A 57,207-nucleotide genomic window follows, 5' to 3' on the forward strand; every position below is an offset into this window, starting at 1 on the left:
CAGAGTAAGAACATGTGCCGTCCCGTGGTAAAGATCCAAGTTCTCCGAGCGGATGCGCGCCTTCAGCGTGGCGCCGATCAATCGTGACGGCACCGAGTAGTGATTGTTGAGAACCCGAACCAAACTGAAACGAGAAACGCGCACCGTGACCTCGCGCGTGAAGTCCAGCGGCGCTGTGGGCAGCGCTCTAAGCGCCGCTCGCTCCGCCTCGAATCGTTGCGAGCGCGTGAGATTGCGCTGCCGAACAAGTTCGCCAAGGCAGTGTTCGTAGTCGCTGCGCGTTGCAAAGTCTCGCGTGCCGCGAACCCGTAGCGCCTGGTCCACGGCCTCTTTGAACCGGAAGTGCGATTGCTCGACGTCGCCGTTTTGATTAGCGCATCCGGCCGTGTTCGCTGATGGCTGCATGCCGTAGTGAGCAAGCAATGCACGATAGTTCTGCGTGAACTCATGCATTCCTTCGCGATCAAGGTCGCGTACGGCCGCAGTCAGATTGTCGGTGCGATGCCATTGCGCAACACCACCGATCCGGCAAATCTAGTTGGCGCCACCGGCAAAAGTAATTGTCGCCAGACACTTCGACCACGTGCAGCAGTTCGCGACAGACTGGATGTGGACTTACAATCACGACCGCCCGAACATGGCCTTGGGCGGATTGACGCCAAAACAGCGGCCGGCCATGGCCGCATAGCTTCTACTTTTGGACTCCGTTAAAAACGGGGGGATTACCGGTTCGCGCGGACCTGATCTATGCAGTGCATGATCGCCGAAACCGCATCGCAAAGACCCGCGCTTACCGGTTAGTCGGCGCCCGGTTTTGAGGAGCCCATGCGGATGGCTGTGTGTGGGATTTCGCTCCCATTTTATCGTACTGCTGATAAGTCAGATTGTTTTGTCGATAAATGGTTCTGCTTACGCCAAAGATGGGCATAAACACCTTGTTGCCTTAGCAAACTACTATGCGTGCCCGTCTCCACGATCGTCCCATCTTGCATGACCAAGATGAGGTCCGCATGCTGAATTGCAGCGAGCCGGTGTGCAATCACGAGCCGCGTGGTGTGACGATAACGCTCATAGAGATGCTTGAAGATATCGGCCTCGGTGTGTGCATCGAGCGCGGCAGTCGGTTCGTCCAGCAGTAGCAAAGGACTATTGCGCAATAAAGCGCGGGCCAGTCCCACACGTTGTCGCTCACCGCCCGACAATTTGTTGCCTCGCTCGCCAATCGACGTCTCCAGGCCCTGGCTCGCCGCAGCAATGACGGGTGTCAGCGCACAGGAATGGATAACTTGTTCAAGCTCTGAATTGGAGGCTTGTGGGCAGGCAAAGCAGATGTTTTCGCGTATCGAGCGATCCAGCAAATGCGCGTCTTGTGTCACATAGCTGACCGACTGACGCAACTGCGATTCGGAAAGCGATTCGATCGGTTGACCATCGATGAGGATTTGCCCTTCATCGAGCTTATACAGGCGCAATAATAACTTGATGAGCGTGGATTTCCCCCCGCCGCTCGGTCCTACCAGTGCACAGAAGGCGCCAGCAGGAATCGAAAAATTTACGTGGCGCAATACTCGTTTACCGCACGGATGGCGAAAGCTGGCGTTGCGAAATTCGATCGACGGCGCTTGCTTGAGCAGGGGGGAGCTCAAGGGTTCGAAGTGCCATCTGACACGGATCGTGTGCAGCAATTCCGATAGATTGAACAAACCGATTTGGACTTCCCGCACCACATAGCCGAATGTGCTGAGCGGCAAAGTAAATCGCAGCAGGTAACTGTTCAACAGCACGAAATCGCCAATGGTGAGCCGGTGTGCCAGGATATCTCGTCCCGCTAAAGCCGTGAGCGTGGTCAACCCGATACTGACAATCAATAATTGAGCGGCGCCAACGATCTCCATCTTGCGCGTGATATGGACACTCGCCCAGGCGCGCATTTTTAACACACGGTCGAGCCGGGTTAATTCGCTGGCTTCATTCGAAAACGCTTTGACCGTATCGGCATGCGTTAGCGTATCGACCAGCCGCGTAGAGGCACGATCCGACGCTCGGTTTTTCTTGCGTTGCAGCACTTCACAGCGCTTCGCCGTCGCGACGCTAAAGTAAATATAAAGGGTTAGAACCCCCAGCAAGACAGCTGCATAAACGAGGCCAAACAACGAGAATACGACGATGCCGACGACCGCGATTTCGACACCAATCGGTGCGAGGCTCCAAAAGAGCCCGATAATTGCACGCATCGCACTGTCTTGTACGCGCGAGAGTTCGCTCACAGAAGCGCCCGTTTGGTGAGCACTCAATGCCGCAGTGGTCTGACCGAGCACGTGACTGACGTAATTCAGCGTAATCGTACGTTTGATACGCTCATTGACCAACACGAACAAATACTGCTCGCAACGGTTCGTCGCTTGTGACAGAAACCATGCGCCGCCGTAAGCTACACAGAGCAGATAGACGTTCACCGCCGAGAGCGGCGCGCCGGACAAACCGTCGATGAGCCACTTGAGCAGCATCGGTGCGATAATGGCCAGCCCGACCGAGCATCCGGTACAGCCGATAGCTGCGATGATCTGAAAACGCGTTTTCCATTCACGCGTCCACAAGCAACGCAGCAAAAAAAGACTGTTTTGAAGAGACCGTGCTGCATCACGCTTCACTCACTAGTCATTGCCATCCTTGAACAAACAGTTCGGCGGCATAGAGGTGAAGGAGGCCTATAAAATATTTGCTGTGTCCTTTGCTGCTATGCTGGATCGCAGCACGTGTGCGCTTTACGTCGAGATAGCCCTCTTTGGCCAAAAATCCCTCGAGACAGGTCGCCATCATATGATCCTTGTGGTCACGAATGCCCAACAAATCGATACCTGATGTTTCGCCTTTGTTTCGGCGCCACAGGTTCGGATACCCTGTGGCCGCCGAGACCGATTTTCTTAGCACAATGCGATTATGTGCGCCTTCGAAATGATCGTAGCTGGGGATGGACAGCGCGAACTCGACCATCGGCTGACAAAGAAACGGATAATGCGTGGGTTGGGTAAATGGATAGGCGGGCGATCGAATGTCGTCGAGCGTCAAAAAAGCCAAAGCCAGCTGATATAGCTGGCCGGGTAACCGGACCTTATTTTGCTGGAGAAACGGATGCAAGTGGGCTCGTTGATCGAACGATTCGTGCTGTTTTTCTTCAGATAGAAGATCGAGTGTGCAGCCGTTATTTTCAAAAGGATTTGAAGAAAACAACGATCGGACCGCGTCCATTGCCACTTGAATCAGAGGCGCTCTGCGAATGAGCGCCAAGTCCATCGCCACGTGCACTAATCGCCGCCATTGCCATGCAAGTGCCGCATCGGCAAGCGCGCCGAAAGGCGGAGGTGCCAAAAAGAGCGAATCCCCTCCATGCCCGCTGATCAACTGAGTATGCTCTCCCTTCTCGAGTTGGCTTGCAAAATACTGATTAAAGGCGAGCAGACAATATCGGATATGCGGTTTAGCCACCCGCGGAACAGACTGAACAGGGGCAAACGATAATACCCTCGTATCCACCTCATGGAGGCGAGCCTGTACGCTTTGTGCAACGTGACGCGCATGTTCCAGCTCGTTGGATGAAGCGACACCGGCATGGTAATAATGCGCGCAAGACAGCGGATGGTCAGCCGAGGCGACGGCGCGCATTGCCAGCAACACGGAGCTGGATTCCAGACCTCCGGAGAGTTCCAGCACGGGCCGATCGGCCAACGATACAAACCGGTTAAAATAATTCTTTAAAATGCCGAATGGGGTTTGGGCACCATTTTCTACTGCGTGCTTGAGGGGATCCCAAACCGTCACGATTTTTGGTTTACCGTCATCGATATAGGAGACGGCGCAGCCTGCCGGAATTTCTTGGATACGATCAAACGGCAGTTCACCATTTTGTACAGTACCCGTGCGTAACCATGTCGTAAAAAAGTTTTTATTCCATGCCGGACGCTCGCCGATTTCCACCAAGGTTTGATGCAGGCACGTGATCGTATCCGAAAAAAGCAAACCGTAACGGCTGGACCATGCCCAATATACAGGCCATTGGTTACTTGGATCGCTGCAGCAGATCAACTTTTTTTCGGTCAGTTCAAAGCAGATAAATAAATATTTGCCCCAGAATCGAGCCATGAGACGCGCAGGACCTACTGTCGCAATTGCCTGTAAGTCGTTTTCCTTAATTTTGCTCTGGTCCAGCTTCGAAAATGCTGAACCATAAAAACAGTAGAAGTACGTGCCAAATTGCCCACATAGGGCACGCGTGTCGGCCCTGACTTGTTGATGCCAAAGTGCACCTGCAATCTGGTTGGATGGGTCACGTACGAACCTCCAATCCCGTTTTTGTGCTAAATAATCCTGCGTCTTCGGATAGGCGATGCCAAGTAGGGTCATAGGGGTAGTGCTAGCAGAGGATGGGGGCATTCCAGAATAACGGATAACTCTTTGCGTCGGAGTGGGCTATCCCCAATCACCATTCCTCCGGCTTCCGACCAGGCGTGCGCATAAAATGGAAAAGATTGCACGCCGATCACCAATTTCAATGCCAAGCCGGCACGCGCGCACAGCACAGTCAGCGCGACGGACCACTCCAAACACTTGGTTGGCCGAGGGTAAAACAGGCAGGCCCAATTGAGCGTGTTCACGAAGGGCGCGTAATCATCCGGCTGGCCGACACACAGGCCTGATTTGGCTTCACGGCGAGCTTGATTGCACAACTGCAACAACCCGGCCAGTCCGCGCCGCGCGGCGCATCGATGCACGGATCTCAGAATGAGCGTGGCTTTGACGATGTTTGTCCAAGCAGGTCGATGCGCAAAGGCGTCGTCAGGTAACTTCCAACCATTGGCCGACATCCCACCTGTTTGCGGCGAGGGGCTCAATGTGTTCAACTTAGCGTCAGCTTCTGGGAACGAGGCGGCGCTAATCCAATTAGCACGCTTTAATTCTTCCAGAATGGCTGAATTCTGAATCGTGTCAGCCTGAGAAAAGCGCTCAACATCGAGCCCAAGCTGTGACGCCAATGCCGCAGATTGCATCTCGGTTAAAACAGCGTACCGATCGCGCACCACATCGAGCAAGATAATCTGCTTAGCGAAACAGGCCCCAAACACATTGGGCATCAAATGATGCGGCATTTTGTATGATTGTTCTGTGGCGTGACTACGGGGAAATACTAGATACTAACTTAGTATGCTTAACAATAAATCTGGGATTCGTGTAACTCTGAGATCCATTCGAAGCAGTACTTAAGGTATTTGCTTAGCGTTGTTTTATATCGATCCACACTTTAAGATTTGAAACGGCCAATGCCAGCTTCTTTGTATACTCCCGCACCGCCCAGCGTCGAGTTCCATCAGCGATTCATCATTTACAGGAGGTCCGACACTTTATGCTTCACGTCTTGTTGCTGATTCATGAGAATCTCCCTGATCCCGTAGCTGAAAGGGAGCCGCTTCCCAAGTAGGCAAGCGGCTAAGCCTGTGTCGTTTAAGCCAACATGGGCAGAATCAGTGTATTGGATCAGAGGAAGCGGCCAACACCAGCTTCTCTGTATTGTCCCGAACCGCCCAGCGTCGATTCGGAAGCGCACAGTTCCATCAGTGATTCATCATCCAACAGGAAGTCCGACACTTCATGCGTCACGTCTTGTTGCTTATTCATGAGAATCTCCTTGATCCCGCAGTGTTGAAAGAAAGCCGCTACCCGAGTAGGCAAGCGGCTACGCCTATGTCATTCAAATCAACATCGGCAAAGTTAGTGTAATAGAGGAATGAGATTTTTGCAAAGAGGGCGGGTGAAAGTTGTGTCAACTCCATTGGCATTGTTTACTAATTCTGGGGGGCAAGCGCGGGAGCTGAAAATATTGTTGCGTACATCGCACCACAAGGATACTGTATGCCGCAATGCGGTGAAAGGTACAACATTTTGAAAAGATAGCGTCGGATACTTTTCGGTATCATGGTTCAATTTGGGTTGCCTCTATGTACTTGCATTTGCTCTAACTGCTCTGCCATCCATGAAGATCCGTCGTTGGCGTTCCGCGATAGCCGGCGTTATCGCTGTCGTTCTGATTGTCACGCTTTTGCTACATGTCTTTTCTCGGGACAAGTATTCGCATTACTTGACCGCGAGCGTCGAACGCGGCGATCTCGAGAACGCGGTGCTCGCGACGGGCACGCTACAGGCATTCAAGCAGGTTGATGTTGGCGCACAAGTCTCTGGCCAACTCAAGTCGCTGAAGGTCAAGCTCGGCGATAAGGTCAAGACGGGACAATGGCTCGCGCAGATTGACCCGGTTCTCTTGCAGAACGCGCTGCGTCAGGCGGAAACCAACGAGCAGGACCTCGTTGCGCGGAGACGTGCAACGGCTGCGCAGCTTGTGCAGGCTGAACTCGAATTCCGCCGCCAGCAGCAAATGCTGCGGGATGACGCGACCTCGCGGCGGGATTGCGAAGTGGCGAGAGCGGCGCTCGATGTGCAGCATGCGAATCTCGCGTCCCTCGACGCGCAGATCCGCTCGGCCCGCATTCAGACCGAGACCGCACTGGCCAACCTCGGCTACACGCGGATCGTCGCGCCGATGGATGGCGAAGTGGTCGCGATTGTTACGCAGGAAGGCCAGACTGTGATCGCGCAGCAGCAGGCACCGGTGATCCTGAAGCTCGCCGACCTCGACACGATGACGGTGAAGGCACAGGTATCGGAAGCTGACGTGATCCGCCTGCACCCAGGCCAGGCCGCATACTTCACGATACTCGGCGAACCGGACAAACGCTATTATGGCAAGTTGCGCGCGATCGAGCCCGCGCCGCAGAATTTCCTCGATACACAACAAAATTCGCTCGGCGGCTCGTCCAAGCTCAATACCGCTGTGTTCTACAACGCGTTGTTTGAAGTGCCGAATCCCGGTCACCGGCTACGCATCTCGATGACTGCGCAGGTCAGCGTGCTGCTCGGCATCGCGCGGCAAGTGCTCAGTATCCCGGTTTCCGCGCTCGGCGCGAAGGCGCCGGATGGGCGGTACACAGTGCGCGTGCTCGACGCCGATGGCAGGGTCGTCACGCGTCAAGTCAGCACCGGGCTGAACAACAACGTTAAGGTCGAGGTCCGCGGCGGACTCAAGGCCGGCGAACGCGTCGTGATCGGCGACGCGTCCGACGCTTTCACCAGCTCAGTACGCTGACGATGCCCCGACCGCTGCTGCAGCTTATCGACGTCACACGGCACTTTCCCGCCGGTGACCGGGATGTGGTCGTGCTGAAGGACGTCAACCTGTCGATCGGCGCGGGAGAGATCGTTGCGATTATCGGCGCGTCAGGCTCCGGCAAGTCGACGCTGATGAATATTCTGGGCTGCCTGGATCATCCGAGCGCCGGCAGCTACCGGGTCGATGGCCGCGAGACACGCGAACTCAATGGGGACGAGCTTGCACAACTGCGGCGCGAGCGCTTCGGCTTCATTTTCCAGCGCTACCATCTGCTGCCGCACCTGAGCGCGGCAGCGAACGTCGAAATGCCGGCAATCTATGCGGGCAGTGCGCAGACTGTGCGGCGAGCGCGCGCTGAGCATCTGTTGGCGCAACTCGGGCTCGCGCAGCGCGCCGGGCACCGTCCGAGCCAGCTATCCGGCGGACAGCAGCAGCGCGTCAGCATCGCACGCGCGCTGATGAACGGCGGCGAAGTGATCCTCGCCGATGAGCCGACAGGGGCGCTCGATTCGAAGAGCGGTCAGGAGGTGATTCGGCTTCTGCGTGAGCTGAACGCGCTCGGCCATACGGTGATCATCGTCACGCACGATGAGCATGTTGCCGCACACGCGCGCCGGATTATCGAGATCCGCGACGGCAAGATCGTTGCGGACCGGATGAATACGCCATGCTCGGCGGCCGATGCCGGCGTTTCGGCCGCGGATACGGTAGCCACCGACGCTGCATTGGCCGCATCCGTCTGTGTCGACACATCGTTTGCCGTTATCGACCACGCAACTGTACAGGCAAACGCACCCGTCGCATGCGGCACACCCGTTTCCGAGGTGGGCACGCGGGCTGCCACGCCGGCGCTGCGTGCGTGCCTCTGGCCGGCGAGCGCCGGACGCTTTGCCGAGGCATTTCGGATGGCATGGCTCGCGCTCATGTCGCATCGGCTGCGCACGGGTCTGACGATGCTCGGTATTATCATCGGTATCACGTCGGTTGTATCAATTGTCGCGATTGGCGAAGGCGCGAAGCGCTACATACTCGATGAGATCGCCAGTATTGGCACGAACACGATCAGCATCTTCCCGGGCCGCGACTGGGGCGACAGCCAGGCGAGCATGATCGAAACGCTTGTGCCCGTTGATGTGGCCGCACTCGCCGAGCAGCCCTATCTTGACAGCGTGACACCCGAGACGTCGCGCAGCCTGTTACTACGCTACCGAAACATTGACATCAACGTGCTTGTGAGCGGTATCGGCGAGCATTACTTCCAGGTACGAGGGATACGCTTCGCCCAGGGGGTGGGTTTTGGTCCTGACGACGTACGCCGTCAGGCGCAAGTGGCGGTGATCGACCAGAACACGCGTCGCAAGTTGTTCGGCGCAAACTCGAATCCACTTGGCGAGGTGGTGCTCATCGGCAACCTGCCGTGTGTGGTGATCGGTGTGACGGCGGACAAGAAGAGTGCATTCGGTGAGATGAAGAACCTAAACGTATGGGTGCCCTACACGACAGCGAGCGGCCGGCTGTTTGGTCAGCGCCATTTCGACAGTATCACGGTGCGGGTGCGTGATGGACAGCCGAGCACGGCAGCCGAGAACAATCTCGTGAAGCTGATGACGCAGCGCCACGGGCGCAAGGACTTTTTCACCTACAACGTGGATAACGTGGTCAAAACGGCTGAAAAGACCGGCCAAATGCTGACACTGTTGCTGTCGCTGGTCGCGGTGATCTCACTCGTGGTCGGCGGGATTGGCGTGATGAATATCATGCTCGTGTCGGTGATCGAGCGAACGCACGAGATCGGCATCCGGATGGCCGTCGGCGCGCGGCAGAGCGATATCATGCAGCAGTTCCTCATCGAAGCGGTCGTAGTATGCCTGATGGGCGGAGCAATTGGCATTGTGTTGTCGTTTGGCACGAGTTTTGTTTTTCCGCTGTTTGTCGCCCAATGGAAAATGGTGTTCTCTGTCGGTTCCATTATCACCGCGTTCTTGTGTTCGACGCTGATCGGCATCATTTTCGGTTTCATGCCCGCTCGCAACGCTGCACGGCTCGATCCGATCGATGCGCTCGCGCGCGATTGAGGTGACGCCATGATGATCCGCATTGCGACCGTTTTCCACCGCCTGCTCGCGCTCGCATGCGCCGCCGCGTTGCTTGCTGGTTGTACGAACGCGCGTCGCCAGCCGTTGCCTGCAGTGGGACTGCCTGCCCATTGGACAGCGTACGACGCGAGCGGCGCGACAGCGCAAACGCATCCCTGCGCTGCCTTTAGCCCAGCTGAGCCCTGCGCAGCAGCGTCTATTCCGGCCGACTGGTGGCGCAGCTTCGGTGACCCGGTGCTCGATCGGCTGATTGCCGACGCGCTTGCCGTGAACAACGATCTTGCCGCCGCTGCGATCCGCGTCTATCGCGCACAGCTGCGGGCCAATCTTGTCGCGACCAACCTGACGCCAACCGTGACGCTCGGCGGCAACGGCCGCGTATCGCGCACGCTTGATTCGCACCAGACATTACGCGCAAGCAGCGTATCCGGCTCACTCAACTACGAACTCGATCTGTGGGGCAAGCTCGACGCGCAGCGCGATGCGGCGCGTTGGGAAGCCGACGCGACGCAGGCCGACCGCGAGGCAGCACGGCTCTCACTGATCGGTACGACGGCCGCGTTGTACTGGCAGATCGGCTATCTGAACCAGCAGATCGCGCTTGGCGATGCGAACATCGCGTATGCGCGGCGTACGCTCGCGCTGGTGCGGGCGCGTCATGCGGCCGGCGCAGTTTCCGGGCTCGATGTCGCGCAAGCCGAGCAGAGCCTGTCCACGCAGCGCGCGATGCAAACACAATGGATTCAGCAGCGTACCGAGGATCGTCACGCGCTCGCGATCCTGTTCGACCGTCCGCCGCAAGCGCGGGCCGCCGAACCAGCTGCGCTGCCAGACCGGCCGTTGCCAGCAGTGCCAGCGGGCTTGCCTGCCGACCTGCTTGCGCGGCGTCCGGACCTGCGCGCGGCGGAATTCCGATTGCGTGGTTTGCTCGCGAACGTTGATATCACGCGCACCCACTTCTACCCGTCGCTCACGCTGACCAGTTCGGTTGGCACATCAAGTATGAGCCTTGAGCGCGCGCTGTCGAATCCCATCGCAACGCTCGGCCTTGGGCTCGCGCTGCCCTTCATTCAGCGGAACACGATGCAGCTGCAGATCAAAGTGTCGCAGACTCAATATGAGGAAGCTGTTGTCAACTTCCGCCAGCAGCTGTACACGGCGCTCGGCGAGGTCGAGAACGCGCTGTCCGCACGCGTGCAGCTCGAACAAGAAAGCGAACAGCGCACGCTGTCGCTCGCTCAGGCGCAGCGTGCAGAAGCGCTTGCGCGGGCCCGCTTCGTCGCCGGCGCAACCGGCGTACAGCCGTGGCTCGATCAGCAGCAGCGGTTGCGCGACGCGCAGAGCGCCGATGCACTGAACCGCTTGCATCGGCTTAACAACCGAATGACTTTATACAAGGCGCTGGGCGGCGGCGATCACTGATTGAATTTCCATTCTCCCAGAGTCACGTACACCCGAGAGTATCCACCGGCATTCGTCGGCTTGCCGCTGTCGAGCTTCTTGTGGTTGTTCGCCGTGGGGGGCGCTGTCGATCGGCATGAGTAGCAGACGCATGTCTTTGATGTTCATCGCCGCGCCATAGCGTTTGCCCAAGCGCGTGAGAAACGGCATGTCGAGTTCTCCTTGTCTCTAGGATAAAGAAAACTCATTTGCCGGATGACTACAAGAAACGTCTCGGGTTACTAGATGAACTCCATACATTCAGTGCTACGAAGTATTGAGAATCCGAGAATCTCATGCACAGTTTGGTAATACCACTGTGCCCGGCTGGGCTGCGGCCGCGCACGCCGAAGTAATCGTCAACGCCGGTGTGAAAGCGCATCGGGGGAGCCTTCCCCTATGCGTTCCGTTCGACAATGATCGTTGACTGCTCCGGCCACGCTTGTCTTCAGCCGGCGTCCGTGGTCATTCCCGCCAAGCGCTGGGTGCGCAGTCGGCGATACAGCGTGGAGCGGGAAATACCCAACTCTCGTGCCGCTTCGGTTTGCCGGCCGCGGTGCCGCTTCAGCGCCTGGTCGATTAAATGGTCATCGATGACCACCGGTGGTTTGATGATCGGCATGGCTTCCGACGGCGCCCATTGTTCAAGCTCCAGATCGCGAGGCGTCAGGATGGTGCCGTCAGTCATCACCAACGCGTGCCGTACGCGGTTGATCAACTCGCGCACATTGCCTGGCCACGGATAACGACGCATTGCGGCCATGGCCGACAAGGAAAAACCCTTCACGTGCGGCGCGTCGGACTTGTATCGTTCAAACATGCATTGCGCGAGCACCTCGATATCTTTGCCGCGCGTGCGCAACGCGGGTTGCTCCACGCGCAGCACGCATAGTCGATGGTAAAGGTCGGCGCGAAAACGTCCGGCATTGACCGCTTCCTCCAGGTTCGCGTGCGTGGCTGAAATGACCCGCACGTCGACGTGGATCGTGTCACGCCCGCCCAGGCGCTGGATCGTGCGCTCTTGCAGGAAGCGCAATAGGCTGGTCTGACTCTCCAGCGGCAGGTCCGCGATCTCATCGAGGAACAGCGTGCCATGGTTGGCCGCTTCGATCCGGCCAACCTTGCGCGACACCGCTCCGGTGAACGCGCCGCGCTCGTAGCCGAACAACTCGGACTGGACCAGGTGAGGGGGTAACGCCCCGCAGTTGATCGCGACAAACGGCCGGTTAGCACGCGGCGAGCGCTCGTGGATCGCGATCGCAGTCAGCTCCTTGCCGGTGCCGGACTCGCCGGAAATGAGCACCGGCGCGTCGGTGCGCGCGATCCTCGGGATCTTGTCGAATAGCTTGAGCATCGCTTCGCAGGTACCGATCATTCGGCCCTCGCGTGAGCGTGACGAGCTTTGAGGCGGGCGCAGCATGAGCATGCCATACGCGTGTCCGAGCGCATCGGCAATGCGCTCCTGCGACGCAGGAAGCGTGACGTAACCGAAACAATAGTCACGAAGCACCGCCCTGACTGCCGCGATACTGAGCTGTCGCGGCTCGACTAGACCGATCCAGGCTATGTCCGATGTCGCCTGGCAGACCGCCAGCGTATCGAGCAATTCGGTGTCGGGCACCGTGCTCAGGTCGAGGATCCCGCCTGCCTGAACGACATGCTTCAGTGCGTGCCTAACGGCATGCCCATCGACGACGACCGACACGAGCCAGTTACGTCGGGCTAAGTGTTGTCGCAGGTCCCGACGCGGCTCGCGCGTCCAGTAGACGAGTGTTCGAGAAAGGGTGAATTGACTGTTGTTAGATAGCGACATGACTACCCCGTATCGATGCATTGTTTTTGTTGTTTGGACAATCATCTCCGCGGCATAACGCGAAAGTGATCGGTCTTGTCAAATCGTCGGTTGGCATGTCGCAATCGAGGCCGCAGCAACAGCGAATAAGTATCGGACAGGTGAGTCGATCGCCCCCCGCCTTCTCTGCCGATTTTGGATGTCCGGCACTTTCAGACTATAGCGAGGCTCGTCCGCCGAGACTGGCACGTATGCGAAAGAGACGCGAGAAAAACGCAACGCTCGGACACTATTGTTGTCTGAAGTGATTGATCGAGTGGCTGAAAAGCTAATATGGGGCGAGAGCGTCGTCGAGTTTTGGTCATACGTGCCACGCAAGTGCTTGCGTTCCCACGAACGGCTGACGCGCAAGAGCGCTTCGTACGCTGTGTCCTTCAACGCGAGATAAGCGTTGACGCATGGCTCACCCAGGATCGCGGCCAGCGGCTCGCCTGCCCGCAGCAGCGTCAAACCTTCCTGCAGATTGCGCGGCAACGGATACGGTCGCTGATCTCCGTCGCTGGATGGGGCTCGGTCGGCTTGAGCACTTGTGACATACGCAGGTAGCCGGCCGCGAGTGTGCCGGTAATAGCTAGATAGGGATTGCAGCCCGCACCAGGCATGCAACGCTCGATGCTTCGGGCCTCAGAAGAGGAATGCGGCACGCGAAAGCCCACGGTGCGATTGTCATAGCCCTAATGTTGATGAGCGCCGCCATGCAGCGCGACAGCCGCCGGTACGCATTGACCTACGGTGTGAAAATCGGTATCAGCGCCGGTGCTTGGCTTGAATAGAGCGATCGGCACTGCATCAGTTGCGATGGCGACCGCTTCTTGCTCGGGACGATGAAGACGACTGAGTGCCCGGCATAGACGAACCACGATGGCCGTCCATTCCTTTTTGCGCAGCGGCCGGTGCCGTTACTTCAGCGTCTGCAACGCGTTACGCACCGTGTCGAAGACTTGCGTGATTTGTTGTTCGGAGATGATCAGCGGTGGCGAGAACGCGAGCGTATCCCCGGTATAGCGGATCAGCACGTCAAGCTCGAAACACTTCGCGAACGCCTCGTAGGCGCGCGCACCGAATGCGCCGTCGCGCGACTCCAGCTCCACACCACCGACCAACCCCAGGTTGCGCACATCCTTCACGTACGGCGCATCGCGCAGCGCGTGAATCGCATTCTCGAAGAAGGGTGCAATTTTTGCCGCCCGCTCGAACAATCCTTCGCGCTGATACAGGTCCTGCGTCGCGATTGCCGCCGCCACCGCGATCGGGTGAGCCGAATACGTATAGCCATGAAACAGCTCGATGGCGCCCGGTGCGCCAGCATTCACAATCGTGTCGTAAATCTTCCTGTCTGCGGCTACCGCGCCCATCGGCGCGGCGGCGTTATTGATCGCCTTGGCCATCGTAATCAGGTCTGGCTTGACGCCAAAGCGTTCAGCGGCCGTCGCGCGACCGAGCCGCCCGAAAGCGGTGATGACCTCATCGAAGATCAGCAAAATGCCGTGCTTGGAACAGATTTCCCGCAGCCGCTGTAGGTAGCCTTTTGGCGGAATCAGCACGCCGGTCGAGCCGGCCACCGGTTCGACGATCACGGCTGCGATCGTGGACGCGTCGTGCAGAGCGACCAGCCGCTCGAGTTCGTCGGCCAGATGCGCACCATGTTGGGGCTGTCCGCGGGAAAACGCGTTCCTTGCCGGATCGTGCGTGTGCGGCAGATGGTCGACCGCGGGCAGCAGCGCTGCGGAGAATGTCTTACGGTTGGCGACGATGCCGCCTACCGAGATTCCGCCGAAACCGACGCCATGGTAGCCGCGCTCGCGGCCGATCAGCCGGGTGCGCTGCCCGTCGCCGCGCGCCTGGTGGTAGGCGAGCGCAATCTTCAGCGCGGTATCGACTGACTCCGACCCCGAGTTGGTGAAGAAAATGCGGTCCAGCCCGTCCGGCATGATGTGGGCCACCTTGGCTGCCGCCTGGAAAGCGAGCGGATGGCCCATTTGAAACGGCGGCGCATAGTCGAGCGTGCCGGCCGATTGCTGTATCGCACAGACGATCTCCTCGCGCGCGTGGCCGGCATTCACGCACCACAGGCCGGCCACGCCATCGAGCACCTTGCGGCCATCGCTGGCCGTGTAGTACATGCCCTTGGCCGACGTCAGCAGGCGCGGCGCGGCCTTGAACTGGCGATTGGCGGTGAACGGCATCCAGAAGTTCGACAGGTCGCCAACGGTATCGGATGAAGTCATGGTCGCTCCTTGAGTCGTGATCTCACTTGATCGCCGTCCACTCGCCGACGGACAGATACAGTTTGCCAACTGCGCTGCTAACGGTATTGTTCACCAAAACTGCGTTGGACAACACGAGACGTCGAACCGCGATCATCGAGCCCGGCCTGCAACTGGACCGCGACTGAGCACGGGCGCCAACGCTGGTGGACCTGTTGATGCACCGCTTTGCTGTCACGATCGGACGACATTGGGTCCGCGCCGGCACGCAATTGCCGGCGGTGTACAAGCTGGCTCGCACACCGGCGCGCTGCGCGGGCCGGCAATGCGCTGCTGTGGGATGCAGCACGACGATGTCAAGCCGGACCTGATAACGATGGCAAAGCGTCTGGACGGTGGCATGCCGCTGTCCGGCATGGTCGGCCGGGTCGCGCTGACGGATGCCGCGGAGCCCGGCGCACTGGGCGGCACCTACGCAGACCATTCGCTCGTCCGCACGGCGGCGCATGCGGTGCTCGAGGTGATGGTCAAAGAGAACTTGAGCGCACGGGCCGACATGCTGGGGCGACAACTGAAGGAGCAACGCAAGCGTGGCCTGTTGCTGCTCGTAGGCGGCGTACATGGTAAGGTAATTCGCTTCCTTTTCCCGCTGACGATCGAGCCGGCAGTGCTGGACGAGGGGCTGGACATACTTGAACACGCGCTGACGCACGGCACTGTCGCGCAAGCATAGGAACAAGAGCATGGGATCGGACAATCAGGCGTTATCGTTGAAGGATTCGTCGCTGCTGCGCGATCTGGCTTACGTCAGCGGGGCATGGACCGGCGCGGACGAGGGGTGCACGTTCGATGTGATCGATCCGGCGACGGGCCGCACGCTAGCGGCCGTTCCGGCGATGGGCGCGGCCGAGACGCATCGCGCGATCGACGCAGCGCAGCTTGCACAACGCATGTGGCGGGCGAAGACGGCTAAAGAGCGTGCCGCGATACTGCGCCGCTGGCACGATTTGATGCTGGCCAATGCGGACGACCTGGCCACGATCATGACGGCCGAGCAGGGTAAGCCGCTTGCCGAGGCGAAAGGCGAGATCGGCTATGCGGCATCGTTCCTCGAGTGGTTTGCGGAAGAAGCCAAGCGGGTGAGTGGCGACACGTTGGCGAGCCCCGCCGGCGACAAGCGACTCGTCGTACTAAAGGAGCCGGTGGGCGTATGTGCGGCGATTACACCCTGGAATTTTCCGGCGGCAATGATCACGCGCAAGGTGGGCCCCGCGTTGGCGGCCGGCTGTGCGATCGTGCTTAAGCCGGCGGAAGCCACGCCGCTGTCGGCGCTTGCGCTGGCAACCCTGGCCGAGCGCGCTGGCGTGCCGGCGGGTGTGTTCAGCGTGGTCACGGGCGATCCGAAGGCGATCGGCGCGGAAATGACGTCCAATCCGCTCGTGCGCAAGCTGTCTTTCACGGGCTCGACACCGGTCGGGCGGCTGCTCGCGGCCCAGTGTGCGCCGACGATCAAGAAGCTGTCACTGGAGCTGGGCGGCAATGCGCCGTTCATCGTGTTCGACGATGCGGATCTGGACGCGGCCGTGGAGGGCGCGCTCGCCTCGAAGTACCGCAATGCCGGCCAGACCTGCGTGTGCACGAACCGCTTCTACGTGCACGACTCGGTGTACGACGCATTCTCGCGCAAGCTTGCCGATGCGGTCAGCCGGATCAAAGTGGGCAACGGGTTCGAGGCGGGGGTCACGCAGGGACCGTTGATCAACCAGGCCGCGGTGGACAAGGTTGAGTCGCACATCGCCGACGCGCTCTCCCACGGCGCACGCGTGCTCTCCGGCGGCAAGCGGCATGCGTTGGGCGGCACTTTCTTCGAGCCGACGGTATTGGCCGGCGTGACCCAGGCAATGCGCATCGCGCGTGAGGAAACGTTCGGACCCGTCGCGCCGCTGTTCCGGTTCAGTACCGATGATGATGTGATTTGTCTGGCTAATGAGACAGAATTCGGGCTGGCTGCGTACTTCTACAGCCGCGATCTGGGGCGCGTGTGGCGCGTGGCGGAAGCGCTCGAGTATGGCATGGTGGGAATCAACACGGGCTTGATATCGAATGAGATCGGCCCGTTCGGCGGTATGAAGCAGTCAGGGCTGGGACGCGAGGGGTCCAAGTACGGGATCGATGAGTATCTCGAGATCAAGTACCTGTGCATCGGCGGGGTTTGATCCCTTCTGGTCGGGCGCGCCGCTCGGAAGAGCGGCGTGCTGGTCCGCGCCAGGTGGTCAGTGTCAACCCGGATAGGCATCGTCCACCGGCAGGTCGGCGAGCTTGAAGATCACCCGAAGCGTGGCCGGCTTGATGTCGCGGCCGGCCGCGAGTGTGGTGAGCACGAAGTCGACCACCTTCGCATATTTGAGCAGTTGCAGGCAACTGACTGCGCCTGGCCGTGCTGTCGTCCCTGCGCCGCAGTCCGTCTGCGGTGCCGCGTCTGGACTGCCCGTCCTTGTCTCAGTGACGTCACATCCGGCTCGTGTTACGGTGTTGCTTGTTGCACCAGCGGTTCCGACAATCCCGCCCTCGCGTGCCGCAAGCCTGGTGCGACGTGGCGCCAGCGCCGTTTCATCGCGCGCCCGGCAGGGCATCGAAGTGCCGCACACCGCAGATCGCACATAAAGCGGGCTAGTGTCGGCCGGATGGCTTCGCGGCTGCTGTCGGCGATGGATCTCGCCGGTGCCGCAGGCTTTTTCGGTACACTGTCACCGGAGGCCAGTTGCATGGATTGTGCAACCGGCCTACCGGTGACAACTGTGCGCCACCGCGCTTGTCGGCGTGGCGCTTGAACCTGTGTTTCGACCTCCCATGTCCGAGAAGTACGACGTCCGCCCCGGCCAATCCATTGAATTGCTCAAGGAACTCCATATCCTGACGCGCGAGGGCAAGCTTAACCAGGACAGCCGGCGCAAGCTCAAGCAGGTCTACCACCTGTACCAATTCATCGAACCCCTGCTCGCCGAGTTGAAGCAACAGGGCGGCGACGTGACGCTGGTCGATCATGGTGCCGGCAAGTCGTACCTCGGTTTTATCCTGTACGATCTGTTCTTCAAGAACCTGGGCGACGGCTCGCGCCTGTACGGTATCGAGGCGCGCGACGAACTGGTGACCCAATCCGTTGATCTGGCCGCCCGGCTCGGGTTTTCTGGTATGGCGTTTCTAAAATTATCTGTAGCGGAGTCGATCGCATCGGCCAAACTGCCGTCAGCGGTAGATATCGTTACTGCGCTGCATGCGTGCAATACTGCGACCGACGATGCGATCCGCTTTGCTCTGGCCAAGCAAGCCCGCTATATCGTGCTGGTGCCATGCTGCCAGGCGGAGGTGGCGGCCGTGTTGAGGCGCAACAAGGCGAAGGCGCTCGGACGCACCGTGCTGAGCGAGCTATGGCGCCATCCGCTGCACACGCGCGAATTCGGCAGCCAGTTGACCAACGTGCTGCGCTGCCTGCAGTTAGAGGCGCATGGGTATCACGTTAGCGTGACCGAACTGGTCGGCTGGGAACACTCGCTGAAAAACGAACTCATCATTGCCACTTACAAAAACCTGCCACGTCGCAAGCCATCCGAGCGGCTAACGGCGATGTTGGCCGAACTCGGGCTGGAAGAACTCGCGCAACGTTTTTTCATCCCGGCGCTGGCCCGCGAGCGCGAGCAGCGGATCGCCGATCCGGCATGATCAACGACGTTCGTCGTCCGCTTCCAGCAGGCGGCGCCAGCCCGCGTGACCGAGTGCGCGCATCGTTTGCTCGTTGCGTTCGTAGATTTGCGCCGCATCCGCAAACGCGTCAACGGCCCGTGTCACGCTGGCTTCCCGCAGCAGATGCAGGATCGGATACGGCGCGCGGTTCGTGTAGTTCTCGATGTCGTGCTCACCGGTGCCGGCGAATTGGAACAGGGGATGAAAGCTCGCGATCTGCACGATGCCTTCCAGCGCGCGCCGACGCAAAAGCTTGTCCGCGCGTGGCAGGAAATCATTGAACGCGTAAAAGTCGGCAAATGCGTCCGGCAATATCAGCAACGTCGTATCGATCGATTGCGGATCCGCCTCGACCAGCGTCTGCAGTTCGACATCGAGCGCGGCCAGCACGTCGGCGTCGGTGCAGGCGTCGCTGACCGTGTAGCGGATCTGCCGCTTGACATGGACGGACTTCGCGAAAGGGCACAGATTCAGGCCAATGACGGCCCGTTCGAGCCATTGCACCGTGGCGCCGACGACGGCGGCGCGGCCCTTGTGTTCATCGTGTATCGGCATCGGAGGGGGCGGTGGCCGCGTCGATCAATTGGGCGGCCAAGGCCGGCGTCGAGTCGATCACATCGCAGCGCGGATTGAAGGTCTGGCTGGCGGTGTAGACGCCCTCAACGAGCAACGCAAGCGACGCGCCGAGCCGTGTAGGCTCGCGTGCGCCGGCCTGTCGCGCCAGATCGGTCAGCCGTTCGAGCAACGCTGTTTTGTTACGGGCGACGATTTGGCGCGCCGGGTGGTTTCGGTCCGAAAACTCGCACGATACGTTGGCAAACGGACAACCCCGGTAGTCAGGTCGGCGTGCGCGCGCGGCCAGATCGTCAAAAAACTGCTTCAATTGGCGTGCCGGCTGCCCGGGATGTTGCGCAGTACTGCGTTCGAACCGTTGCCAATACTCGGCGTCCATCCGGTTTAGGTACGCGACCACGAGCTCGTCTTTCGAGGCGAACTGGCGGTACAGGCTCATCTTGTTGACGCCCGCCTGCTCGACGACTGCGTCGATACCCACCGCACGTATGCCTTGAGCGTAGAACAGCCGCACCGCCGCGTCGAGCAACTGTTGCTGCGCATCGGCGCCTGCTGTCGGCGCACGCCGATGCGTGCTGGTGGACGGCGTTCGCGCGTGTGTGGAGGGTGGATTGCTGCGACTCATGACTCATTTCTGCACTGCACCAATACGAGACGCTTGGCAGCGCGTTACCGTGCCTTGATAGGTTACCGGTCAGTCACTCAGATCGCAACCCTATGTTACCGATCAGTAATGTGCAGTGGCAATCGAACCAACGGGACAGGCACCCATGAATGCAGCGGATCGGCGCTCGCTGCCATGATGGAGGGGTGGCGGGGTAGTCGCCGCTCACCCATTGGGCGCTGCGTTCGCGGTGGCGCCAATCAGATAGCCGCCGAACACCGATGAACAAGCATAGGCGCCACCCATAGTCCGGTGGCAGCAGCGCGGGGGCTAGCAGCACGATCGAGCCCGCCGCGCCCAATCCTGCTCCGAGCCAGAACGTGCCGTTGATCGTCAAATCGGTCCAGCCGCGCAGCGACAGAGGCTTTGCTTGCAGCGCTGCTTCGTGCTAAAAACCTGTCCCTTCCCGAGTGGGTGGTGTCAGCCGCGAGTTCGCAGCCGGCCGTCCTAGGAGCATCGAATGAACTATTGTGCAATCGATTTTGGCACGTCCAATTCTGCCGTCGCGCTGCCGGCGCGGGGCGCCGCGCCGCATGGCGTCCGGCTGGCCCCGGTCGAGGGCGACCATGCGACCCTGCCCACGGCCGTGTTCTTCAATCTGGACGAGGACATTCGTGTGTTCGGCCGGGCTGCGATCGAATCCTATATCGATGGCTACGACGGACGGCTGATGCGCTCGATGAAGAGCATTCTGGGCTCGTCGCTGGCCGAGCAGAGCACTGAATTGGGGGACGGCACTGCGGTGCGTTATCTGGACGTGATCGTGCTGTTCCTACATCATCTGAAACAGTGTGCGCAGGCCGCGTCGGGCCGGCCGGTGGAGCGGGCGGTGTTAGGCCGTCCCGTATTCTTCGTCGACGACGATCCCCGGGCCGATCGTCTGGCGCAGGACCAGTTAAAAACAGCCGCCCAGGCCGTAGGTTTTCGGCACATCGAGTTCCAGTTCGAGCCGATTGCCGCGGCGTTCGACTACGAGTCGCGGCTCGATTCCGAGAAACTGGTGCTGGTCGCCGATATCGGCGGCGGTACGTCCGACTTCTCGCTGGTGCGGGTTGGGCCGGAGCGGGCGCGCAAGCTCGAACGGCAAGCAGACGTGCTTGGCCACCACGGCGTACACGTGGCCGGCACCGATTTTGATCGGCGCGTGGAGTTGGTGGCGATCATGCGTGAGTTGGGCTATCAATCACTGGACGAACAGGGGCGTGAGGTGCCGAACCGAATTTACTTTGACCTCGCGACTTGGCACTTGATCAACACCGTCTATGCACCCAAGCGGGTGGGCGAGTTGCGGCTGACCAAGTACGTTTATGCGCAGCCCCGCTACCATGACCGGCTGATGCGTGTCATCGATGCGCGGCTCGGACATGCGCTTGCCGGGCTGGCCGAGCGCGCGAAGATCGACGTGGCCGTGGGCGGCGACGCGACGCTCGACTTGTCCCAGGTCGAGACCGAGTTGGCGGTGGCTTTTTCCGAGCCGGCACTGCTGGAGGCGGCGCAGGATGAGATCCGCCGGATTGTGAACGCGGCGCGCGACACGCTACGTCAGGCCGGCGTGCAGGCCGCCGATTTGGGGGCGGTGTACTTCACCGGCGGCTCGACTGGTTTGCGCTGCGTGACCGGGGCGATCGGCGACGCGTTTGCGCAGGCGGAGAAAGTCTTTGGTGATCGTCTGGCCAGCGTCGCCACCGGACTGGGGATCCACGCGCAGCGTCTGTTTGATTGACGCGTACGTCGGATGAAAAAAATCGCGGTTGCCTAAAAGACGCAACCCCACGCTCCGAAGAACGTGGGGTTCGTCAGCAGTCTGACCGCGTAGCGCGGGGGGCATTGGCGCATCGCGCCAGTCGGCAGGGGCTTACGCCGCGCGAATATTCGCCGCTTGCTTGCCCTTCGGGCCCGTCTTCACTTCGTACGTGACTCTTTGGTTTTCCTGAAGAGTCTTGAAGCCATCCATGCGAATTTCGGAGAAGTGCGCAAACAGGTCTTCACCACCGCCGTCCGGCGTAATAAAGCCAAAACCTTTGGCGTCGTTGAACCACTTGACGGTTCCGGTTTCCATAAAACGAATCCTTAAAAATGAATAAGGGCCGAGGCCCGATAGCGCACGAAAATCAAGGAAGGGTGAGAGGAACAACCGAAGTACCGTCGTGGGAGACTACAGATGGACAACCACCAACACTCGCCGCTTGAAATCCTGCAAACACGTTTATATTGCGAAAATCCGACCCGGTCAATGCTTTCTTCGCAAACTCAGTAGTTTCCCCAATGCGCTTCGACCGGGATTGCTTCGGATTCCGTGGTTTTCCGCAACGGCCCGCCTCACCATCAAAAATGGGCGTAGAACTCGCTTTCTACGCCGCGGCTGACGTTTTGTGTTAATCATTTGTCATTTGTTTGATGCCGCGAGCAGGGGTTGATGCCACGCTTGTCGGGTCGTCTCGTGTTTCGCCGATTCGCAACTCATCAGTCAGTTGAAAGGTGCCACCGTTAAACTTCGCGCCGGTTGCAACCGACGCGTGACGCGTACTCACGAGACGTGCCAGCCGGAAACGGCACAGCGGTAAGGCGCGCTCATGTTCCTAGGAGATGTTGTGGATAGTTCGATCAAGCGAAACATCAGCCCATTTGCGCTGATGTTGACCGGCTTGGGCTCGATTATCGGGTCGGGCTGGCTCTTTGGAGCCTGGAAGGCGGCAAAAATTGCAGGGCCGGCGGCAATTATTGCATGGGTGATTGGCGCGGTAGTGATCCTGGCGATCGCGCTGACCTATGCGGAACTCGGGGCGATGTTCCCCGAGTCGGGCGGCATGGTCCGCTATGCCCGCTACTCCCATGGTTCGCTGGTCGGCTTCATCAGCGCGTGGGCGAACTGGATCGCGATCGTCTCCGTGATACCGATCGAGGCAGAGGCATCGATCCAATATATGAGCTCATGGCCTTATGATTGGGCCCATGCGCTGTTCGTGCACGGCGAGCTGACCTTACCCGGGCTCTTGCTGTCGGCTGTGCTCGTGATCGTGTACTTCCTGTTGAACTATTGGGGTGTAACGCTGTTCGCGCACGCAAATTCGGCCATCACGATCTTCAAGTTTCTGATTCCGGGCGCCACCATTCTGGGCCTCGTGCTAACCGGCTTTCATACCGATAACTTTGCGACCGGTGCGACTGGGCAGTTCGCGCCTTATGGTTGGTCGGCGGTGCTAACCGCGGTGGCTACCAGCGGCATTGTCTTCGCCTTCAATGGGTTCCAGAGTCCGGTGAACCTGGCGGGCGAGGCGCGCAATCCGGGCCGCAGCGTGCCGTTCGCCGTGGTCGGCTCAATCCTGATCGCGCTGGTGATCTATGTGCTGCTGCAAGTCGCGTATATTGGCGCCATCAATCCAGCGGCCGTCGTCAAGGGCTGGGACAAGCTGAATTTCAGTTCACCGTTTGCCGAGCTTGCGCTCGTGCTGAATCTGAATTGGCTCGCGATGCTGCTGTACGTTGATGCGTTCGTGAGCCCCAGCGGCACCGGTACCACCTACATGGCGACGACGACCCGGATGATTTACGCGATGGAGCGTAACAACACGTTGCCCAAGATTTTCAGCAGTGTGCATCCGCTCTATGGGGTGCCGCGGCCCGCGATGTGGTTCAACCTGATCGTCTCGTTCATTTTCCTATTCTTTTTCCGTGGCTGGAGTTCATTGGCCGCGGTCATCTCGGTGGCCACGGTGATCTCGTATTTGACGGGGCCGATCAGCCTAATGGCGCTGCGCCGCACCAGCGGGGATATCGCCCGGCCGCTGCGCATTCCTGGCATGGGCTTGATTGCGCCGTTTGCGTTTGTCTGCGCGTCGCTGATCTTGTATTGGGCAAAATGGCCGCTGACCGGTGAGATCATCCTGCTGATGGTCGTCGCGCTGCCGGTCTTCTTCTACTACCAAGCCAAGGCGGGCTGGAAAGGGTTCTCCAAGGATTGGCGCTCAGCCTGGTGGTTGGTCACCTACCTGCCTGTGATGGCGGTGCTGTCGTGCATCGGCAGCAGGCCGTTCGGCGGGCTCGGCTACATCCCTTATGGTTGGGACATGGCGCTCGTTGCGGTGATCTCGCTCGGGTTCTATCAGTGGGGGGTGTCTAGCGGCTGGCGCACCGCGTATCTGGATGAGCGGGAACAGCGCGAGGAAATCCTGGAAGGCGTCGGTATTTGAGCGTGGGGCATTGGTATCGGCGAGCCGCCCGCGTGCATCGGTGTCAATCCGCGCCGATGCACGCGGGCGGCTCGCGCCGCCGCACTGCGTTACGCCGGCGGCAGGTGCGATAGCGTCGCCGCCGCAATCAGCGCGGCCGCCAGCAATGCCGACTCGACTAACAGTGTCCTGCCAAGATGGGCGGCCGTGACTGAATAGCGCGGCGACAACGTATTGCTTTCTCCTTCATGAGCGCGTTGCGCATCGCGCAGCCGCGGCAACCATACAGCACGGTTCAGTGTCCTGAGCAATACGGCCGCCGCCACGATGACGAGCTTGGCGCCAAGCCATCGGCCGTAGTATGTGCCGGCTAATGGGGCGGGCGCGTTGGCGCAGATCCATGCGACGTTGTATAAGCCGGTGAGCGCGACCAACGCCAAGGCGATTGCCGACGCGCGAGACAGTCGTTCACAAAACGCCAGATGCCGCCCACCGTCGGCGCGTGTATGCAAGGCGAACGTCGGCAACACGAATGCCGCGATGCTCACGCCGCCAGCCCATGCGGCACTCGCGCCGACATGGACGCAGTACACGGCCTGCGTGAGGCTAAAGTCGCCCGCATCTGCCGCATGACTGGCCGCGGCCTTGCCTGCCGCATACAGTGCGAGGCCCAGCACCGTGATGCGCATCGGCCAACGGGGTAGGGCGCTGCCCGGTCCGGGTAGCGGGCCGCCTCGTGCTTGGCCGCCGCGCAGATGCACGCGCGAGGCGGCGAGTGCCACCGCGATACCGGCCGCCCCGGTCAGCCACGCGGCGCCGTAATGCGACTGCCGCAGCACGATGCCCAGCATGCCCAGCGCGGCGCTCAGTGTCGAGTTGCTCATCGTGGCGGCCTGCAGCCACAGGTACACCAACTGGGTGATGCCCAGCGCGCACAACGAAAACCATAGGATGGCCGGCCATCGGATGCCAGGCATGGCTTGCTTGATCGAGCCACGCAGCCTTAGCCGTGCGGCGTCGCGAGACGAAGCGAACACGGTGGCCAGCGTCGCGCCGCACAGTATCGAGCCTGCGGCGATCGCGAACAGCACGTCCTGGATGGCGGCAATCGTCATCTGCATGATGGAGAGGGACGAGATCATCGGGCCGCGCTCCGGTTGTCAACTACGCGTGTGCGCGGTCGCGCGACGGCGGTGGGCGACGCATCTTCACGGGGTGTGACAGTGTTTTCGCGGGCGGCGACGGAAAGTGGGTGCAATGCTTGGATAGTCATCGAGGCTGGAGCAGTCGGTGCGCTGTCCCACCAAGCCACGGCGACCGTCATCGCAGGGTGGGCAGTGGCAGGACGGGCGGGCGGCAGGCATCGGCGCCGGGTCCGCGTATGTCGGGAAAACGAGCGCCGATTATGCCATGCGCCGCGACATGGTGAGCGTGCGCGAAGCCGCTTCGCCGCGACGATGATGCGGTGTGTGCCACGGGCTCGCGTCCCGAATGTCGCTGCCCCGTTGCCTATGCGGCGCTACAGCACGTAATGGGTCATCGCCAATGAGCGCTGATAGATGCCTTGCGCGTAAATATTCAGCTTGTAGTCGTCATCGGCCGCGCCCAGCACGGCAAACACAGGTAGTAGATGTTCGTCGCTTGGATGCATCGACACGGCATAGGGCGCCTGCTGCCGGTAGTCGAGCAAGGCGTCCAGGTTATGCGTGGCCATCCTCGCTTCAAACCATCCGGTGAACTCGGCCACGTGCGGATCTGCATCACCAGGCCGTGCCGAGAAGTCCGCAGCCCGTAGATTGTGCGTGATTTGTCCGGAGCCGACGATCAGCACGCCGTCATCGCGCAGGGGCCTGAGCGCGCGCCCGACCCGATAGTGATGTGCCGGATCGCGGTGCGGCTGAATCGACACTTGCACCACCGAGATATCGGCCGCGGGATACAGTAACAGCAGCGGGACCCACGCGCCGTGATCCAGCCCGCGTACGGCGCCGCTAGCCGCGATGCCGGCTTGCATCAGCAACTCGATTGCGTGCTGCGCGACGTCCGGTGCGCCGGGCGCATCATACGTCAGTTCGTACAGCGTGCGGGGGAAGCCATAGAAGTCGTGAATGGTTTCCGGTGCCGTCGCGAGGCTGGCGACCGGCTCGGTGCTGGCCCAGTGCGCGGACAATACGAGAATGGCGCGCGGACGCGGCCAGCGCGTGGCCAATGCGGCGAACCCGGTACGCGGCATCAATGGGTCGATCGGCAGCGTCGGCGCGCCATGGGACAGGAAGACGGCAGGTAGACGGGGCATCGCGGTGGGCACGCATCGGGTGTACAAAACAAGTGATGCCGCGACTATAAGGGCGCGCGCCCGTCTAATAAATGCGGCGGCAGGAAATGCATTGTGTCGTGCCGGTTGTTAATCTCGCGCGGTTGCCAGTCCCATCCACGCTCGCGAGCGCGCTGCCGTGAGGCCGAACATATCCAGTGCACGCGCGACAGTATCGGCCACCAATTCGTCGATTGTCGCAGGGCGGTTGTAGAACGCCGGCACCGGCGGAAACACAATGCCGCCCATCTCAGTGACAGCCGTCATGTTGCGCAGATGCGCGAGATTCAACGGCGTTTCGCGGACCATCAGCACGAGCCGGCGCCGCTCCTTCAGCGTGACATCGGCAGCTCGGGCAATCAGATTGTCGGACAAGCCATGCGCGATGCTGGCCAGCGTTTTCATCGAGCACGGCGCCACGATCATGCCGTCCGTCTGGAACGAGCCGCTCGCGAGCGTCGCGCCGATGTCGCGCGGATTGTGCACGTGATGCGCCAACTGTTCGAGTGCCGCGCGCTCGATGCCCAATTCGTGCCGTACATTAAGCCAGCCGGCGCTGGAGACCACCAGATGGCTTTCGACGCCGTCCAACTCACGCAGCGCGCGCAGCACGCCGGCGCCATAGGCGGCGCCGGTGGCGCCGGTGATCGCGACGATTAGCCGGCGTGTTGACGGCCGCGCGTCATCAGGCATTCGTGAACAGTTGTTGCAATTCTCCGGACTCGTACATCTCCATCATGATGTCCGAGCCACCGACGAATTCACCGTTCACATACAACTGCGGGATCGTGGGCCAGTTCGAAAACGTCTTGATGCCTTGCCGCACTGCCTCGTCCTCAAGGACATTGACCGTATGTACCGAATCGACGCCGCACGCCTTCAGGACCTGGAGGGCTCGACCGGAGAAGCCGCACATCGGGAACTGCGCGGTGCCCTTCATGAACAGCACGACCGGGTGGTCGCTGACGATTTGCTTGATGCGCTCTTGGGTATCCATAGTTGACCTTGCTTCAAATGCGGTTTGAATTAGATGATAGCGGATTTCGTCTGCCCGGGCCGGCGTTGCGGCTGCTACCGGCTGCCGTAGGTGACGCGCTCGATGCCGGCCAGGTCCCGCACGGAGCGCACCGAATCAAAGCCGTGCGCCTCGAGCAGCGCGCGCACGGCTTCAGCCTGATCGTACCCGTGTTCCAGCCATAGCGTGCCGCCCGGCGCCAGCCACGCGACGCAGGCGGCGACGATCGCGCGAATCGCGCTGAGCCCGTCTGCGTGGTCGGTCAGCGCGTCCAGCGGCTCGAAGCGCAGGTCGCCCTCGCGCAGGTGCGGGTCAGACGCGGCGATATAGGGCGGATTGCTGACGATGGCGTTAAAGCGCGCCGGAGCGGCGTAATGGGGTTCGCTAAGCGCATCGAACCAATCGCCGTGGCATAGTGCAAGACGGGGTTGCGTGGGTGTGCCTGACGTGACACGCTCGTGACACGCGGCCGACGCCGGCAGTGCCGGCGCGAGCGCCGTATCGCCAAGCAGGCGCCGCGCATTGCGCCGCGCGACCTCCAGCGCGCCGGCACAGCGATCTGTGGCGACGATCCGCGCATCCGGGCGAGCATGGGCGATCGCGATCGCGATGGCACCGCTGCCCGTGCCAAGATCGAGTATGCGGGGGGCCGGGATCGTTCGTACCGCATCCAGCGCGCACTCGACCAGCAACTCCGTCTCCGGACGCGGGATCAGTACATGCGGCGTCACATCGAAGTCGAGCCCGAAGAATTCGCGCGAACCGATTAGTTGCGCGATCGGCTCGCCCTCGACACGCCGGGTCTGCAACGCCAGAAAGCGCGCCGACAACGCGTCCGGCAGCGCGTCGTCGGCACGCGTGATCAATGCGGTACGCGGCCAATTCAACACGTGGGCGAGCAAAATCCGGGCCTCCAGCGGGGCGAGCGGCGAGGTCCGCAGCAGTTGCGCGACGCAAGTCATGACGCGCTTACTCGGTCTCGCCCATCGCGGCGAGCAGCTCGGCCTGGTGTTCCGAGACGAGCGCGTCGATCAGTGCGTCCAAGTCGCCATCCATCATTTGTTCCAGCTTGTACAGCGTCACGTTGATTCGGTGGTCGGTCAGCCGGCCCTGCGGGAAGTTGTAGGTGCGAATGCGCTCGGAGCGGTCGCCCGAGCCCACGAGGCTTTTGCGGGTGGCGGCCTCCTTCGCATGCTGTTCCTGATATTGCTTATCCTTGATGCGGGCGGCCAGCACCTTCATCGCGCGCTCCTTATTTTTGTGTTGCGAGCGATCGTCTTGGCATTCCACTACGATGCCGGTTGGAATGTGCGTGATGCGCACTGCCGAGTCGGTCTTATTGATATGCTGGCCGCCGGCGCCGGATGCGCGGAACGTGTCAATGCGCAGATCGGCCGGATTCAGCTCGACCTCGGCGATCTCGTCCGCTTCCGGCATCACGGCGACCGTGCAAGCCGACGTGTGGATACGGCCCTGCGTCTCGGTGGCCGGCACCCGCTGCACGCGATGCCCGCCTGACTCGAACTTGAGGCGCGAATAGGCGCCTTGGCCGATGATGCGAACGATCACTTCTTTATAGCCGCCCAGGTCCGACGCGCTTTCCGACATCATTTCGACCTGCCAGCGATGGCGCTCCGCATAGCGCAGGTACATGCGTAGCAGATCACCGGCGAACAGCGCGCTCTCGTCGCCCCCGGTGCCGGCGCGGATTTCCACGAAGATGTTGCGCTCGTCGTTCGGGTCCTTGGGCAGCAGCATTTTCTGCAAGTCGCGCTCCAATTGCTCCATCCGGCTGCGCGCCGCATTGAGTTCGTCCTCCGCGAAATCCCGCATCGATGGATCGGCCAGCAATTCCTGAGCGGTCGCCTCATCGTTGCACGCAGTTTTCCACTGTGCATATTGCTCAACCACTGGCGCGAGTTCCGCGTGCTCGCGGGTGAGCTTGCGGTACTGGTCGAGATCGGACGTGACATCCTCGCGCGAAAGCAGTTCGTTCAACTCCGGCAGTCGCTTGGTAAGCTGCTCCAGCTTGGCTTGCATACTCGGTTTCATCGGCGCATCTGGCAAAGGGCGCGAACGGGTTCGCGTTCAATGGAAAACGAAGGCACGCTCGACGATACGCGCGTGCCGGCGGGTGTTGAGCGCCACTAACGCTCGGAGGGGCCGGCGTGCTGGTAGAAGCTGGACATCAAGTCAACCAACTTGTCGCGATCGCCGCCGGCCGCGTGGGTCAGCGCATGTGTTGGGCCGTGGATGAACTTGTTGGTCAGCGCCTGCGACAGTGCTTCGAGCACGGCGGCGGGATCGTCGCCGCGTGCTAGCATTTTCTGGGCGCGCTCCAACTCTACGCGGCGCAGCCGGTCGGCTTGCGTGTGCATATGACGGATCACCGGTACGATGCTGCGCTGCTCGAGCCAGTGCATGAAGGCTTGCACGCGTGTCTCGATAATCGCCTCGGCCTGCGCGACGGCGGTTTGCCGAATGGCATGGCTTTCCCGCACGATCGAGCTGAGGTCGTCCACCGTATAGAGGAATACGTCGTCTAGCTCGGCCACTTCGGGCTCGATGTCGCGCGGCACCGCCAGGTCCACCATGAACATTGGCCGGTGCTTGCGTGCCTTGACCGCGCGTTCCACCGCGCCCAGGCCGATGAGCGGCAGGGTGGACGCGGTACACGACACGACGATGTCGAACTCATGCAGCCGCGATGGCAGCTCGGCAAGCATGATCGCCTTGCCGCCGAAGCGCTCGGCCAGCTTGCTGCCGCGCTCCACGGTGCGGTTGGCGACGATCAGCTCACGCGGATTGTGCGCGGCGAAATGCGTCGCGCACAACTCGATCATCTCGCCGGCACCGATGAACAACACGCGTTGCCCGGCAATGTTCTCGAAGATGCGTTGCGCCAGCCGCACTGCCGCAGCGGCCATCGATACCGAATGCGCGCCGATCTGCGTCTGCCCGCGCACTTCCTTGGCCACCGCGAACGTGCGCTGAAACAGCTGGTTCAGGTAGGTACCGAGCGCACCGGCTTCCGACGCGGTACGCACGGCGTCCTTCATCTGGCCCAGGATCTGGGTTTCGCCGAGCACCATCGAGTCCAGACCCGACGCCACTCGCATCGCATGGCGGACTGCTTCGGATTGCGGCAGCGCGTAGATATGCGGAGCAAGCGCCTCGACCGGGACCCGGTGATAGCTCGACAGCCACGCGATCGCATGCTCGCGCGCGGCGCGGTCGTCGGTCGCACAGTAGATTTCGGTCCGGTTACAGGTCGACAGTATCGCGGCCTCCGCCAGTGCTTGCTGTGCGTGCGCGATACGCGCGACGGCGCTGGGGGCTGCGACGCGCGTGTCATCGCGGCGCGCCCACGCGTCCTTGAGCGTGTGCAAGGCTGGCTTGATCTGCTCGAGCGGAAACGCCACGCGCTCGCGCAATGCGACCGGCGCGGTGTGGTGGTTGATTCCGATGGTGAGCAGGTGCATGGTTGCCGTCAAAAGTAGCCCGTCATTATAACTTTTTTAGCCGTTGTCAACTCCGGACGCCGGCGCGCTGAGAGCGGCACATCGCGGCCGGTCGGCGTTCGATGACGATACCCAATATTCTTGTGCTGGGCGGCGACGCGAAGCAAAATACGGTTTCTATCTCAACGTTTGATGCGCTGTATTAACCGTGAAATACGGACATTTTAAAAATAAAGCACGTCAAGCGTGCGCAGAGGCTGGCACCCAGCGGTAGAGCGTCGGGATCGACACGCCGAGGTTCTTGGCCACGTCTTTGGGTGGGACACCACTTGCCAGGAGTTGCCTAGCCGATTTGATTTTGCTGTCGGTCATCTTCGGCTTGCGCCCCCCCTTGCGGCCAAGCTGCTTGGCAACTTCCAATCCGGCACGGGTGCGTTCGATAGTCAACTCGCGCTCCATTTCGGCCAACCTAGCCATGACGTGGAAGAAGAAGCGGCCGGGCGGTGTACGGGTGTCAATGGAGTCGGTGAGGCTCCGGAACTGGATGCCGTGCTTGTGCAAATCGTTGACTAGATCGACCAGTTGCTTGACCGACCGGCCCAGCCGGTCAAGCTTCCAGACGACTAGAGTGTCACCCTCGCGCAGCATGTCAAGCGTTCTGGCCAAACCGGGCCGGTCTGCTCGCGTGCCGCTCGCTTTGTCTTCGAAGACCTTTAGACATCCGGCCTGGGTCAACGCTTCACGTTGCAGCGCAAGTTCCTGATCCTGCGTCGAGACGCACGCATAGCCGATCAACATGGTTTGTCGCTCGCCCGATCGTTGCACTCTTCTTGGTCGGCGTGCTGGCGCACGGTGGGCAATCGCTTAAGCAGTTCCGGCAGCGCCGCTTGCACGGTGTCCCACACCACGTCGAGATTGATGTCGAAATAGCCGTGAGCGATGCGGTTGCGCATACCGCGCATGTTGCGCCACGGCAATTCGGCATGCGCCTGCGCGAACCCAGCGTATCCATCCATCGTCTTTGTAGCGGCCTCTTCGATAATAATGAGGCTCATGATGACAGCCTGTTGGGTGCGCTTGTCCTGAAGGAAGTCCTCTTTGGCTAAGCCCTTCACGAAGCTGCACGCATCGGCGGCGGCCTGCTGCATGTGGTCAAGGTAATCGGGCAGTCGATTCTCGCTCATACCGGCTGCGCTTGCGCGAGCACCTTGGCCCGGAACTTCGGCGGCAGATCACCGGGCGTCAATACATCAACGTGAACGCCGAGTAGCGATTCCAACTCGTCTTGCAGGCCGCCTAGGTCGAACAGCGTTGCACCAGGCAGCGCATCGACCAGCAGATCAATGTCGCTGCCATCTCGGTCGGTGCCATGCAGCACCGAGCCGAAGATGCGTGGGTTCGCCGTGCGAAAGTGGCTTACCGCTTCGCGCACCGCGCTGCGTTTCATGTCAAGCGCCACGGACGGTCGCATAGGATCCTTTTTTATCAAAACTCGTTAAAATAATATGCAATCGAGAACGTATTTTCAAGCACTATTCGCTATGCGCTACCATGGAAACCTGTTCCTGATGGTTAGCCGCCTAAGCGACTCGCGAGTCGCTTGCTATTAACGGTCTCCACGATACTGGGCACACTGCGCTGATGGGCTGGATCGGCACCTTGCTGCTGGGCGCCGCGATTGGCGGCTTCGGCTGGTGGCGCCATCCGGCACGCCGCGCAGCGGCACTGCCCACGCTTATCGTCGGCGCGTTGGCCGCCGGTGCGGTTAAACTGGCCGGCAACGCGAGCGGGCTATTCGAGGATGGCGAGGTGCTCGAATGGTCGCTGTGCGTGCTCGGCGCGATGACGGCCGTGACCGTCTCGCTTGGCTCCCATCCTTTTCGCCGATGAACTCAATGAACACCCGACAACCCGACGCCGCTCAGGCGGTCTCTTTCCCGGAGCGGCTGGCGCGGCTGCGCAATGCGATGAAGCGTGCCGATTTGGCCGCGTATATCGTGCCGTCCGCCGATCCGCACTTGTCCGAGTACTTGCCGCAACGCTGGCAGGGCCGTGCGTGGCTGTCCGGCTTTACCGGCTCGGCTGGTCTGTTAGTCGTGACGCCGTACTTGGCGGGACTGTGGACCGACAGCCGCTACTGGGTGCAGGCTGCCGCGGAACTGGCCGACAGCGGCATCGAGCTGATGAAGATTCAGGCTGGACAGGCGCAGCCCCATGTGGACTGGCTCGCCTCGCACCTGGAACCCGGTGCGCAGGTTGGCGTGGATGGCAGCACGCTGGGCCTGGCCGCTGCGCGTGTGCTGCAAGACGCGCTGCAGGCAGCGGGTGTGCAACTGCGCGCCGACGTGGACCTGCTCGAGCTGATCTGGGATGGCCGGCCGACACTGCCTGAGACGCCGGTGTACGAGCACGATCCCTCTTACGCACCTGTGGCCCGCGCGCAAAAGCTCGAGCAGATGCGCAGCGCGATGCGCGACAAGGGTGCGCACTGGCATTTCGTCTCCACGCTGGATGACATCGCATGGATTTTTAACCTGCGTGGCGCCGACGTGAGCTACAACCCGGTATTTGTCGCGCACGCGTTGATTGGGCCGCAGCACGCGACGCTGTACGTGGCCGACGGCAAGATTGACGCGGTGTTGCGTGAGCGGCTGGCGCAGGACGGCGTGCGCGTTGCCCCGTACCGGGACGCGCCGGCGGCGCTGGCTGCGATCGAGCCGGGCAGCACGCTGTTGATCGATCCACGCCGCGTCACGTATGGGCTGATGCAAGCTGTGCAGCCTGGTGTGAAACTCGTCGAGGTGGTGAATCCGTCGACCTTTGCCAAGTCGCGCAAGACGGAAGCGGAAGCTGTCCATGTGCGCGCGACGATGGAGCAGGATGGCGCCGCGCTCGCGGAATGCTTCGCGTGGTTCGAACAGGCGCTCGGGCGTGAGCGCATCACTGAGTTGACGATCGACGAAAAGCTCACCGCCGCGCGAGCACGCCGCTCCGGCTTCGTGTCCCTCAGCTTTCCGACGATCGCCGCGTTCAACGCCCATGGCGCGATGCCGCACTATCGTGCGACGCCGCAGTCGCATGCGCTGATCGAGGGCGACGGTCTGCTGTTGATCGACTCCGGCGGTCAGTATCTGGGCGGCACCACCGATATCACACGCGTCGTGCCGGTGGGCCGGACCAGCGCCGAGCAGCGGCGCGATTTCACACGGGTGCTCAAGGGGATGATTGCGTTGTCGCGCACGACGTTTCCACGTGGTGTGCGCTCGCCGATGCTGGACGCGATAGCACGGGCGCCGATTTGGGACGCATGCATGGACTTTGGGCACGGCACGGGCCATGGGGTCGGCTACTTCCTGAACGTGCATGAAGGACCGCAGGTGATTTCGCACTATGCGCCGGCCGAGTCCTACACGGCGATGGAAAAAGGCATGATCACCTCGAACGAGCCTGGTATCTACCGTCCCGGCCAGTGGGGCATCCGCATCGAAAACCTGCTGTTGAGCCAGCCGGCGCGCACGACTGAGTTCGGCGAATTCCTCTGCTTCGAGACGCTGACACTGTGCCCGATCGATACCCGCTGCATCGAGCGCTCGTTGCTGCGTGAAGACGAAGTGGTCTGGCTTAACGCCTATCACGCGCAAGTGCGCGAGCGGGTCGGCCAGCATCTGTGCGGCGACGCGAAGGCGTGGCTTGAGACCCGTACCGCGGCAATCTGACTCTGCGCCAACTGGCTACTGGGGCTGCCGGCTGGGCCGCACAAGCGGCCCGCAACCTAATGTCAACGCGTGATCGGCTTGTACCGCAGCCGCTTCGGTGCGGCTGCCTCGTCGCCGAGCCGCGCCCGCTTGTCGGCTTCATATTCCTGGTAGTTGCCATTGAAAAACACCACCTGCGATTCGCCTTCGAACGCGAGGATGTGCGTGGCAATTCGGTCCAGGAACCAGCGATCGTGCGAAATCACCATCACCGATCCCGCGAATTCGAGCAGCGCATCCTCAAGCGCACGCAACGTTTCGACGTCCAGGTCGTTTGATGGTTCGTCCAGCAACAGCACGTTGCCCCCGGCGATCAGCGTCTTGGCCATGTGCAGCCGTCCGCGTTCGCCCCCCGACAGGTTCCCAACCTGCTTTTGTTGGTCGGCGCCGCGGAAATTGAAGCGGCCGATGTATGCGCGCGACGGCGTTTCGTAGCGGCCGACCGTCAGCACGTCCGCGCCGCCGGAAATCTCCTCGAACACCGTCTTGTCGGCGGCCAGCGCATCACGGCTTTGATCCACGTAGGCGAGCTTGACCGTGGGGCCGAGCTTGACGGTGCCGCCGTCCGGTTGCTCGCGGCCCGTAATCATCCGGAACAGCGTCGACTTGCCCGCACCGTTCGGCCCGATGATGCCAACGATCGCGCCGGGCGGTACCGAAAAGCTCAGATTGTCGATCAGCAGGCGGTCGCCGAAGCTTTTGCTGACGTTCTGGAACTCGATGACTTCGTTGCCGAGACGCTCACCCACCGGGATGAAGATTTCCTGTGTTTCGTTGCGCTTCTGGTATTCGACGCTGTTCAGTTCCTCAAAGCGGGCAATACGCGCCTTGGACTTGGCCTGGCGGCCCTTCGGGTTTTGGCGTACCCACTCCAGTTCCTTGTGGATCGCCTTCTGACGAGCGGACTCCGCCGCTTCTTCCTGCTTTAGGCGGGTTTCCTTCTGGTCCAGCCAACTGCTGTAATTGCCTTTCCACGGGATGCCGTGGCCCCGATCTAGCTCCAGAATCCACTGTGCTGCGTTATCCAGAAAGTAGCGATCGTGCGTGACGGCCACGACCGTGCCCGGGAAGCGCACCAAGAACTGTTCGAGCCACTCGACCGATTCCGCGTCGAGGTGGTTCGTCGGCTCATCGAGCAGCAGCATGTCGGGCTTTTGCAACAGCAGCTTGCACAGCGCAACACGGCGTTTTTCGCCGCCGGACAAGTGCTCGATCTGGGCGTCCCAGGGCGGCAGTCGCAGCGCGTCGGCGGCTACCTCGAGTTGCTGCTCGGCGCTACCCCCTTCGGCGGTGGCCAGGATCGCCTCGTACTTCGCCTGTTCGGTGGCCAGCGCGTCGAAGTCGGCGTCCGGCTCAGCATAGGCCGCGTAGATGGCATCAAGCCGCTGCTGCGCGTGGAACAGCTCGCCGAGGCCTTCTTCGACCGCTTGTTTGACCGTGTGCTGCGGGTTGAGTTGCGGTTCCTGTGGCAGGTAGCCGATCTGGATGTTGGACATCGGCGTGGCCTCACCCTCGATGTCCTTGTCCAATCCGGCCATGATTTTCAGCAAGGTTGATTTGCCCGAGCCGTTTAGGCCGAGCACGCCGATCTTCGCGCCGGGAAAGAACGACAGCGAAATGTCCTTCAGGATATGTCGCTTGGGCGGCACGATCTTGCCGACCCGGTTCATGGTAAAGACGTATTGAGCCATCGAGTTTGCGTAACGGAGACGAAGCTGGAGGAGGGGCAGCTTGGCGCGGGCGCAAAGCGCATGCGCGGCTGCCCAAAACCCTCATTGTACGGCTCCGGGCGCCGATGGCGGCGCACTTCGGCAGTGGGGTGGCTTAGCCAACGTGCGAGCGGTGCTATAGAACAAGGCGGGGTGCGCCCGAAGGCGAGGGGCTATGCGCCGCTACGATGCGGCAGGATACGGCCATGGGATGCGCTGCGGCGCGACACCGCCCGCTCGTGGCCACCGCATGCTGAATTGCCGTAGTTTGCAGTTGCATTGCGCTGCTGCTACGATCCGGTTTCAGGCATGCTCCACTTTTCTTTTCCGACCCAACGACACCGAGGGAGGCGCAGTGATGTTGATACCGCAAATCGCCGTCCCACGCGTGGCGCCACAGCACCGTTAGGTCACTGCCGGCGCGGGCTGCCGAGTACCCGCGCGGTTTCCCGACAGATCCGCTGCTTGTCGCCGGTTTTATCCGGCCCGCATCGTCTGTCCGTTTCTGTTTCTCTTTTGGGACAGTCCCGCGACCAGTGAGTCGTGGGCGGTTGCAAATGGCTCGAAAAAAAATCGACTTTGGCGGACAAGCCTTCAAGGCTGTCCTCGGTTTCACCTTTTCGCATTGGGGCAAGCAGCCCTGGCGGATCGCGGCGATCACATCACTGGCGTGGCTGTCGGCGCTCACCGATGTGCTGACGCCGCTTTATGCGGGACGCCTGATCGACGCGCTTGCCACCGGCGCGAGCGGTGCCGTGAGCAAGCAGGCCGCGTGGGGCGCGGCGGTTTCGGCCTTCTGGGTCCTTGCGACGCTGGGGTTGGGTGGCATGTTAATGCGCCAGTTCGGTTTCCTGAACATCATCGCGCTCACGCTAAAGATGATGAGCGAGATTGCATCCAGCGCGTTCTATCGCGTGCAGCGTTTCTCTGTCGACTGGCATGCGAACAGCTTTGCCGGCTCGACGGTGCGCAAGATCACGCGCGGCATGTGGGCACTGGACCTGCTCAACGACACGTTGCTGATCGCGTTGTTGCCGTCGCTGGTGATGCTCGTCGGCGCCACCGTGCTGCTTGGCGTGCAGTGGCCGGTGATGGGCATCGTGGTCGGCATCGGATCGATCGTGTATGTCGCGGTCACCCTGGTGCTATCGCTTGGCTACGTGGCCCCGGCCGCGCGGCTGGGTAATGCGTGGGACACGCGGATGGGCGGCGCGTTGGCCGACGCGGTTAGCTGCAATGCCGTGGTGAAGGCGTTCGGCGCTGAACAGCGCGAGGACGCGCGCCTTGCCCGTGTGATCGGCAAGTGGCGACAACGCACGCGCCGTACTTGGATCCGCGGTACGCTCAACGGTGGGGTGCAGGGCGGCATGCTAGTTGCAATGCAGGCTGCGATTCTCGGCGCGGCTCTACTGCTGTGGGTTCGCGACTTGGCTAGCGTGGGCGATATCACCTTTGCGCTGACCATGTTCTTCATGTTGCAGGGGTATCTGCGCGACGTGGGCATGCACATCCGCAACCTGCAGCGTTCAGTCAACGACATGGAGGAACTGGTGTCGTTGCAGGCGCAGCCCTTGGGTATCGACGACAAACCGGGCGCGGCGCGTATCGTGATTCGCCGGGGCGAGATCCGCTTCGAGCATGTGACGTTCCGCTACGGCACTCACGCGACACCGCTGTACGAAAATTTCTCTGTGCGCATCACCCCCGGCGAGCGTGTCGGTTTGGTTGGCCATTCAGGCTCGGGCAAGACGACGTTTATTAAGCTGATCCAGCGGCTGCATGACGTAAGCGGTGGGCGGATCACGATCGACGGGCAGAATATCGCCAACGTCCAGCAGGCGTCGCTGCGCAGCCAGATCGCGATCGTGCAGCAGGAGCCCCTGCTGCTTCATCGCTCGCTGGCCGAAAACATCGCGTATGCGAAGCCCGGCGCAAGCCGCGCGCAAATCGAGCGTGCGGCGAAGCTGGCCAGCGCCCACGACTTCATCACCGCGCTGCCCGACGGCTACGAGACGTTGGTCGGCGAGCGGGGTGTCAAACTGTCCGGCGGCGAGCGCCAGCGGGTGGCGATTGCCCGTGCCTTCCTTGCCGATGCGCCGATCCTGATCCTCGATGAGGCGACCTCCAGCCTGGACAGCGAGAGCGAAGTGTTGATCCAGCGGGCGATGGAGCGACTGATGATTGGGCGCACGACGCTGGTCGTCGCGCACCGGTTATCGACGGTCCGAGCATTGGACCGGCTGCTCGTAATGAATAAGGGGCGCATCGTCGAGGAAGGCGGCCACGATGAATTGATTCGCGTGGAAGGCGGCTTCTACCGACGGTTGTTCGAGTGCCAGGCGCTGGAATTGACGCGGGGATGGGACGCCATGGGTGCGGCTGGGGAGCGCCGGCAGCCCACGGCCGCTGGCGTGCTGGATGCCGATTTGTCGTTGCCGTTGCCTGAGTAGCGGCGGGGGCGGTCGCAATGCACGGACATGGCCGCGGGCGATTCGCGGCGCAATGTTGGGTAATGCGGTGACAGCGGAAGTGGCGATGCGTGAGTGACGACGCGAGTCGCAGACATCCCGCAATTGACGAGGGGACCGTTCCGCTCGCGTGTGCCCGCCATGGGCGGGCCCTGGCATGGCGGATGTTCGAGGATGCCGGCGGCGTGGCCGGCGTCCGGCCAGCGGTATGGTGTTGTGAAAGCAGCGCTACTGGACCGTGCGCCGGCAACAGCGCGTTAAACGTTGAACAGTTAGACGTTGAACAAGAAGTTCATCACATCCCCATCCTGGACCACGTACTCCTTGCCCTCGGCGCGCATCTTGCCCGCTTCCTTCGCGCCTTGCTCACCTTTGTAGGCAATATAGTCATCGTACGAAATCGTCTGAGCGCGGATGAAGCCGCGCTCGAAATCCGTATGGATGACACCGGCCGCTTGCGGCGCCGTATCGCCGACGTGGATGGTCCACGCGCGCACTTCCTTGACGCCGGCAGTGAAGTACGTTTGCAGTCCCAGCAGCTTGAAGCCTGCTCGGATCACGCGGTTCAGCCCAGGCTCGTCCATGCCCATGTCGGACAGGAAAATGCCCTTTTCATCGTCGGGCAACTCGGCGATTTCCGCCTCGATGGCGGCGCACACGGCGACGACCGGCGAGCCTTCCTTCGCGGCGTAGCCACGCACCGCATCGAGGTACGGATTGTTCTCAAAACCGTCCTCCCGTACGTTGGCCACGTACATCGTCGGCTTCGCAGTAATCAGGCAGAACGGCTTGATCAACGCACGTTCGTCGTCGGACAAATCCATCGCACGGACCGGGCGTACCTGGTCCAGTTGTGCGCGCACCTTGTTCAACACGGCGGCTAGCTTGACCGCCTCCTTGTCATTGCCCGATTTTGCCGCTTTCGAATAGCGTGCGAGTGCCTTCTCGACGGTCGCCAGGTCGGCCAGCGCCAACTCAGTATGGATTACTTCGATGTCCGCGAGCGGGTCCACCTTGCCGGAGACGTGAATCACGTTGTCGTCGTCAAAGCAGCGCACCACGTGCGTGATCGCATCCGTCTCGCGGATGTTGGCGAGGAACTGGTTACCTAGGCCTTCGCCCTTGCTCGCACCCGCGACGAGCCCAGCAATATCGACGAACTCGACGACTGCCGGCAGCACGCGTTCGGGTTTGACGATCTGTGCCAAAGCGGCGAGCCGCGGATCTGGCACCTCGACCACGCCGACATTCGGCTCGATCGTGCAAAACGGATAGTTCTCGGCGGCGATGCCCGCCTTAGTCAGCGCGTTGAAGAGAGTGGACTTGCCGACGTTGGGCAAGCCGACGATGCCGCATTTGAGGCTCATGGAAAACCTTTACGAATCAGCGTTTGGCGCGTCAGTGCGTGTGCTTTGTCGCGACTGGCTCCACGCCGGGCAACTGCGAAGAGTCGAGGACGAGACCAACCAACACGGTGTAGGGACGCGATTTTTTGTCCCTACTTGGCCGGAAAACGGAGATTGTAACGCTTTCGGACGCCGCCGCCCCCTGTCGCGCGGCTGCTCCGAGCGGAAACATGAGTTCAAATGAGGCGACTAGCGCGCTTGTGCGCCAAGCGCGCCGGTGACGAGATGCGCGACGCATAGCGCTGTCCGGGCTGAGCCTCTCGTCGCCGTCCGGCGCATCACGCGCCGACTGGATGACGCGTCTTGCGCAGACGCCGACTGACACGTGAGCTGAAGCTTTTCACGCTGGCCGCGATGCTGGCGAATGAGCGCTTACTCCTCCCCGTACTGTCGGTAGTCGCCGTATCTTGCCGCGTCGGACGGTGTATGCCGGTTTCAATATCTGCATTCGCGGAATCGGTTTTATTTCTTTTCTTGAAAAAGCTCTTGACTCGTTTAAGGATGTTTGGCTTTGCTGCAAATTGGCTTTGCTGATCAATAGCTTCCGACGAGCCAGTGACATTATGTGCAAATGGCTTAACAGGCGATGGAAGGCCGTGATCGTTTATTAATTCCGTTTGCGTGTCGGTTGCCTTGGTTATCCCCTGATTTACCTGCGACTGCTTTTGGCTGTGTGCATCACTCGCTGCGGGATCCACATCTTTGAATTGATCTTCCAACCATGCTTTAGCCTGCAGTATGCTCTTATTGAGTTCGTCGTCCCAAATCTCGTTTATCGAAGAGCGATGGGCTTGGGGCGGTGTTGATCCGGGACTTTGCTTCTCCGGTTGGCTCGTCTGCGACGCCGCACTATGGGTAGGCTGAGCCACCGGGCAATCTGCTGACAGGGAGGCTCGCACTTGCGCCGCGTAGCGCGATGCATCGGTATTGTACTGCGCAGAGCGGCGCTCCGGTGTCCGGGGCCGCTCGTCGTTTTGTTCCCGGTCCTGACGCTGGGCGCTCAGCTTATTTTTGCCGAGCGGATTGGCATGCGGATTTTTCAATGCTTGCAGAAACTTGTCGCCCTTTTCTTTGGCTTCTTCTAAATTCGAAAAGCTGGGCACTTTCCTGAGACTAGCCGGCTGAAAGGATAATGTATCACGTTCCTGGGAGACCTTCCCAAGCGCCAATTGGTAAAACTGCTCAAGAGTGACGGGTTTCCGTGGTGAGGTTGGACGCTGTGCCTGCAGGGCAGCACCTCTAAATGGATTGTGGTCTTCTGCGCTAAATGGGTTATCGCTTGCCTGACTTGATGCGGCGCGTTGCGTCATGTGCCGATCCGCGAGGGCATTATTTACTTGCATATCGTCAACCAGCATGATTAATTGGAGTTTGCACCTTAACGATTTTGCTTCGGGCGGGATGCCAATTGCGCGATCCCGGGAGAGCTTAAACGAAGCGGAACAATCATTGGTTTAGCATGTTTTAATAATCCGCCATAATCGGCATATTCTCGGACGGATGAGGCTTCGTGCAATGGACGACGGAGTGGTTAATTCAAAATGCGCATCGTAAGGTGTGACTTGCCTTTGTCGGTTAATACATTACGTGCCCTGTACTTGTGTGCTGGACGGGCGTTCCACGCTCGATGTTGTCCGGTGCAACCGCGTACCTGTCTGCTGAACGGAATGCGGCCTTGCGCGCAGCATCTCAGCCCGAAGTTCGCCGGCCCCGGCCGCTATAATGTGCCGATGAATTCCGCACAATCGAACCATCAGGTCATCGTGATCGGCGGCGGGCTGGTCGGCAAGGCCGCCGCGCTCGCGCTGACCCAGGCCGGCCTGCGCGTGGCGTTGCTCGCGCAGCGTGCGCCCGCGCAAAGCGAACATCGGTTCGATGCGCGTATCTATGCGCTGTCGTCCAGTTCACAAGCGTTGCTGGAGCGGCTGCGGGTCTGGCAAGCCCTTGACCCGGCGCGGTTATGCCCGGTGTACGACATGCGTGTGTTCGGCGATGCGCACGCACAACTGCATTTTTCGGCATTTCAGGCGGCGGTTCCGCAACTGGCGTGGATCGTCGAATCAAGCTTGATCGAACGCGCGCTCGACGCCGCATTGCAGTTCCAGCCGCTACTGACCTGGTGCGAATCGCGGGCACAGGCGCTGCAACATTACCCGGAAGCCGTCAGCGTGACGCTGGACGATGCGCGGGTGTTGTCTGCCGACCTGGTCGTCGGCGCGGATGGCGCGCACTCCTGGGTGCGGGAGCAGGTCGGCGCGAAGGTGAAACGGCGCGACTATCGGCAAACGGGTGTCGTGGCGAACTTCCGGTGCAGCAAGCCGCATCACGAAACCGCATTTCAGTGGTTCATCGACGGCGAGATCCTCGCGTTGCTGCCGTTGCCGGACTCGCACGTGTCGCTGGTCTGGTCCGCCTGCACCGAGCACGCGGACGCGTTGCTGAAACTGGACCTGGCCGCGCTGGCCGAACGGATCGAGGCAGCCACAGGCGGTGCCAGTTCGCGTCAGGTGGGCACGCTCGAAGGCGTGACCCCCGCGCAAGGCTTCCCGCTTGCGCTGCAGACGGTGGATCGGCTGATTGCGCCGCGCGTGGCGCTCGTCGGCGATGCGGCTCACCTGATTCACCCGCTCGCGGGGCAAGGGGTCAACCTCGGACTGCGTGATGTCGCTGCGCTGCTAGACACGGTGAACCGAAAGGAACCGTTTCGTGATCTCGGCGATCTGACACTGCTTAGACGTTACGAGCGTTCGCGCCGTGAGGATATTCAGAAGTTGACCATTGCGACCGATGGGCTGCAGCGGTTGTTTGCGCTGCCGGGCGGGCTAGCCCGCGGCATCCGCAATGTCGGGATGGCGATGGTCGGCGCGCAGCCATTGATGAAGCGCTGGCTGGTGTCGGCCGCGCTCGGCTGACGTGTGTGCGCTCAATCAAACAAGGAACCACGATGACATTTCGAATTCGCACGATCGCGCTGACCTCGGTGGCCGGTGCGCTGCTGGCCGCCGCCGCGTTGGCCAGCTATCCCGCATTCGCCGATCCGAACCTGGACAGCGTGAAGGCCGCGGTGCAGAAGCGGCTAGGCTCCGACACGAGCGTCAAAGGCGTGGCCAAGACGCCGATCGCCGGGCTGTACGAGGTCAATCTCGGCAAGGAAATCGTCTATAGCGACGCCAATGCCGATTACCTGGTGTTGGGCGACCTGGTGGATACTCGCACGCGGAAGAACTTGACGCAGGCGCGTAACGAAGAGTTGAACAAGGTCGATTTTGCGAGTCTGCCCCTGGCCAACGCCGTCAAGGTCGTCAAGGGTAATGGTGCGCGCAAGCTCGCGGTATTCTCTGATCCGAATTGCGGGTACTGCAAGCGGCTGGAGACGACGTTGAAGGGATTCGACAATATTACCGTCTACACCTTCCTGTATCCAATGCTTTCGCCCGACTCCGACGTGAAGGCGAAGGCGATCTGGTGTTCGGCGGACCGCGCCAAGGCGTGGCAGGCGTGGATGCTCGATCATCAGTCACCGAGCGCGGCCGGCCATTGCGACACCAGCGCGCTGCAGAAAAACCTGGCGCTGGGTCAGAAGTTGAACGTGAGCGGCACGCCGACGATCATCCTGGCCGATGGGCGCCGGCTCCCCGGCGCGGTGCCGGCCGAGCAGCTCGACAAGGCCCTGTCTGCACAGCATTGACGGTTCGCCGCTGGGCGGTCCGTAGCGCCGATTCGTCCGGCCGGCAGGCCGGCGCCTACCTGTGTATCCCGATGAAGCCGATTCGTTATTCCATCGTCCCGAAGCATCCGGCTGCCCACTTGTTCGAGGTGACATTGACCGTCGCGGATCCGGATCCGGACGGCCAGCAGTTTATGTTGCCGGTTTGGATACCGGGCAGTTATCTGGTACGCGAATTTGCACGCAATATCGTGACGCTGAGAGCGACGAACCAGGCCGGCCGCAAGGTCGCCGTCGCCAAGCTGGACAAGAACACATGGCGTGCGGCCGCCGTGGACGGTCCGTTGACGCTGACCTACGAGGTCTACGCGTGGGACCTGTCGGTGCGCGCCGCGCATCTGGACGAGTCGGTCGGTTTTTTCAACGGTACCAGCGTATTCCTGGCCGTGGCCGGACGCGAACAGTCGCCGTGCGAGGTGGAGATCCGGCGGCCTGAAGGCAACGCCTATCGCGGCTGGCGGGTCGCTACCGCGTTGCGCGAGGCGCGCGGCACGCGTCGTTACACCTTCGGCTTGTACGTCGCCCAGGATTACGATGAACTGATCGACCATCCGGTCACGATCGGCGAGTTCGAACTGGCCCGCTTCGATGCGCACCGTGTGCCGCACGACGTCGTGGTCGCCGGCAGGGTACACGCGCTGGACATGCCGCGGCTGTGCGCGGACTTGAAGCGGATATGCGAAGCGCAGATTGCGCTGTTTGAGCCCCGCACGAAGCGTGCGCCGATGGACCGGTACGTGTTCATGACGTTGGCGGTGGGCGACGGATACGGTGGGCTCGAGCATCGCGCATCGACCGCGCTGATCTGCAAGCGCGCTGATCTGCCGGCAAAGGGCAAGCCGCAGACCACGGATGGCTATCGCTCGTATCTCGGCTTGTGCAGTCACGAGTATTTCCATACCTGGAACGTGAAGCGGATCAAGCCGGCGGCGTTTGCGCCGTACGACCTGACGCGGGAAAACTATACGTCGCTGCTTTGGCTGTTCGAGGGGTTCACGTCGTACTACGAAAACCTCATGCTGGTCCGAGCAGGGCTGATCTCACAGGACGAATACCTTGCGCAGTTGGGCAAGACAATCGGCTCTGTGCTGCGTGGCGCCGGGAGATTGCGTCAAACCGTGGCCGAAAGCTCGTTCGATGCATGGACCAAGTACTACCGGCAGGATGAGAACGCGGGCAATGCGATCGTCAGCTACTACACGAAGGGATCGCTGATCGCGTTGGCGTTTGACTTGTCGATTCGGGCACAGACGCGCCATCGCAAGTCGCTCGATGACGTGATGCGTCTGCTGTGGCAACGCTACGGACGCGATTTCTACGCGGGGCGGCCAATCGGCGTCGAGGCGGCCGATATCCCGGCGTTGTTTGCCGAGGCGAGTGGCGCGGACGTCAGCCGGCTCTTTCGTGATGCGGTGAACGGCACGCGCGACTTGCCGCTGAGCGCACTGCTCGCGCCGTTCGGTGTCGAACTGGCTGCCGCCGACACGAACGGCAAACCGTCGTTGGGCGCGCGCTTGCGTACCGGCAGTGACTGTACGCTTGCGAGCGTATCCGACGGTGGCGCGGCGCAAAAGGCCGGCTTGTCCGCGGGTGACGTGTTGGTGGCCATCGATGGGTTGCGGGTGCCCGGCGGCGGACCCGATGCGCTGCTGGCCCGCTATCGGCCCGGCGACGTGGTGCAGGTGCACGCGTTTCGTCGGGATGAGTTGCGCACCGTACGGCTCAAGCTCGATGCACCGGAGGTCGCACATTACACGCTTACGGCGCGGCCGAGTTCCGCACCGGCCAAGCGCGCGCGCGATGCGTGGTTGCATGCCGGCCGGTGATTGTTCCGCCAGCGCAACAATCCGTGTCGCGTAGCCCCCTTTTTCGCGCTGTGCCAAAAACTAGAATGGCTCCTGAACCGGTATGACGCTCGAACTGAACCTGACGGAGCCCCAAGATGACTACGATTCTCCAGATCAATTCCGCTGCGCGCACGCAGGCGCAATCCACGCTGTTGGCCAATGAGTTGACGGCGAAACTGCAACAGTCGCATCCGAATGCCACGCTGGTCGTGCGGGACCTGTTGACCGACAGCTTGCCGCATCTGGACGAAGCAGCACTCGGCGCTTTCTTCACGCCGGCAGAACAGCGCAATGCGCAGCAGCAGGCGATCATCGCCCGCAGCGACGCTTTGGTGGCGGAGTTGAAGGAGGCCGACATCATTGTCATCGGCGCGCCGATGTACAACTTTGGTATCTCCAGCCAGTTGAAGGCGTATTTCGACCATGTCGCGCGTGCCGGCGTGACCTTCCGCTATACGGCGGAGGGTCCACAAGGACTGGTCACTGGCAAGAAGGTGTATGTCGTGACCGCGCGCGGTGGCAAGTACCTCGGCACGCCGGCGGACTTGCAGACGCCTTATTTGAAAATGTTCCTCGCTTTTATCGGCCTGACCGACGTCACGCTCATCTTCGCCGAAGGGCTGAACCTCGGTGAGCAATCCAAGCAAAGCGGCCTGGCGGCGGCACGCGAGGCGATTGCCGCTGTGTGATGCGCAGCGGCCGGCGCGCGGGCATGACGTCGCCGTGGCGTTGCCAGGGACGAGCGGCGTTTCGCTTGCCGACCGGGTGGCCAACGGAACGACGCCCCGAATGGGGTCGGCTTCTGGCAGACTCAAATCGGCTTCGGGCAGGCTGATAGGCGGCGCAGGGCAGGCTCCAATCGGCTCACGGCACGCGCCAATCGATCGGCTCGCGACCAACCTGGCGCAGATGCTCATTGGCGAGCGCGAAGTGGCGGCAACCGAGGAAGCCGCGGTGCGCCGACAGCGGTGACGGATGCGGTGCTTCAAGGATCCGGTGGCCGCGGCCGTGCAGTAACGGTCGTTTGGCTTGCGCATGCGAGCCCCACAGCATGAACACGAGGCCTTCGTGCTGCGTGGCAAGGTGCTCGATCAGCGTGTCCGTGCATTGTTCCCAACCACGCTTCGCATGGCTGGCTGCCCGGTTGCGCTCGACGGTCAATACCGTATTGAGCAGCAGCACCCCTTGCCGGGCCCAGTCATCCAGGCAGCCATGGCGTGGCACCGCATGGTCGAAAGTCGCGGCAATTTCCTTGAAAATATTGCGTAACGACGGGGGAGGCTGGACGCCGGGGGGCACGGAAAACGCCAGTCCATGCGCCTGCGGCACGCCGTTGTCCTCGCCATGATAGGGATCCTGACCTAGGATGACCACCTTGACGTCGTCCGGCGACGTCAGATGCAATGCGCGGAACACGTCTGTCGGATAAACCGTCTTGCCGCTGCTGCGCTCTTGGTCGACGAACTCGCACAGGCGTGCGTATGCCGGACTGCCGATGAACGGCGCCAGGTGTTCACGCCACGCCGGTGGCAGGCTATCGAATTGTTGTTCGAGGGTGAGCGCTGCGCCAAGTGGGGAGGCCGACCGGGACGATGGTGTCGCCGAGCACTCACGCGGCGGTGGCAGCGGATCGTCAAACAACGAAGGTTGTCGAGCGTCGGCAGTGGTGGAGTGTTTAATGCGGGAAGCCATGATCGCGATAAAGGCGGATAGAAGGGTGAGTTGCCTGGCAACAACGAATGGTTTACGGGCCGCTGCGTAACCGATAACCTCGTTCGGCCTTGCTGACGTCCTCGGACGTGGTGCCCGGCAAGCGCTGCTTGATGACGGCGGCGAGCGCGTCGAGGGCCGCATGCGCACTGGCCTTCGGTGCATCCTTCAGTTCAAGTTCGATTTCGCAGATCGGCGCACGCCGCATTGCGCCGTTCACGTCGGCCTGCACTTCGCCAATGTCCAGCGCAGCTTCGATGGGGGTGCCGGTCCAGTGAAGCGGCCATAGCGTGCGCGTGAAGTCGGTGCGAAATAGTGGCACGAGCGTCGCCGCAGCGTCGCGCATGAGCGCGCGCGCTTGCGCGTCGCCGCACGCGGCGAGCAGCGCGTCGAGTTCGAGCGCTTCGCCGGCCACCGCCATTTCCCATTCATGGCGGCTGTGCACCCCGCCCGACGCGCCGCCGCCAAACTTGAAGGTTTGCAGCCAGCCATCGGGCGTGCGTCGCAATCGCAACGCACCGCCGGCGCGGGCGAGCCCACCGTCGGGCGTATCGAAGTAGAGATTGGCGAGTGTGACCGGTTGGCCGTCATGTCCGCTCAGCTCGGCGAGCAGCGCGCGGGCGGACTCGATGCTCGACGCCGGCAGCGCAAGCTTGATTTCCCGTTCAATGCTCATCGTCGTCATGGACGTTGCGGTCCGAAAAACATGTCGCCGAGCGCGGCACCGGGGTTGTCCGCGCGCATGAACGCTTCACCGACCAGGAAGGTATGAACGCCGGCTGCACGCATCCGGTCCACGTCGTCGCGTGTCAGGATTCCCGACTCGGTTACCACAATACGCTCGTCGGGAATGCTGTCGAAAAGCCCAAGTGTAGTGTCCAGTGTAACGGCGAACGTGCGTAGGTTGCGGTTGTTGACGCCGATCAGCGGTGTCTTCAGCGTCAGCGCCACGTCCAGTTCGTCCGCATTGTGCACTTCCACCAGCACCGCGAGCCCCAACGAATGTGCGTACGCTTCCAGCTCGCGCATCTGCGCCGGCTCCAGCGCGGCGGCGATCAGCAGGATGCAGTCCGCACCCATCGCACGCGCCTCCAGCACTTGGTACGGGTCGATGACGAAGTCCTTGCGCAGCACGGGCAGCGCGCACGCGTCGCGAGCCTGCTGGAGATAGCGCGCGCTGCCCTGGAAAAATTGCACGTCCGTGAGTACCGACAAGCATGCGGCGCCGTGCTGCGCGTACGAGCAGGCAATGTTGGCTGGCACGAAGGTTTCGCGCAACACGCCCTTGGAGGGGCTGGCCTTTTTCACCTCGGCGATGATCGCCGGCTGTCCGAGCGCGTGCTTGGCACGCAACGCCGCAACGAAGTCGCGTAGGTCGCCGCGCCGCGCGTGGGCGCTCAGTTGCAACTCTGCCAGAGGCGCACTCGCCTGCGCGGCACGGATCTCATCGCGCTTGACTGCAATGATGCGATCGAGAATATCAATCATGGTGGTGCTCTGTTTGGCTCAATGACTCCACTGCTGCGTGAAACGGACAAGTTCATCGACCTTCGCACGGGCGGCCCCGTTGGCGATTGCCTCACGCGCTTGCCGGATCCCGTCGCCGATCGAGACGGCGACGTTGGCCGCATACAGCGCGGTACCGGCATTGAGCGCGACGATCTCGCGGGCGATGCCCGGCGTATTGTCCAATGCGCTGAGTAGCATGGTTTTCGATTCGTCCGCGTTCGCGACCTTCAGAGAGCGATTCGACACCATTTGCAGGCCAAAGTCCTCGGGATGGATCTCGTACTCGTGCACCTGGCCATCGCGCAACTCGCCGACCCGTGTCGCCGCGCCAAGCGATACCTCATCCATCCCGTCGCGCCCGTAGACGACCAGCACGTGGTTTGCGCCAAGCCGTTGCATCACCCGGACCTGGATGCCGACCAGATCCTCGTGGAATACGCCCTGCAGTTGGTTCGGCGCCCCAGCCGGATTGGTCAACGGTCCCAGTATATTGAAGATCGTGCGTACCCCCATTTCGCGACGGATCGGCGCGAGGTTCTTCATCGCTGGATGGTGGTTCGGCGCGAACATGAACCCCATGCCGGTCGCCTCGATAGACTGCGCCACCTGTTCCGGCGTTAGGTTGATGTTGACGCCGAGTGCCTCGAGCACGTCGGCGCTGCCGGACTTGGACGACACGCTGCGATTGCCATGCTTGGCGACCTTTGCGCCGGCTGCGGCGGTCACGAACATGGTTGCCGTGGAAATATTGAACGTATGCGAGCCGTCGCCGCCAGTGCCCACGATATCGACAAAGTGCCGGCTGTCGGCTACCTGCACGTGGTGGGCGAACTCGCGCATGACGGTTGCCGCCGCGGTGATCTCTCCGATCGTTTCCTTCTTCACGCGCAGCCCGGTGATGATGGCGGCCGCCATGACCGGCGACATTTCTCCGCGCATGATCATCCGCATCAAGTGCAGCATCTCGTCATGAAAGATCTCGCGGTGCTCGATGGTACGCTGCAGCGCTTCCTGGGGGGTGATGGGCATCCGGTTCTCCGTGCGGGTTAGGCCAGTGAGCGGGGGCGACAGGGGCATCGCGCCGGTAGGGCACGCGTTCATCGAGTAAGCGCCGCAGTGCGGCTTTGAACGATGAAGTTCTCAAGCAGTGCATGGCCATGCTCGGACAGGATCGATTCCGGGTGGAATTGCACGCCCTCAATCGGCAGCGTCTTGTGGCGTACGCCCATGATTTCGCCATCGTCGGTCCATGCGCAAACTTCCAGGCAGTCGGGCAGCGTGTCGCGCTCGATGGCCAGCGAGTGGTACCGCGTGACCTTGAAGCGGTGCGGCAAATCGGCGAAGATTCCCCGCCGATCGGTCTCAATTTCGCTGACCTTGCCATGCATGATCGTCTTGGCTCGCACGATGCGGCCGCCGAACGCTTCGCCGATCGCCTGGTGTCCTAGGCATACGCCTAGCATCGGTATGCGGCCGGCGAAGCGTTGGATCACCGAGAGCGTCACGCCGGCGTGTTGCGGATTGCTCGGTCCAGGCGACAGGCAGATACGCTGCGGGTCCAGCGCGGCGATCTCGTCACAGCTGATCTCGTCATTGCGGTAGGTCCGCACGGGCTCGCCCAACTCGCCAAAGTACTGGACGAGGTTGTAGGTGAACGAGTCATAGTTATCGATCATCAGCAGCATACGGCACCCAATGGACTGATATTGAACGAAAAATCGACGCGATGAGGCCGCTGGCCCACGGACCTGCTCAGTGCGGCCCGGCATGGGGCTGCCACAGGCGGGGTCGCCACAGGCGCCCGACGTAAGCGAGAGCGAACATGAACGCAGGCGCGCAGCGCGCGGGCGTGGCACGCGCAACCGGCTGCGCGTGCCACAGCCGGGACGACGACGGGGCCCACATCGATCGGTTCGGGCGTGTTGGCGACGGCTGGATCTGTCAATGGCATCGGCAATCTCCTTGAGCTTGGAGCCGCCGTACCGTAGCACTATCAGGGTTGCAAACCTGCCACCGGATACGGCGGCAAAGTGCGGTGGGCGAACCACGACGACGTGCCGCTTCCTAGCGGAAGCGCCACCATTGGGCTGCGCGAGTCAACGTGGTCGAAAACATCGGTTACATCTGGCTGAAATAACGGCTCGACGCGTTGGCCGGGTCGGTCGAGTCCATTGTAGCGTTTCGTGCGCGGCCCTGTCGATCAAAATGACACGGTGCGGTTGCCGATAATGCGCTCAATCCGGTTTGCGGCGGGTTCGCGTCGCTCAATGGGGGCATGTGTGCTGTCAGAATTCCACATCCAAGCCGTCCTGTACGTGCTCGGCGGCGCGCAATACTGCACGTGCCTTATTCTCGGTTTCCTGCCATTCTGCTTCAGGCACCGAATCGGCAACGATGCCGGCGGCGGCCTGCGTGTACAAGTTGCCGCCGTGGATCACGCCGGTGCGGATCGTGATCGCCAAATCCATCTCACCAGAAAATGACAGATAGCCGACCGCGCCGCCGTACAGGCCGCGCTTGACCGGCTCAAGTTCATCGATCAATTCCAGCGCGCGGACCTTCGGGGCGCCGGACAGTGTGCCGGCCGGGAACGTGGCGCGCAGCACATCGAAGGGCGTCGTGCCGGGCTTGAGCTTGCCCTCGACCGAGCTGACGATGTGCTGCACGTGCGAGTATTTCTCGATCACCATCTTGTCGGTGACGACCACGGAGCCCGTTTGCGCGATGCGGCCGATGTCGTTGCGTGCGAGATCGATCAGCATCACGTGCTCGGCGATCTCCTTCGGATCGTTCAGCAACTCCGTGGCCAACTGCATGTCGCGCTCCGGCGTATTACCGCGCGCGCGCGTGCCGGCCAGCGGACGGATCGTCACGATCTGCTCGCCGCCGCGCGCTTCCTGCCGCACCAGGATCTCAGGCGACGCGCCGACCACGTGGAAGTCACCGAAGTTGTAGAAATACATGTACGGCGACGGGTTCAGCGAGCGCAGCGCGCGATACAGCGACAAGGGATTGTCGCGAAACGGTTTCGTTATCCGCTGCCCCACCTGCACCTGCATCAATTCGCCGGCAGCGATGTATTCCTTGGCTTTGCGCACCGCGGCCAGATAGTCATCCTTGGCGAACTCGCGATAGGTGTCGGTGCGCACCGTCGGCGACGTGACCGGCGGCTGGGCCGGGCTGCGCAACCGGTTGCGCAATTCGCGCAGCCGCTGCTTGGCGCGCGTGTACGCTTCCGGTGCACCCGGATCGGCGTAGACGATCAGGTAGAGCTTGCCGGCCAGGTTGTCGATCACCGCCACTTCTTCGGTCAACAGCAGTTGGATGTCCGGCAGACCCAGATCGTCCTTCGGCGTTGAATGCGCAAGCTTCTTCTCGATGAAGCGCACCGCGTCGTAGCCGAAGTAGCCCGCCAGGCCGCCGCAGAAACGGGGCATGCCGGGCCGAAGTGCGACCTTGAAGCGCGCCTGGAACTGCGCAATGAATGCAAACGGATCGCCTTCGTGCGTTTCGATGACCTGGCCGTCGCGCACCACTTCGGTGATGCCCGTGCCGTTGGCTTGCCGCGTGCGCAACAAGGTGCGGGCGGGCAGGCCGATGAATGAATAGCGGCCGAAGCGTTCGCCGCCGACCACCGATTCGAGCAGGAATGAATTCGCGCCTCCTCGTTCGGGTTGAGCGAGTTTCAGATACAGCGACAGCGGCGTATCGAGGTCGGCGAGCGCCTCGGCAATCAGCGCAATGCGGTTGTAGCCTTCGTTGGCAAGGGACTGGAATTCGAGCTCGGTCATGTTGGCAAGTCCTATTGGCGCTCGGTGCACGGCGCGGCATGCACCGAGCCGATGTCGCGGCCCGGCTGTAGCGTAGATGCCAAAGCCGACGTACCGGGATGCGGCGGCGCTACACGGCGCGCATCGCGGACACAGCCGCGATGCCAGGGGCGACAACGAAAACAAAAACGGGAGAAATCGAAACCCGGTAAGCAGCGGGCTTCGGCGCGAGATCGCGCTCAGGCATGCCAGCGGCGCCAGGGCCAGGCTCCCCGGTCGATATTGCCAAGGCTGCGTTTTCTGTTTAGAAACATGACGATGGTAGCGGATACCCTGGGATGAATGCTACTGCACGGCGCTCGACGCTGTTACCCAACGGGCCGCTTCTAGCAGCGAACTCACTATACCATCCGAGTCGATCGATTGTACAGGTTGGCCGTGGTTGTAACCGTATGGCACGGTTAATGTCGCGAGCCCGGCGGCGCGCGCCGCGCGCGCGTCGTTTTCCGAGTCGCCGATCGCGACTGCCTGCGCGTGCGGCACGCCGAGCGCGTCGCACGCAGCCAGCATCGGTAATGGGTCCGGCTTTTTCCGCGGCAGGCTGTCGCCGCCGAACACTACCTCGAAATACGGCCGCAGGCCATACTGCTCGAGCAACCCGAGCGCGAATCGAAGCGGCTTGTTGGTCACGCATGCAAGCTTGATCCGCGCAGCCCTCAATGCGTCCAGCCCGCGGATCACGTCCGGGTAGAGCCGCGTGTGGCGGCCATTGACCACCGCGTAGGCCCGCTGGTACCCAGCCAGTACCACGTCGAACCGTTGCTCGGCCTCGGTGGGCGGCAGGCGTGCCGACAGCACACTGCGTATGAGGTGCTCGGAGCCCTTGCCGACGTAGGCGACGACTTCGGCTTGGTCGATCGGCGGTAAGTCGAACTCACCGAGCACCGCGTTGAGCGCCGCCATGAAATCGCCGGCGGTGTCGACCATCGTGCCATCCAAATCGATGATCACGGCGTGGACCGGTCCGATGGGGGATGCACCGCGGCGATCGTCGTCGGCAACTGCCGTCAGGTCCGTGTCGGTCATCGTGCGCCCACTGACACCAGTGCGGCGCGCATCTGGTCGATCACCTGCTGGTAATCAGGCTGCCCGAAGATCGCCGAACCCGCGACAAACGTATCGGCGCCGGCCGCCGCGATCTGCGCAATGTTGTCGGCTTTCACGCCGCCGTCGACCTCCAGATGGATCGCGCGGCCCGTCTGAGCCGCATGCGCGTCAATGCGCCGCCGCGCTTCGCGCAGTTTGTTCAGTGCCTCGGGAATGAACGACTGTCCGCCAAAGCCGGGATTCACCGACATAATCAGCACCAGATCGACGCGGTCCATCACATGGTCCAGGTAGTTCAACGACGTGGCAGGATTGAATACCAATCCCGCCTTGCAACCGTGATCCCGGATCAGCGACAGGGTACGATCGATGTGATCGGATGCCTCCGGATGGAAGCTGATCACGTTCGCGCCCGCTTTCGCAAAGTCCGGCACGAGACGGTCCACCGGGCGCACCATCAGGTGCACGTCGATCGGCACGTTCACGTGCGGGCGGATCGCTTCGCAGACCATCGGGCCGATTGTCAGGTTGGGCACGTAATGGTTGTCCATCACGTCAAAGTGGATCCAGTCGGCGCCGGCGGCGACCACATTGCGCACTTCTTCGCCGAGGCGGGCGAAGTCGGCTGAAAGAATGCTTGGGGCGATGCGAAAAGTCATCTTGGAATTCGTCGGCGGACGCTGAACGTCAGATAAAGCGTTATTCTAGCGTGCCGGCGCGACGCCAGCCCGGGCGCGGCGCCCTGATGCCTGCGGCGACGTGTCAATGGATTGCGTCACGCTAGCGACGTCACGTCGGCCCCATCGGGTTAGCCATGTCAGGCCAGTCATGTCGGGTTGGCCACATCGGGCCAGCCACATTGCATTGCAGGTTGCGACACGCAGGCGCATCAACGAAAATGCGATGCGCAGGGGCCTGCATACCCGCGCCGCGGGTGAGCGCGCGCCCATATTGCGCGACCTTTACCGGAATCCAGGATGAGTCAGTACGAATTGAGCGTCTCGGCACAGGCGGCCTATCTGCCGGACCAGTCCGACCCGGAGCGCCAGCACTATGCGTTTGCCTACACGTTGACGATACGCAATACCGGACAGGTCGCTTCGCAGCTGATTGCGCGCCATTGGATCATCACCGACAGCGACGCGAAGGTGCAAGAGGTCAAAGGGCTCGGGGTCGTCGGGCATCAGCCGTTGTTGCAACCGGGCGAGCAATTCGAATATACAAGCTGGGCCGTCATTGCGACGCCGGTCGGCACGATGCGCGGCGAGTACTTTTGCGTGGCCGAGGACGGTACACGCTTTGAGGCACCGGTCGCGGAGTTCGTGCTGTGCATGCCACGCATGCTGCATTGAGCGCGCACGATGGCGACGCGCCGCCGCGACCGCTTCGGCGTGGAGCAGCGGCCGTGGCGGCTGACCGGTGCCGCGCCGCGGGGCGTTAATCGCGCTGGCGCGGTGGGCGGCGCACGTACCATACGATGTACGCGAGCAAGCCAATCGGCAGCAGTATCTCAATCGTGGGCAGGAGCCACGGGCAAGCGGTGAAGAATGCAGACATGACGGTTTGGGAAACGAGCAAGCATTTTAACGGCGGCGCGCATGGCAGCGGGCCGAGGCGGGTGGCCGCAAGGGGTCAGTATGCGGCCGCAGCGCGGCGCTGGGGCCGCGCTGCGGCGCTGGCCGCGACGATCGTTGCGGCGGGGATGCTGGCTTCATGCGGCGGCGGAGCAGGGCGGCCGGTGGCACGCATGTTGCCGGCCGGTGCCGTGCCGAGCCAGCAGGCGCTGGCCGATGCGCGGCTCACGCCGGTCAGTTGGCAGCAGGTGCCCGGTTGGCAGGAGGACAGCCTAATCGGAGTCACCGCCGCGCTGCGGCAGAACTGTGCGCGCATGAGCAGCCTGGCGAATTGGCGTAGCGCGTGTGTTGCCGCGCAGCAACTGGATGATCTCGACGTGGCCGCCACGCGCACGTTTTTCGAGACGTACTTCACGCCGGTTGTGCTGGCCAATAGCGACGGCACCCTCGACGGCCTTGTCACCGGTTACTACGAGCCATTGTTGCACGGGTCTCGGTACCGGAGTGCGCCGTACCTTTACCCGCTGTATCGTTGGCCCAGGGCAGCCCGCCCGGGCGCCGTGTTGCCACCGCGTGCGCAACTGATGCGCTCCGGCATGCTAGCCGGCAACGAGCTTGTCTACGTGGACGATCCGATTGAGGCGTTTTTCCTGCAGGTGCAAGGCTCTGGCCGGGTATTGCTCGACGATGGCACGGTGATGCGGGTGGGTTACAGTGGCACTAACAACCAGCCATATCGATCGATCGGCCGGTGGCTGATCGATCGTGGCGAGCTTTTACCGGCGCAGGCGACGATGCAGGGGATCAAAGCATGGGCCCGGGCGAACCGGTTGCGCGTCGATGCCCTGCTGGACGTGAATCCGCGCTTCGTGTTCTTCAAGGAAGTGCCGTCCAGCGAAGGCGTGCCCAGCGGCGGAGCCGACGGGCCGGTCGGTGCGCTGGGTGTGCCGCTCACGCCCGAGCGCTCGATCGCGGTCGACCCGACGTCGATTCCGCTCGGCACGCCGGTATTCCTGCAGACCACTCGGCCATTGTCGCATCAGCCGATGAACCGGCTGGTGTTCGCGCAGGACGTAGGCAGCGCGATTCAAGGCGGCGTGCGGGCCGACTACTTCTGGGGACTGGGTGATGACGCGGGCGACCTGGCCGGCCGGATGAAGCAGAGTGGCCGGATGTGGCTGCTGCTGCCCAACAGTTGAGCGGCCGTGTTGCGCGCGGCCGCCATCGGCTCAGGCCTTGAGCTTACGCGCGGCGTTTGTCCACGACGCGGCGTGCCTTGCCCGTTGAGCGCTCGATGCTGTTCACTGGCAAGGCGGCGATGTGCGCCGTGACGCCGACTAGCGCCTTGACATCGTGCGCCAGGCTCACGCGTGCCGCTTCGACCGCGCGTTCGTCCAGCGCCGATTCCGGACAGGGCTCGACATGGATCGTCATCACGTCGAGCGGGCCTTCTTTGGTTAGCACGATCTGGTAGTGAGGGGCCAGTATGGTCGTGTACTTGAGCAACAGTTCCTCAATTTGCGACGGGAACACATTCACACCCCGGATGATCATCATGTCATCGGAGCGGCCGGTGATCTTCTCCAGGCGCCGCATCGTGCGCGCAGTGCCGGGCAGCAGCCGGCTCAGATCACGGGTGCGATAGCGGATGATCGGCAAAGCCTCTTTGGTCAGCGAGGTCAACACCAACTCGCCGAATACGCCTTCAGGCAGCACCTCACCCGTGTCCGGATCGATGATTTCCGGATAGAAGTGGTCTTCCCAGATTGTCGGACCGTCCTTGGTTTCCGCGTATTCGGATGCGACGCCGGGGCCGATGATCTCTGACAGCCCATAGATGTCGATCGCGTCGATGCCCATGCGTTTCTCGATCGCCG

Annotated in this window: 50 protein-coding genes and 4 pseudogenes (2 of these 54 running past the window's edge); 18 read left to right on the forward strand and 36 right to left on the reverse strand. The window is 61.7% G+C overall.

From position 1 onward, the window contains the following. On the reverse strand, positions 1–453 hold the 5' portion of the coding sequence (locus KQH60_RS04970) for a hypothetical protein (RefSeq protein WP_237575444.1). 24 nt of this gene lie to the left of the window's left edge; the window shows 453 of its 477 coding nt (coding positions 1–453); it begins with the start codon at positions 451–453; its stop codon lies off the left edge, out of view. Positions 454–538: 85 nt separating this feature from the next. Here KQH60_RS04970 and KQH60_RS04975 point away from each other — a divergent pair, with 85 nt between their 5' ends. Beyond that, positions 539–688 (forward strand): integrase core domain-containing protein, encoded by a 150-nt coding sequence (locus KQH60_RS04975; RefSeq protein WP_255779039.1) that lies wholly within the window; start codon positions 539–541, stop codon positions 686–688. A gap of 172 nt (positions 689–860) precedes the next feature. Here the strand turns inward: KQH60_RS04975 and KQH60_RS04980 are convergent, their stop codons facing one another. The 5 genes and pseudogenes from KQH60_RS04980 to KQH60_RS04995 all read right to left on the reverse strand — a co-directional run bounded on the left by KQH60_RS04980 (position 861) and on the right by KQH60_RS04995 (position 5,670). Further along, entirely contained in the window at positions 861–2,597 is a 1,737-nt protein-coding gene (locus KQH60_RS04980; protein ID WP_237575445.1) for an ABC transporter ATP-binding protein, read from the reverse strand. Between the two features lie 61 nt (positions 2,598–2,658). Then, positions 2,659–4,401, reverse strand: coding sequence for an asparagine synthase C-terminal domain-containing protein (locus KQH60_RS04985; RefSeq protein ID WP_237575446.1), 1,743 nt, complete (start codon positions 4,399–4,401; stop codon positions 2,659–2,661). Continuing rightward, positions 4,398–5,144: a lasso peptide biosynthesis B2 protein gene (locus tag KQH60_RS04990; RefSeq protein WP_237575447.1), complete on the reverse strand. Its 747-nt coding sequence runs from the start codon at positions 5,142–5,144 to the stop codon at positions 4,398–4,400. The genes KQH60_RS04985 and KQH60_RS04990 overlap by 4 nt, the downstream gene beginning before the upstream one ends. Positions 5,145–5,296: 152 nt before the next feature. Further along, a pseudogene (locus tag KQH60_RS14995) lies at positions 5,297–5,356 on the reverse strand (burhizin family lasso peptide precursor); the annotation flags it as partial. A gap of 173 nt (positions 5,357–5,529) precedes the next feature. After that, on the reverse strand, positions 5,530–5,670 hold the full coding sequence (locus tag KQH60_RS04995) for a burhizin family lasso peptide (protein WP_237575448.1): 141 nt from the start codon (positions 5,668–5,670) through the stop codon (positions 5,530–5,532). A gap of 355 nt (positions 5,671–6,025) precedes the next feature. Between KQH60_RS04995 and macA the strand changes: the two genes are divergently transcribed. Genes macA through KQH60_RS05010 form a run of 3 tightly spaced genes read left to right on the forward strand, consistent with a single transcriptional unit; the run spans position 6,026 to position 10,734 of the window. Further along, positions 6,026–7,192 carry a macrolide transporter subunit MacA gene (gene macA, locus KQH60_RS05000; RefSeq protein ID WP_237575449.1) on the forward strand — a complete coding sequence of 389 codons (1,167 nt, stop codon included), beginning with the start codon at positions 6,026–6,028 and terminating at the stop codon, positions 7,190–7,192. 2 nt (positions 7,193–7,194) lie between these two features. Further along, on the forward strand, positions 7,195–9,291 hold the full coding sequence (locus KQH60_RS05005) for a MacB family efflux pump subunit (protein WP_237575450.1): 2,097 nt from the start codon (positions 7,195–7,197) through the stop codon (positions 9,289–9,291). Between the two features lie 9 nt (positions 9,292–9,300). Beyond that, complete coding sequence (locus tag KQH60_RS05010) at positions 9,301–10,734, forward strand: efflux transporter outer membrane subunit (RefSeq protein WP_237575451.1); 1,434 nt, start codon at positions 9,301–9,303, stop codon at positions 10,732–10,734. Here the strand turns inward: KQH60_RS05010 and KQH60_RS05015 are convergent. The 4 genes and pseudogenes from KQH60_RS05015 to KQH60_RS05030 form a co-directional block, all read right to left on the reverse strand. Continuing rightward, positions 10,702–10,923 (reverse strand): hypothetical protein, encoded by a 222-nt coding sequence (locus KQH60_RS05015; protein ID WP_237575452.1) that lies wholly within the window; start codon positions 10,921–10,923, stop codon positions 10,702–10,704. The two genes, KQH60_RS05010 and KQH60_RS05015, sit on opposite strands and share 33 nt — an antisense overlap. Before the next feature lie 277 nt (positions 10,924–11,200). After that, positions 11,201–12,565, reverse strand: coding sequence for a sigma-54 dependent transcriptional regulator (locus tag KQH60_RS05020; RefSeq protein WP_237575453.1), 1,365 nt, complete (start codon positions 12,563–12,565; stop codon positions 11,201–11,203). 354 nt (positions 12,566–12,919) lie between these two features. After that, positions 12,920–13,361: pseudogene (locus KQH60_RS05025) on the reverse strand (glutamine synthetase); the annotation flags it as partial. Between the two features lie 142 nt (positions 13,362–13,503). Next, positions 13,504–14,832, reverse strand: a complete 1,329-nt coding sequence (locus KQH60_RS05030) for an aspartate aminotransferase family protein (RefSeq protein ID WP_237575454.1) — start codon at positions 14,830–14,832, stop codon at positions 13,504–13,506. Positions 14,833–15,082: 250 nt separating this feature from the next. Between KQH60_RS05030 and KQH60_RS05035 the strand changes: the two are divergent. Together KQH60_RS05035 and KQH60_RS05040 are read left to right on the forward strand one after the other, a co-directional pair. Next, positions 15,083–15,544: pseudogene (locus tag KQH60_RS05035) on the forward strand (aminotransferase class III-fold pyridoxal phosphate-dependent enzyme); the annotation flags it as partial. A gap of 10 nt (positions 15,545–15,554) precedes the next feature. Beyond that, positions 15,555–17,027 (forward strand): NAD-dependent succinate-semialdehyde dehydrogenase, encoded by a 1,473-nt coding sequence (locus tag KQH60_RS05040; RefSeq protein ID WP_237575455.1) that lies wholly within the window; start codon positions 15,555–15,557, stop codon positions 17,025–17,027. Positions 17,028–17,090: 63 nt separating this feature from the next. Here the strand turns inward: KQH60_RS05040 and KQH60_RS05045 are convergent. Further along, a pseudogene (locus KQH60_RS05045) lies at positions 17,091–17,249 on the reverse strand (DNA-binding protein); the annotation flags it as partial. Positions 17,250–17,661: 412 nt separating this feature from the next. Between KQH60_RS05045 and KQH60_RS05050 the strand changes: the two are divergent. After that, positions 17,662–18,531 carry an SAM-dependent methyltransferase gene (locus KQH60_RS05050; RefSeq protein WP_237575456.1) on the forward strand — a complete coding sequence of 290 codons (870 nt, stop codon included), beginning with the start codon at positions 17,662–17,664 and terminating at the stop codon, positions 18,529–18,531. On the opposite strand, the gene KQH60_RS05055 is transcribed toward KQH60_RS05050, so the two are convergent. Both KQH60_RS05055 and KQH60_RS05060 read right to left on the reverse strand, forming a co-directional pair. Then, the gene (locus KQH60_RS05055) at positions 18,532–19,107 is read right to left on the reverse strand and encodes a DUF1415 domain-containing protein (protein WP_237575457.1); all 576 of its coding nucleotides are present in this window, start codon (positions 19,105–19,107) and stop codon (positions 18,532–18,534) included. Next, a complete protein-coding gene (locus tag KQH60_RS05060) occupies positions 19,091–19,750 on the reverse strand; it encodes a TetR/AcrR family transcriptional regulator (RefSeq protein ID WP_237575458.1) in 660 nt (219 codons plus the stop codon). Before KQH60_RS05060 ends, KQH60_RS05055 begins: the two co-directional genes overlap by 17 nt. Positions 19,751–20,249: 499 nt before the next feature. On the opposite strand from KQH60_RS05060, the gene KQH60_RS05065 reads away from it, so the two are divergent. Then, positions 20,250–21,512: an Hsp70 family protein gene (locus tag KQH60_RS05065; RefSeq protein WP_237575459.1), complete on the forward strand. Its 1,263-nt coding sequence runs from the start codon at positions 20,250–20,252 to the stop codon at positions 21,510–21,512. Between the two features lie 132 nt (positions 21,513–21,644). Here the strand turns inward: KQH60_RS05065 and KQH60_RS05070 are convergent, their stop codons facing one another. Next, positions 21,645–21,848 carry a cold-shock protein gene (locus tag KQH60_RS05070; protein ID WP_237575460.1) on the reverse strand — a complete coding sequence of 68 codons (204 nt, stop codon included), beginning with the start codon at positions 21,846–21,848 and terminating at the stop codon, positions 21,645–21,647. 532 nt (positions 21,849–22,380) lie between these two features. Between KQH60_RS05070 and KQH60_RS05075 the strand changes: the two genes are divergently transcribed. Next, a complete protein-coding gene (locus tag KQH60_RS05075; protein ID WP_237575461.1) occupies positions 22,381–23,979 on the forward strand; it encodes an APC family permease in 1,599 nt (532 codons plus the stop codon). Between the two features lie 89 nt (positions 23,980–24,068). Here the strand turns inward: KQH60_RS05075 and KQH60_RS05080 are convergent, their stop codons facing one another. The 10 genes from KQH60_RS05080 to KQH60_RS05125 all read right to left on the reverse strand — a co-directional run bounded on the left by KQH60_RS05080 (position 24,069) and on the right by KQH60_RS05125 (position 32,219). Continuing rightward, positions 24,069–25,100 carry a CopD family protein gene (locus tag KQH60_RS05080; protein ID WP_237575462.1) on the reverse strand — a complete coding sequence of 344 codons (1,032 nt, stop codon included), beginning with the start codon at positions 25,098–25,100 and terminating at the stop codon, positions 24,069–24,071. 377 nt (positions 25,101–25,477) lie between these two features. Next, positions 25,478–26,254: a class III extradiol ring-cleavage dioxygenase gene (locus tag KQH60_RS05085; RefSeq protein ID WP_237575463.1), complete on the reverse strand. Its 777-nt coding sequence runs from the start codon at positions 26,252–26,254 to the stop codon at positions 25,478–25,480. Positions 26,255–26,362: 108 nt separating this feature from the next. Continuing rightward, entirely contained in the window at positions 26,363–26,965 is a 603-nt protein-coding gene (locus tag KQH60_RS05090) for a UbiX family flavin prenyltransferase (protein ID WP_237575464.1), read from the reverse strand. Continuing rightward, positions 26,958–27,269: a Grx4 family monothiol glutaredoxin gene (gene grxD / locus KQH60_RS05095; protein ID WP_237575465.1), complete on the reverse strand. Its 312-nt coding sequence runs from the start codon at positions 27,267–27,269 to the stop codon at positions 26,958–26,960. Before grxD ends, KQH60_RS05090 begins: the two co-directional genes overlap by 8 nt. 74 nt (positions 27,270–27,343) lie before the next feature. After that, a complete protein-coding gene (gene prmC / locus KQH60_RS05100; protein WP_237575466.1) occupies positions 27,344–28,249 on the reverse strand; it encodes a peptide chain release factor N(5)-glutamine methyltransferase in 906 nt (301 codons plus the stop codon). A 7-nt stretch (positions 28,250–28,256) separates the two neighbouring features. Further along, complete coding sequence (gene prfA / locus KQH60_RS05105) at positions 28,257–29,339, reverse strand: peptide chain release factor 1 (protein ID WP_237575467.1); 1,083 nt, start codon at positions 29,337–29,339, stop codon at positions 28,257–28,259. Positions 29,340–29,434: 95 nt separating this feature from the next. Beyond that, positions 29,435–30,769, reverse strand: coding sequence for a glutamyl-tRNA reductase (gene hemA, locus KQH60_RS05110; protein WP_237575468.1), 1,335 nt, complete (start codon positions 30,767–30,769; stop codon positions 29,435–29,437). Between the two features lie 219 nt (positions 30,770–30,988). Further along, a complete protein-coding gene (locus KQH60_RS05115; protein ID WP_237575469.1) occupies positions 30,989–31,546 on the reverse strand; it encodes a recombinase family protein in 558 nt (185 codons plus the stop codon). Continuing rightward, positions 31,540–31,932 carry a DUF86 domain-containing protein gene (locus KQH60_RS05120; RefSeq protein ID WP_237575470.1) on the reverse strand — a complete coding sequence of 131 codons (393 nt, stop codon included), beginning with the start codon at positions 31,930–31,932 and terminating at the stop codon, positions 31,540–31,542. The genes KQH60_RS05115 and KQH60_RS05120 overlap by 7 nt, the downstream gene beginning before the upstream one ends. Continuing rightward, entirely contained in the window at positions 31,929–32,219 is a 291-nt protein-coding gene (locus tag KQH60_RS05125) for a nucleotidyltransferase family protein (RefSeq protein WP_237575471.1), read from the reverse strand. The genes KQH60_RS05120 and KQH60_RS05125 overlap by 4 nt, the downstream gene beginning before the upstream one ends. A gap of 170 nt (positions 32,220–32,389) precedes the next feature. On the opposite strand from KQH60_RS05125, the gene KQH60_RS05130 reads away from it, so the two are divergent. Continuing rightward, positions 32,390–32,638 (forward strand): hypothetical protein, encoded by a 249-nt coding sequence (locus tag KQH60_RS05130; RefSeq protein ID WP_237575472.1) that lies wholly within the window; start codon positions 32,390–32,392, stop codon positions 32,636–32,638. A gap of 5 nt (positions 32,639–32,643) precedes the next feature. Then, the gene (locus tag KQH60_RS05135) at positions 32,644–34,464 is read left to right on the forward strand and encodes an aminopeptidase P family protein (protein WP_237575473.1); all 1,821 of its coding nucleotides are present in this window, start codon (positions 32,644–32,646) and stop codon (positions 34,462–34,464) included. Positions 34,465–34,526: 62 nt separating this feature from the next. Here KQH60_RS05135 and ettA read toward each other — a convergent pair whose 3' ends face one another. Next, entirely contained in the window at positions 34,527–36,194 is a 1,668-nt protein-coding gene (gene ettA / locus KQH60_RS05140; protein WP_237575474.1) for an energy-dependent translational throttle protein EttA, read from the reverse strand. Positions 36,195–36,769: 575 nt separating this feature from the next. Between ettA and KQH60_RS05145 the strand changes: the two genes are divergently transcribed. Beyond that, positions 36,770–38,662, forward strand: coding sequence for an ABC transporter ATP-binding protein (locus KQH60_RS05145; protein WP_237575475.1), 1,893 nt, complete (start codon positions 36,770–36,772; stop codon positions 38,660–38,662). Between the two features lie 290 nt (positions 38,663–38,952). Here the strand turns inward: KQH60_RS05145 and ychF are convergent, their stop codons facing one another. Together ychF and KQH60_RS05155 are read right to left on the reverse strand one after the other, a co-directional pair. Beyond that, on the reverse strand, positions 38,953–40,047 hold the full coding sequence (gene ychF, locus KQH60_RS05150) for a redox-regulated ATPase YchF (RefSeq protein ID WP_237575476.1): 1,095 nt from the start codon (positions 40,045–40,047) through the stop codon (positions 38,953–38,955). A gap of 317 nt (positions 40,048–40,364) precedes the next feature. Continuing rightward, positions 40,365–41,444, reverse strand: coding sequence for a hypothetical protein (locus tag KQH60_RS05155; protein ID WP_237575477.1), 1,080 nt, complete (start codon positions 41,442–41,444; stop codon positions 40,365–40,367). Positions 41,445–41,816: 372 nt separating this feature from the next. Between KQH60_RS05155 and KQH60_RS05160 the strand changes: the two genes are divergently transcribed. The 4 genes from KQH60_RS05160 (at position 41,817) to KQH60_RS05175 (ending at position 46,349) form a co-directional block, all read left to right on the forward strand. Further along, a complete protein-coding gene (locus KQH60_RS05160) occupies positions 41,817–42,998 on the forward strand; it encodes a UbiH/UbiF family hydroxylase (protein WP_237575478.1) in 1,182 nt (393 codons plus the stop codon). 32 nt (positions 42,999–43,030) lie between these two features. After that, positions 43,031–43,774, forward strand: a complete 744-nt coding sequence (locus KQH60_RS05165) for a DsbC family protein (protein ID WP_237575479.1) — start codon at positions 43,031–43,033, stop codon at positions 43,772–43,774. A 71-nt stretch (positions 43,775–43,845) separates the two neighbouring features. After that, the gene (locus KQH60_RS05170; RefSeq protein ID WP_237575480.1) at positions 43,846–45,639 is read left to right on the forward strand and encodes a M61 family metallopeptidase; all 1,794 of its coding nucleotides are present in this window, start codon (positions 43,846–43,848) and stop codon (positions 45,637–45,639) included. Positions 45,640–45,755: 116 nt separating this feature from the next. Further along, positions 45,756–46,349 carry an FMN-dependent NADH-azoreductase gene (locus tag KQH60_RS05175; RefSeq protein WP_237575481.1) on the forward strand — a complete coding sequence of 198 codons (594 nt, stop codon included), beginning with the start codon at positions 45,756–45,758 and terminating at the stop codon, positions 46,347–46,349. A gap of 175 nt (positions 46,350–46,524) precedes the next feature. Here the strand turns inward: KQH60_RS05175 and KQH60_RS05180 are convergent, their stop codons facing one another. From KQH60_RS05180 to rpe, 8 genes are all read right to left on the reverse strand, one after another. Continuing rightward, the gene (locus tag KQH60_RS05180; protein WP_237575482.1) at positions 46,525–47,352 is read right to left on the reverse strand and encodes a uracil-DNA glycosylase; all 828 of its coding nucleotides are present in this window, start codon (positions 47,350–47,352) and stop codon (positions 46,525–46,527) included. Between the two features lie 52 nt (positions 47,353–47,404). Next, a complete protein-coding gene (locus KQH60_RS05185) occupies positions 47,405–48,046 on the reverse strand; it encodes a CYTH domain-containing protein (RefSeq protein WP_237575501.1) in 642 nt (213 codons plus the stop codon). A 5-nt stretch (positions 48,047–48,051) separates the two neighbouring features. Further along, the gene (gene trpC / locus KQH60_RS05190; protein WP_237575483.1) at positions 48,052–48,858 is read right to left on the reverse strand and encodes an indole-3-glycerol phosphate synthase TrpC; all 807 of its coding nucleotides are present in this window, start codon (positions 48,856–48,858) and stop codon (positions 48,052–48,054) included. A gap of 18 nt (positions 48,859–48,876) precedes the next feature. Continuing rightward, entirely contained in the window at positions 48,877–49,908 is a 1,032-nt protein-coding gene (gene trpD, locus KQH60_RS05195; protein WP_237575484.1) for an anthranilate phosphoribosyltransferase, read from the reverse strand. A 68-nt stretch (positions 49,909–49,976) separates the two neighbouring features. Then, positions 49,977–50,564 carry an aminodeoxychorismate/anthranilate synthase component II gene (locus KQH60_RS05200; RefSeq protein WP_237575485.1) on the reverse strand — a complete coding sequence of 196 codons (588 nt, stop codon included), beginning with the start codon at positions 50,562–50,564 and terminating at the stop codon, positions 49,977–49,979. Between the two features lie 600 nt (positions 50,565–51,164). Beyond that, positions 51,165–52,670, reverse strand: coding sequence for an anthranilate synthase component I (gene trpE, locus KQH60_RS05205; protein WP_237575486.1), 1,506 nt, complete (start codon positions 52,668–52,670; stop codon positions 51,165–51,167). Positions 52,671–52,994: 324 nt separating this feature from the next. After that, the gene (locus KQH60_RS05210) at positions 52,995–53,735 is read right to left on the reverse strand and encodes a phosphoglycolate phosphatase (RefSeq protein WP_237575487.1); all 741 of its coding nucleotides are present in this window, start codon (positions 53,733–53,735) and stop codon (positions 52,995–52,997) included. Beyond that, positions 53,732–54,415, reverse strand: coding sequence for a ribulose-phosphate 3-epimerase (rpe, locus tag KQH60_RS05215; protein WP_237575488.1), 684 nt, complete (start codon positions 54,413–54,415; stop codon positions 53,732–53,734). Before rpe ends, KQH60_RS05210 begins: the two co-directional genes overlap by 4 nt. 318 nt (positions 54,416–54,733) lie before the next feature. On the opposite strand from rpe, the gene apaG reads away from it, so the two are divergent. Together apaG and KQH60_RS05225 are read left to right on the forward strand one after the other, a co-directional pair. After that, on the forward strand, positions 54,734–55,108 hold the full coding sequence (gene apaG, locus KQH60_RS05220; protein ID WP_237575489.1) for a Co2+/Mg2+ efflux protein ApaG: 375 nt from the start codon (positions 54,734–54,736) through the stop codon (positions 55,106–55,108). 350 nt (positions 55,109–55,458) lie between these two features. Then, positions 55,459–56,529, forward strand: coding sequence for a murein transglycosylase A (locus KQH60_RS05225; protein WP_237575502.1), 1,071 nt, complete (start codon positions 55,459–55,461; stop codon positions 56,527–56,529). Between the two features lie 43 nt (positions 56,530–56,572). Here KQH60_RS05225 and paaK read toward each other — a convergent pair whose 3' ends face one another. After that, positions 56,573–57,207 carry the final stretch of a phenylacetate--CoA ligase PaaK gene (gene paaK, locus KQH60_RS05230; protein WP_237575490.1) on the reverse strand. 667 nt of this gene lie beyond the right edge of the window, so 635 of the gene's 1,302 nt are visible here — the last part of the coding sequence; the start codon falls outside the window, past its right edge; its stop codon occupies positions 56,573–56,575.

Origin of the sequence: Mycetohabitans sp. B8, from assembly GCF_021991875.1 — a bacterium.
Classification (GTDB): domain Bacteria; phylum Pseudomonadota; class Gammaproteobacteria; order Burkholderiales; family Burkholderiaceae; genus Mycetohabitans.

Bases quoted from the DNA above. Each gene is read 5' to 3' on its own strand.
- KQH60_RS04985 (WP_237575446.1), bottom strand. From the start codon at position 4,401: ATGACCCTACTTGGCATCGCCTATCCGAAGACGCAGGATTATTTAGCA.
- KQH60_RS04990 (WP_237575447.1), bottom strand. From the start codon at position 5,144: ATGCCGCATCATTTGATGCCCAATGTGTTTGGGGCCTGTTTCGCTAAG.
- KQH60_RS04995 (WP_237575448.1), bottom strand. From the start codon at position 5,670: ATGAATAAGCAACAAGACGTGACGCATGAAGTGTCGGACTTCCTGTTG.
- macA (WP_237575449.1), top strand. From the start codon at position 6,026: ATGAAGATCCGTCGTTGGCGTTCCGCGATAGCCGGCGTTATCGCTGTC.
- KQH60_RS05005 (WP_237575450.1), top strand. From the start codon at position 7,195: ATGCCCCGACCGCTGCTGCAGCTTATCGACGTCACACGGCACTTTCCC.
- KQH60_RS05010 (WP_237575451.1), top strand. From the start codon at position 9,301: ATGATGATCCGCATTGCGACCGTTTTCCACCGCCTGCTCGCGCTCGCA.
- KQH60_RS05015 (WP_237575452.1), bottom strand. From the start codon at position 10,923: ATGCCGTTTCTCACGCGCTTGGGCAAACGCTATGGCGCGGCGATGAAC.
- KQH60_RS05020 (WP_237575453.1), bottom strand. From the start codon at position 12,565: ATGTCGCTATCTAACAACAGTCAATTCACCCTTTCTCGAACACTCGTC.
- KQH60_RS05030 (WP_237575454.1), bottom strand. From the start codon at position 14,832: ATGACTTCATCCGATACCGTTGGCGACCTGTCGAACTTCTGGATGCCG.
- KQH60_RS05040 (WP_237575455.1), top strand. From the start codon at position 15,555: ATGGGATCGGACAATCAGGCGTTATCGTTGAAGGATTCGTCGCTGCTG.
- KQH60_RS05050 (WP_237575456.1), top strand. From the start codon at position 17,662: ATGTCCGAGAAGTACGACGTCCGCCCCGGCCAATCCATTGAATTGCTC.
- KQH60_RS05055 (WP_237575457.1), bottom strand. From the start codon at position 19,107: ATGCCGATACACGATGAACACAAGGGCCGCGCCGCCGTCGTCGGCGCC.
- KQH60_RS05060 (WP_237575458.1), bottom strand. From the start codon at position 19,750: ATGAGTCGCAGCAATCCACCCTCCACACACGCGCGAACGCCGTCCACC.
- KQH60_RS05065 (WP_237575459.1), top strand. From the start codon at position 20,250: ATGAACTATTGTGCAATCGATTTTGGCACGTCCAATTCTGCCGTCGCG.
- KQH60_RS05070 (WP_237575460.1), bottom strand. From the start codon at position 21,848: ATGGAAACCGGAACCGTCAAGTGGTTCAACGACGCCAAAGGTTTTGGC.
- KQH60_RS05080 (WP_237575462.1), bottom strand. From the start codon at position 25,100: ATGATCTCGTCCCTCTCCATCATGCAGATGACGATTGCCGCCATCCAG.
- KQH60_RS05085 (WP_237575463.1), bottom strand. From the start codon at position 26,254: ATGCCCCGTCTACCTGCCGTCTTCCTGTCCCATGGCGCGCCGACGCTG.
- KQH60_RS05090 (WP_237575464.1), bottom strand. From the start codon at position 26,965: ATGCCTGATGACGCGCGGCCGTCAACACGCCGGCTAATCGTCGCGATC.
- grxD (WP_237575465.1), bottom strand. From the start codon at position 27,269: ATGGATACCCAAGAGCGCATCAAGCAAATCGTCAGCGACCACCCGGTC.
- prmC (WP_237575466.1), bottom strand. From the start codon at position 28,249: ATGACTTGCGTCGCGCAACTGCTGCGGACCTCGCCGCTCGCCCCGCTG.
- prfA (WP_237575467.1), bottom strand. From the start codon at position 29,339: ATGAAACCGAGTATGCAAGCCAAGCTGGAGCAGCTTACCAAGCGACTG.
- hemA (WP_237575468.1), bottom strand. From the start codon at position 30,769: ATGCACCTGCTCACCATCGGAATCAACCACCACACCGCGCCGGTCGCA.
- KQH60_RS05115 (WP_237575469.1), bottom strand. From the start codon at position 31,546: ATGTTGATCGGCTATGCGTGCGTCTCGACGCAGGATCAGGAACTTGCG.
- KQH60_RS05120 (WP_237575470.1), bottom strand. From the start codon at position 31,932: ATGAGCGAGAATCGACTGCCCGATTACCTTGACCACATGCAGCAGGCC.
- KQH60_RS05125 (WP_237575471.1), bottom strand. From the start codon at position 32,219: ATGCGACCGTCCGTGGCGCTTGACATGAAACGCAGCGCGGTGCGCGAA.
- KQH60_RS05130 (WP_237575472.1), top strand. From the start codon at position 32,390: ATGGGCTGGATCGGCACCTTGCTGCTGGGCGCCGCGATTGGCGGCTTC.
- KQH60_RS05135 (WP_237575473.1), top strand. From the start codon at position 32,644: ATGAACACCCGACAACCCGACGCCGCTCAGGCGGTCTCTTTCCCGGAG.
- ettA (WP_237575474.1), bottom strand. From the start codon at position 36,194: ATGGCTCAATACGTCTTTACCATGAACCGGGTCGGCAAGATCGTGCCG.
- KQH60_RS05145 (WP_237575475.1), top strand. From the start codon at position 36,770: ATGGCTCGAAAAAAAATCGACTTTGGCGGACAAGCCTTCAAGGCTGTC.
- ychF (WP_237575476.1), bottom strand. From the start codon at position 40,047: ATGAGCCTCAAATGCGGCATCGTCGGCTTGCCCAACGTCGGCAAGTCC.
- KQH60_RS05155 (WP_237575477.1), bottom strand. From the start codon at position 41,444: ATGCTGGTTGACGATATGCAAGTAAATAATGCCCTCGCGGATCGGCAC.
- KQH60_RS05160 (WP_237575478.1), top strand. From the start codon at position 41,817: ATGAATTCCGCACAATCGAACCATCAGGTCATCGTGATCGGCGGCGGG.
- KQH60_RS05165 (WP_237575479.1), top strand. From the start codon at position 43,031: ATGACATTTCGAATTCGCACGATCGCGCTGACCTCGGTGGCCGGTGCG.
- KQH60_RS05170 (WP_237575480.1), top strand. From the start codon at position 43,846: ATGAAGCCGATTCGTTATTCCATCGTCCCGAAGCATCCGGCTGCCCAC.
- KQH60_RS05175 (WP_237575481.1), top strand. From the start codon at position 45,756: ATGACTACGATTCTCCAGATCAATTCCGCTGCGCGCACGCAGGCGCAA.
- KQH60_RS05180 (WP_237575482.1), bottom strand. From the start codon at position 47,352: ATGGCTTCCCGCATTAAACACTCCACCACTGCCGACGCTCGACAACCT.
- KQH60_RS05185 (WP_237575501.1), bottom strand. From the start codon at position 48,046: ATGAGCATTGAACGGGAAATCAAGCTTGCGCTGCCGGCGTCGAGCATC.
- trpC (WP_237575483.1), bottom strand. From the start codon at position 48,858: ATGATTGATATTCTCGATCGCATCATTGCAGTCAAGCGCGATGAGATC.
- trpD (WP_237575484.1), bottom strand. From the start codon at position 49,908: ATGCCCATCACCCCCCAGGAAGCGCTGCAGCGTACCATCGAGCACCGC.
- KQH60_RS05200 (WP_237575485.1), bottom strand. From the start codon at position 50,564: ATGCTGCTGATGATCGATAACTATGACTCGTTCACCTACAACCTCGTC.
- trpE (WP_237575486.1), bottom strand. From the start codon at position 52,670: ATGACCGAGCTCGAATTCCAGTCCCTTGCCAACGAAGGCTACAACCGC.
- KQH60_RS05210 (WP_237575487.1), bottom strand. From the start codon at position 53,735: ATGACCGACACGGACCTGACGGCAGTTGCCGACGACGATCGCCGCGGT.
- rpe (WP_237575488.1), bottom strand. From the start codon at position 54,415: ATGACTTTTCGCATCGCCCCAAGCATTCTTTCAGCCGACTTCGCCCGC.
- apaG (WP_237575489.1), top strand. From the start codon at position 54,734: ATGAGTCAGTACGAATTGAGCGTCTCGGCACAGGCGGCCTATCTGCCG.
- KQH60_RS05225 (WP_237575502.1), top strand. From the start codon at position 55,459: ATGCTGGCTTCATGCGGCGGCGGAGCAGGGCGGCCGGTGGCACGCATG.